Source organism: Bradyrhizobium sp. 25ACV, assembly GCF_054863005.1.
The window spans coordinates 57,672-113,533 of the sequence record NZ_JAVAYO010000009.1; the positions used below are offsets into that span (position 1 = coordinate 57,672).

Here is a 55,862-nt window from a genome sequence, read left to right on the forward strand (position 1 = left end):
CGCGCACCACGTCGCCCGCGGTGACGTAGCCGCGCTCCTTGGCGACCTTCCACAGCACCGGCATCACCGCGAACACGAACGGATAGACGATGATGGTGTAGGGCAGCGCGAAGAAGCCGTAGGCGCCGACCGCGTAGACCAGCGCAGGAACGGCGATCACGGTGTAGGCGGTGTAGAAGTCGCCGCCGACCAGGAACCAGGTGATCCAGGTCCCGAACTTGCGGCCGCCGAGGCCCCACTCGTCGAGATGGGCGAGCGTCTCCGGCTTGCGCCAGCGCGAGGCGACGAAGCCCATGCCGGTGACGAGAATGAACAGTGCGAGGAATACGGCGAACGCCGCGCTATCGACATTAGTCAGCACGGCGCACGCTCCTGTAGACGATGTAGGTGAGCAGCGAGGTCAGCGGCACCCAGGCGAGCTGATACCAATAGAAGAACGGGAAGCCGAACAGATGCGGCTCCCTGATATTGTAGAACGGCACGATCATCAGGCCGATGAACGGCAACAACAGCAACAGGCGTACCACGCGCTCTCTCCTCCCCTGTGAGTGAAGTCGACGCGCCTTGTCGTGGGCACGCCTTGAGCGCGATATAGCTGACAATACCGGCCAGCCCCTCCCCCTACCTTGGCTCGGCTAGACCCCCATACTTTCGTATCGCCCCGTCATTGCGAAGAGCGAAGCGACGAAGCAATCCAGACCGCTTCCGCAGCGGCAGTCTGGATTGCTTCGCTTCCGCCTTCGCTCCTCGAGCTACGGAGGACAAGTCGCTCGCAATGACTGATGGAGAGAGCATGCACAGTCTCTCCTCTCGTGCCCCGGACGCAGTGCAGCGGCTCTTCGGCGGTGCGCTGCAGAGCCGGGGCCATTCTCCACGTGTACCGTGTTGCCGTCTGGGTCCCGGCTCTGCGCAGCAGCGTTACACGCTGCAGCGCGTCCGGGACACGAGACCTGGCGTTGCAATGACGAGGAGAGACTCGTCGCTCCCTACCGCCTCGGCGCCGGCGCCTGCCTCGGCGGCTCGGGGGGCGGGGGCGGTGGGGCGCTGCTGTTGCTGGCGCCGAACAGCACGCGGGTGGGGTTGCGGTCGAAATTGTTCACGGCGCGGCTGATGTCGCCGAGGGTGCGGCGGCCGTCGCTCATCAACGCGCCGGAACGCTTGTCGAAATCGTCGGCGAGCTCGCGAATCGATTTCACCGCCTGGAACAGCTCGCCGCCGTCCTTGCCGCCGGCAAGCGTGTTGAGGCCGAGCATGAGGTTGTCGGCCTTGAGCATGACGCCGTCGACCTTGGCCATCACGCCGTCGATCTTCTCGGAATTGCGCGCGAGCGAGTTGGTGAAGGTCTCCAAATTCTTCAGCGAGTTCTTCACCGATTCCTGATTGTCGGCGACGATCTTGTTGATGTTCTGCAGCGTGCCGCGGATCGCCTCGGTGACGTCCTGGAGCTTGTTGGGGTCGGCCGTCAGCGTCGGGATGCCGTCCTGATCGAGCGGCGGCGGGGCTGCGGCTTCGTCTCCACCCTTCAGCGAGATGGCGGCGACGCCGGTGAGGCCCTGGAATTCGAGGCCGACCAGGGTGTCCTTGCGGATCGGAGCGTTGTTCTCGATCATGGCGAGTGCGACAACCCGCCGCGGGTTGTCGAGCTTCACCGAGACCACCTCGCCCACCCGGATACCGTTGAAATTGACACTGCCGCCGTTGCGCAGGCCCGCCGCCGGGCCCTCGAACACGACGCGCAAGGGGCTGCGCTGCTTGGTGGTGTGCAGCGACTGGAACCAGAGCACGAAGCCGATCGCCGCGGCGATCACCGCCAGCGTGAACGACCCGATCAAGACGTAGTTTGCCCGCGTTTCCATCAGGTGCTCCGGCTACTCATCACAGCTATTCAACCCAGCCACTCAACCCATGACCGCGCGGGCGCGCTTGCCATGGAAATATTGCCTCAGCCAGGGATGCTGCGAGGCCTGCATGTCGGCGATCGACCCTGCTGCTATGATCTTACCGTTCCCTAAAACGGCGATGCGGTCACACGCTGTGTAAAGGCTGTCGAGGTCGTGGGTTACCATGAAAACGGTCAGCCCTAAAGTGCGCTGCAGCGTCCTGACCAGCTCGTCGAAATCGCCGGCACCGATCGGATCGAGGCCCGAGGTCGGCTCGTCCAGGAAGACGAGGTCCGGATCGAGCGACAGCGCGCGCGCCAGCGCGACGCGCTTGATCATGCCGCCGGAGAGTTCGGACGGGAAGCGCTCGGCGACCTCCGGCTTGAGGCCGACCATGGTGAGCTTGGCCATGGTGATCTCGTCCATCAGCCGCTGCGAGACCCGCAAATATTCGCGCATCGGAAACTGGATGTTCTGCCGCACGGTCAGCGAGGAGAACAGCGCGCCCTGCTGAAACAAGACGCCCCAGCGCCGCTCCACGTTGCGGCGCTGCGACGTGTTGGAGGAATCCAGGTCGACGCCGAACACCTCGATCGAGCCCGCAACCTTCGGCACCAGGCCGATGATGGTGCGCGTCAGCACCGACTTGCCCGCACCGGAAGGACCGACAAAGCCCAAGATCTCGCCGCGCTTGACGTCGAGGTTGAGGCCGTCGAGCACGCGCGTGCTACCGAACTGCACGGTGATGTCGCGGACGCGGATGATCGGATTTAGGATCTCGCTTTGAGCTTCTTTTGCCATCGTCACATCCCGATCGAGGCGAAGAAGATGGCGAACACGCCGTCCATCACGATGACGAAGAAGATGCCCTTAACCACGGAAGCCGTGGTGTGCTGGCCCAGCGATTCCGCGCTGCCCTGCACGGCGAGGCCCTCGACGCAGGCGACGATGCCGATCACGGCCGCCATGACCGGGGCCTTGACGATGCCGACGATGAAATGATCGATCGAGATGGCGTCGCGCAAGCGGAGCAGGAAGGCCTCGGGCTCGACCCCGCCATAGAGCCAGGCGACGAGGCCGCCGCCATAGAGCGCGGCCATCGCGCCGAGGAAAGCCAGGATCGGCAGCGCCAGCACGAGCGCCATCATGCGCGGCAGCACCAGCACCTCGATCGGATCGAAGCCCATGGTGCGCAACGCGTCGATCTCCTCGCGCATCTTCATCGAGCCGAGCTCGGCGGTGTAGGCGCTGCCCGAGCGGCCCGCGACCATGATCGCGACCAGCAGCACGCCGATCTCGCGCAGCACCAGCACACCCAGCATGTCGACCACGAAGATGTCGGCGCCGAAGCGGCGGAAATGGAAGATGCCTTGTTGGGCGATGATGCAGCCGATCAGGAACGTGATCAGCACGATGATCGGCACCGCGCGCCAGCAGACCTGCTCCATGTGATGCACGGTCGAGGTCAGGCGGAACGAGCGCGGATGGATCAGGACGCGAAATCCCGCCGCGAGCACGGCGCCGAGCATGTCGACGAGGCCTGCGACGGTGCCGCCGATGCCGGCCACGGTCCGGCCGATCTGCTCCAGCATGCCGGTGATGGTCACCGTGCCGCCGTCGACCACGGCCGTCGCCCTGACCCGCCGTACCTCGTCCACGAGGCTGGAATAATTGGCGGAGAGACCCGCGATCTGCGCCTCGACGGGCCCGTTCGTCAGGCTCCGGCGCAGCCGCTCGATCAGCCAGGCGCCGAACGTGTCGAGCTTGGCGACCTCGGAGACGTCGATGAAGACGCTTTGCTGGCCGCCGGCGAGCTTCTCGGCGTCGGCCACGATCCGCTCCAGGACCGGCGCGAAGCTCGCGGTCCATGTCCCGGTGGCGCAGAGTGCCAGCGCGTTGCCCTTGGCAATCCGCTCCAGCTTCGGATCGCTGCTCAAGATGTCCGCTCCCGTGCCGGGGCGGAGAAAATCAGATAGTTGCGCACGCGCCCTTACCCAGAGAAGGTATCCCCAAGTGGTTAATGTTAGTTGCTAGAGGTAACTAGCAGGTTCAGATTTCGCCAGAGTTCAAAATGACTTCCATGAAATTTGCTGCCCTGGCGGCGCGAATCGAGCGCTTCCCGATCGCGGGCAGCTTTACCATCAGCCGGGGGGCCAAAACCGAGGCCGTGACGGTCGTGGCCGAAGTCAGCCGGGACGGGCTGACCGGCCGCGGCGAGTGCGTGCCCTATCCCCGCTATGGCGAGACGCCCAAGGCGACGCTGGCGGCCATCCAGGCCATGCAGCAGGCCGTCGCGGACGGGCTGACGCGGCAAGCCCTCCAGGCCGCCATGGCGCCCGGCGCGGCCCGCAATGCCCTGGACTGCGCCCTGATCGACCTGGAGGCCAAGGCGGCGGGCCAGCGGGCCTGGAACCTGCTCGACCGCCCGGTGCCGGGCGAGCGCACCACGGCGTACACGATCTCGTTAGGGACCCCCGAGGCCATGGCGGCCGCCACCGCCAAGGCGGCGCACCGGCCGCTGCTCAAGATCAAGCTCGGCGGCGACGGCGATCCCGAGCGGATCGCGGCGGTACGCAAGGCCGCTCCCGAATCCGAGCTGATCGTCGATGCCAACGAGGCCTGGACCGAGGCCAATCTGGCGCACAATCTCGCCGCCTGCGACGCCGCCGGCGTCACCCTGGTGGAGCAACCGTTGCCATCAGGCAAGGACGAGGCGCTGGCGCGGATCAAGCGGCCGCTCGCGGTCTGCGCCGACGAGAGCGTGCATGACCGCTCCTCGCTTGCCCCCTTGCGCGACCGCTACGACGCCGTGAACATCAAGCTGGACAAGACCGGCGGGCTCACCGAGGCCCTCGCGATGGCGGACGCCGCGCAGGCGCTCGGCTTCGAGATCATGATCGGCTGCATGGTCGCAACCTCGCTGTCGATGGCCCCCGCGATGCTGGTGACGCCGCAGGCGCGCTTCGTCGATCTCGACGGCCCCTTGCTGCTGGCGCGCGACCGCGATCATGGCCTGCGTTACGATGACAGCCTGGTCTATCCGCCGGACGCCTCGCTCTGGGGCTGAGGCTTGAGCCGGTGCCGCGCCGACCAGATCAGAAGCGCGCCGGCCGCCGCCATCGCAGCCATCACGTAATACAATCCATCGCCGATGCGGGCGTAGATCGCACCTGACGCGATCGAGGTCGCAGCGCCCAGAAGTCCGTTGCACGCGGCGTAATAGCCCTGCCCCCGCGCGATCTGATGCGAAGGCACGCGCTGCACCAGGAGATTCATCGTGCCGACGATGGTCATGCCGAAGCTGAGGCCGTGGCCGAGCTGGACGATCGCCAGCAGCGCGAGCGGCGGCTCATTGGCAGTGACGATCCAGCGCAGCATGGCGCTGAGCCCTCCGATCGCAATCACGGCGGACGGATGCAGCGAGAAGCGCGGCGACAGCGCGAACACCACGATCTCCGCGATCACGCCCAGCGTCCACAGACCCGCGATCGTCAGCCCACTGATCCCATGGAGCTGCCAGTTGATGGCTGAGAAGGTGTAGTAGGCGACGTGGCTGCCCTGAATCAGCGCGGCCGAGACGATGACGGCCCAGAAGCCGGCATCGCGCAGCAGCGCCTTGCCGGCATGTCTCTCCGTCGTCTTGCGCCTGACATCGTCCAGCGGCTGAAGCAGCAGGCCGGCTGCGACCGCAACGACGGCCCATGCGACGATGACCCAGATCAGATCGCGCGCGGCGATGTGGTCTACGAGATAGCCGCAGGCGAGCGAGCCGGCGGCGAAGGCCGCCGAGCCCCACAGCCGCAAGGGTCCGTAATCGAGCCCGTAACGGGCGACACCGCGCAACGCGTAGGCATCGGTCAGCGGCATCGTCGGCGTCCACATCATGCAGGTCAGCGCGTAGATCAGGAACAGCGCCAGCGGCTGCTGCTGCAGGCCGACCGCCGTAAAGCCGATCGCGGTCGCCAGCACCGACACCATCATGCCGGCGCGAATGGCATGTCGCTTTTCGGCGAAGGCGGTCACTTGCGGCAGCGTGGTGAAGCGCGTGATCGCCGGCAGCGCGTTGATGAGGCCGATCCAGGCCGCGTCGATGCCGATTGCCTTCAGCCACACCGGGAAGAACGGCAGATGCGTGCCCGAGACCGCGAAGACGGCCGAATAGAACAGGGCGAGGCTGACGGCGAATCGCCGTTTCGCCGATGCTGGCGTGGGGATTTGTGATTCGGGTGCCATCAAACCAATTGCGATTCGGCCGATATCGTGGTGATCGTTACTGTAACGCGCGGTGATTTGCGCGACGAGATCGCAATGGCCAACGAAGCATTCGCCCTTTCGCCCATGTCTGCCCGCGCGGCCGAGCCGAACGAGCAGGATTACGACGCGATCCGCGAAGCCTTCATGGAGACGGCGCGCGGCCGCTGGTTCCTCGGCGAATACGCCAAGCGCAACCGCAATGCCGACACGCGCATGGTGCTCGACGCGGTCGCGAAAATCGAAGAAACCCTTGCAGCGCAGCGACAACCCGTCGTCGAAGATCGCCTGCCCGAAGCGCTGGTCGAGATCCGCCGCGCGATCCGCGAGGCCGAGACGATCGCCATCGCCGCCGTCGACCCCGCCGCGATCGAGGCGAGCCTCGCGGCGATCCCGCGCGGCGTGCGCATCATCAAGGAGATCTCCTGGCGCTGGCGCGAGATCGGCGCCGACGGACGAATCTGCGACCTCATTGATTCGCAGCTCGCCTCGATCGAGGCCGCCTGCGGACAGATTTCGACCATCGACCCCCGCGTCGAGCTCAAAGCCGCATTCGATCTACTGAGGGATCGGGTGGAGCAGACCGACGGCGGCGCAACGCCGCAGGCGGCGTCTCCCGCGTCCGCTCCGGTGCAGGAGGCGCCGTCATCCGCCGCCGCTCCGCCTGTCGAGGCCGCGCCCGCGGCGATGGCGAGCGAAGCACCCGTGACTTTTACGGAGCCGCCGCAGGATCTCGCAGCGGCTGCCGAGCCCGAAGCGGCCGTCGCCAGCGAAGCGTTCGCCGAGGCGGAACAGGCAATGGACGCCGCCGTCGCGCCGGAGATCGCGGCCGAGAGCCAGATGGCTGTCGAGAGCACAGCGCTCGACCAAGTCGCGCCAGAAGACCTCGCGCACGAAGACGTCTCGTTCGAAGACCCAGCCACGGACCCCGCCGCCTCCGCGGAAGCCGCTGACGCTTTCGCGCTCGACGCGGCCGCGCAAGCCGAGGACGACGCAGTGCTCGAGGCCATCGCGCTCGAGATGGCCGCGCCCGATCCTGATTTCGACGAGATCATCGCGCCGGTCGAGATGGAAGCGGCCGTTCCGGAGCCGATGGTGGCGGAGGCCGCAGCGCCCATTGCCGCGGAGCTTCCGGAACCGGTCGTAGCAGAGCCTGTCGTCGCAGCGGTTGCGGAGGAGCCCGCCGCCCACGCGCCGATCGCAATGGACTCGCTCGCGCGCCTCACCGAGGCCATCGCAGAGGCCGCCGCCGAAGTGATGGAGCAGCCGGCTCAGGCCATGGCCGCGACGGCAAATTTCGCCGCAACGCCGCTGCCCACGCCCTCGCCCTTGTCTGCTTCCTTGCCCGAGACCTCGCTCGGCGCCACCATCCTGGCCAGCGGCATCCTGCAAAAGCCCCGCGCGCCGGCAAACGATCCCCTTGCCCCGATCCGCCGCATGACCCAAGCCGAGAAGATCGCGTTCTTCTCGTAAGGGGCGCGCTCTCTCCGCGTCATTGCGAGCAACGAAGCCACAGCGAGTCCGCCGACTCCGTCATCCTGAGGTGCGAGACGCACGATGCTCAGCATCGTGCGGGGAGCCTCGAAGGATGCACGGCCCCGATGCAGCCGGGCCGTCGCCCTTCGAGGCTTGCTCAGCGGCGCGATGCGCCGCAGAGCGCGCACCTCCAGCGACAATGGCTTTGCCATTGCGCGGGGGTGACGGTGGTAGAGCGGAGAAACACGTCAGTGTATGTAGAGCACTAGAACCCGGTCATCACACCATGTCCCCCGAAGAAACCCTCACCCTCTGGCGCCCCGTAGGCCCGAAAGAGCTCGCACTGATCGAGCAATCCGGCATGCGCGCGTTTCCGCCGCGCCTGCCGGACCAGCCGATCTTCTATCCGGTGCTGACGGAAGACTACGCCATCAAGATCGCACGCGATTGGAATGTCCCGGCGAGCGGTTCGGGCTTCGTGACACGCTTTGCGGTCAAGCGCGACTTCATCGCGAAGTATGACGTGCAGGAGGCCGGCGGACGGTCGCATCTGGAGTACTGGATTCCGGCCGAAGACCTCGATGCCTTCAATGCAGCGATCGTTGGGCCGATCGAGGTCGTCCGCAACTTTCCCTAGCCGCGCGCCCGTCACCCGCAATTCCACACCGCGCCGATCGGCGTGCGCGTCCAGCACGGGCCAAAACTGCCGCCATTGTAGCGGCCGCCGTTGAAGCCGGGGCGGCCGAAATAGTGCCACTCGCCGTCCCAGCGATAATATTGCGGAACCGGATCGATGTACCAGTGGCGGCGGTCGTTGCGCGCGAGGCGACGCATCGCGTCCTTCTGCTTGTAGAGCGGAATGCTGTTGCTCAGCGGCTGACGATAGCCCGGCAGGAAGCCGTAGCCTTTCCAGACGGGCTTGGGACGCTTTTGAGCTGGCTCAGCGGACGCGACAGCCGGCAGCAGCGAGAGGATGATGGCAACGAATAGACACACAAGGCGAGACATGGATCGACCATAGACAGTCGATCGAGGGATGACCATTCAATTTCGAGTGCAAATTTCATCGAAACCGGGTCGCGACGTAACAAAAGCCATCGCACAAGCGAACAGGAGATCGAACGGCAGAAACTCGATTAGCGACGAGGGGAAACATGATCGGCGAAGTGATTGTCATTGGTGACCTGAAGCTGCGGGACGGCGCCTCCGTCGACGAGCACGACCGCTTGGGCGGGCGCATGTACGACATCGTCAGCAGCATGCCGGGCTTTCTGTCGCTGAAGTCCTTCAAGGCCGAGGACGGCGAGGAACTCACCGTATTCCGGTTTGCTTCGGAAGAAGCGCTCGAGGCCTGGCGCACCCACCCCGACCATGTCGAGACGATGAAGCGGGGACATGCCGAGTTCTACGCCAGCGGGTTCCTGCAGATCTGCAAGGTGATCCGCGAAGTCGGACCATTCGCGCACGACTGACGCCTCACGTATCGTCCGCTAGCTGATCACGCCCTTCCTGATCAGGAAGCAGCCGTAACCTCGGCTGTCGCCGACCTGTACCACGCCGAAACCCGCCGCCGCCGCGCGATAAAAATCCGCCCGCGCGAGCTTGCCGGGAGCAACGGCGCGTCCGACCGCGCACTCGATCTCGGCCAGCACGGCGCGCTGCACGTCGGGCACGCGGTCGGGATCGTCGACCGGCGCCATCACGCGCACCGGATCGGGATCGAAATCGTCGAGCGGATAGAGCGTCATGATGGCGCGGACGGCCGTCTCCATCGTCATGCCCGGCAGCTGGATCAGGCGCTGCGACGATGTGCTGCGGGCGATGTGCGTGGCCGGGTGGTTGGCGTCGACGACCACGAGATCGTCGCCGTGGCCCATGGAGGCCAGCAGCCAGAGCAGGTCGGGCGTGAGGATCGGATCGATCGATTTCAGCATGTGACGGCAGTTCCCGTTATCGATCGCTAACCATAGCAGGTTCCGAGCGTGATTCAGATCACGCAAGGCCTCCATGGTGAGGGGGATCACGGACCTCAAGCTCGAACGCGGCGAGGCTCCCCGGCAACCAATCTCGCATCGAGTTCAGTGCCAAAGGAGCACGCCATGTTCCGCCTAAAGCCTTTCCTGATGACAGCCAGCCTTGTGGGAAGCTTGTTCGGCTTCGCCTGCGGCCCTGTTTCCGCGCAAGTTGCTCCGGTCGAGTCGGCCCCCACCGCGCTGCAGGGCCCGGAGCAGCGGGTGGCGCTGGTGATCGGCAATTCGAACTACAAGAACGCGCCGCAGCTCGCCAATCCCGACAATGACGCCGAGTCGATGGCGAAGTTCCTGAACTCCGCCGGGTTCGAGGTGGTTGCCGCGACCGACCTGACCCAGAACGACATGCTCCGCGTGGTCCAGGACTTCTCCGCCAAGGTGTCCGCGCGCGGTCCGAACACGGTGGCGATGGTCTATTACGCCGGTCACGGCGTGCAGCTCGCCGGCGAGAACTATCTCGTTCCCGTCGACGCCAAGGTGTCGAGCCAGACCGAGCTCGTCAATAATTCGGTGCGGCTGGTCGACGTGATGTCGACGCTGGAGACGATCCCGAGCCGCATGCGCATCGTCATCCTCGATGCCTGCCGCAACAACCCCTTCCCTGATGTCAATGACGCCGGCCGCGGCCTTGCCATTGTCGATGCGCCGAACGGCTCGATTGTCGGTTACTCGACCGCACCGGGCGCTGAAGCGCTCGACGGCACCGGCGGTCACAGCCCCTACACGCAAGCGTTCCTGAACGTCGCGCGCGAACCCAACGTGCCGATCGAGCAGCTGTTCAAGCGCGTCCGCCTGCAAGTGAACCAGTCCACCAGCGGCGCGCAGATCCCGTGGGAGAGCTCCTCGCTGACCTCGGACTTCACCTTCTTCGGCGACACCGCTGTTGCCGCCAACCGCGCGCCGGTCAGGGCGCCGGTGGTGCAGATGGCCTCCAACCTGCCAAGCCGCTCGACGCGTCAGGCCTATGACTACGTCGTGTCCGAGGGCCGGCCGGAGTACTATCAGGAGTTCATCCAGATGTATCCGCACGACCCGCTGTGCGACCACGTCCGCTGGCTGCTCAACAACCTGCTGCTCTCGCAGGCCTGGCACAAGGCGGTGCTCGTGAATTCGCCGCTCGGCTACAAGACCTTCTATGACAGCTACGGCACCAGCCCCTATGCGCAGATGGCGCTGAAGCTCCAGGTGCAGCCGAAGCAGATCCCCTTGATGCAGGCGACCAAGTTCCTGGCGCCGCAAAACATTGCTCCGACCTTCAAGATCGGCAATCTCGGCCAGCCGAAGTACATGCCGCTGCAGCAGGGTAATGGCAGTGGTCAGATCAATGGCAATTTGCCGGTCGTGCAGAAACCGGTCGACGGCAACGTCATCGGCAAGCTCGGCAATGGCGGCCAGATCGTCAACCTGCCCTCGGGCAACAACAACCAGCCCGGCCAGCAGAATGGTACGCCGTCAAAGAACCCGGGCAAGATCGTCACCCTGCCCGCGCCGACCAACACGACCAACAATGGCGGCACCGGCAAGATCGTCACCCTGCCTGTGACCAACACCAAGCCGGACGCCGGCAACGTTAACGGCAAGCCGGGCAAGATCGTGAGCATGCCGGTAAATGTCGGCAAGGGCGGCACGACCGTCGAGACCAAGCCGGTGAATGTTCAGACGCAGAACAACCCGATCCGTGTCAACAACGGTGTCAAGATCAACAACAACCCGGTGAACAAAGTGCAGGTCCAGAACAACGTCCAGACCAACCGCCCGCAGCTGAACACCACCAACCGCATGGTCAACAGCAACAACAACTTCCGCCAGTCGATGAACCAGGCGCAGGGCAATGGCGGCGGCAGCAATCATCGCGGCTTCATGCGCTGATTGTGGACAGCCACACAACGACAAAGGGGCAGAGCGGAAGCGCTCTGCCCCTTCTTTCATATCAACTCTTGGACCTCGTCATTCCGGATGCGCCGGAGGCGCAGGCCCGGAATCCATACTCCCGATCGTGGTTATGGATTCTCAGATGCGCAATTGCGCATCGTAGTTCACGCTTCGCGTGCCCCGGAATGACGACGATCAGGCCACCAGCTCAGCGAACAGATCCGCATCGACGTTGCCGCCGGAGAGCACGATGACGACGTTCTTGCCCGCAACGTCGAGACGCCCCGCCAGCAGTGCGGCGAGGCCCACGGCGCCACCCGGCTCGACCACGAGCTTCAGCTCGCGATAGGCGAACGCGACGGCGGCGCCGACTTCCTTGTCCGACGCCGTGACGCCGCGCGCGAGGAGCTTGCTGTTGATCGCAAAGGTCATCTCGCCGGGGATCAGGGCCATCAGCGCATCGCAGATGGTGCGGCCCGCCGGCGGATGCGGCTCGCGATGGCCTGCGCTCAGCGAGATGCCGTGATCGTCGAACGCCTCGGGCTCGGCCACCACGATCTGGGCCTGCGGATAGCGCGCCTTCACGGCGGTTGCGACGCCCGCGATCAGGCCACCGCCGGAGGCCGGCGCCACCACGATGTCGGGGCTGAGGCCGAGCGTTGCCAAGTCTTCCGCGATCTCGCGGCCGGCGGTGCCCTGCCCCGCGATCACGAACGGATCGTCATAGGGCCTCACCAGCGTCGCGCCGCGCTTTTCGGCGATGCCGCGCGAGATCGCCTCGCGGTCGTCGCGGTCGCGGTCGTACAGCACGACCTCGGCGCCATAGGATTTGGTGCGCTCGCGCTTCGACAACGGCGCATCCGCGGGCATCACGATGGTTGCCTGCATGTCGAGGATCTTTGCCGCTGCCGCCACGCCCTGGGCGTGGTTGCCGGAGGAGAACGCCACGACGCCGCCGGCGCGCTTGTCCTGCGGGATCGAGAACACCTTGTTGAAGGCGCCGCGGAACTTGAACGAGCCGGTGCGCTGGAGCATCTCCGGTTTCAAGAACACCTTCGCGCCGACGCGCTCGTTGAGCACGGGAAAGGACAACAGCGGGGTGCGGATGGCATAGGGCGCGATCACGCGCGCTGCGGCGTCGATATCGGCGGGGCCGATCGGGAGGAGCTGTTCGGTCATGGCCGAATGTTATCGCGGCCGATGAGGGCCGGGCAAGACACCTCAGCGCGAGGATTTCGTCCTCGTCAGGCCACGAAGCGAGGCTGTTCCGCGCCGTTTCGGCCCGGCAGCACCGCTCCGACTGCTCTTATGCTGTCCACGAAGGCGCGGGCCGAGGCTTCCCAGGTGTAATTGGCGGCGAATTCGACACAGTCCTGCCGGGAGATATCCAGCGCCGCGAAGCAGGCGCTGCGTAGGTCGTGATCGAGGGCGCCGACCGGGGCCTCGCCGAGGACGTCGCGGGGGCCCTTCACCGGGAAAGCGGCCACCGGCAGACCGCTTGCGAGCGCTTCCAGCAGCACCAGACCAAAGGTGTCGGTCTTGCTTGGAAACACGAAGACGTCGGCGGCCGCATAGATATCTGCCAGTTCCTCGCCGTGCTTCTCGCCGAGGAAGATCGCATCGGGATAGGCCTCTTCGAGCGAGGCGCGCGCGGGGCCGTCACCGACGATCACCTTGGTCCCGGGCAGATCGAGATCGAGGAAGGCCTCGAGGTTCTTCTCCACCGCAACGCGGCCGACCGACAGGAACACCGGTGCCGGCAGGCAGAGGTCGATGGCGCGGGGATGGAACAATCCCGTGTCGACGCCGCGCGGCCACAGCACGACGTTATCAAAACCGCGCTCGGTCAGCTCGCGGGCGAGCGCAGGCGTTGCCGCCATCACGGCGCGGCTGGGCGCGTGGAAGCGGCGCAGCGCCCGCCAGATCAGCGAGCCCGGCACCGGCACGCGGGCGCGGACATATTCGGGAAAGCGGGTGTGGAAGCTGGTCGTGAACGGTAGCCTGCGCTGGCGGCAATAGCGACGGACCATCAGGCCGATCGGCCCTTCGGTCGCAATGTGGATGCTGTCGGGGCGCGCCTCCGCGATCAGCTTCGCAATGCGCGCGGGACGCGGCATCGCCAGACGCACATCGCGATAGCTCGGCATCGCAAAGGTGCGAAACGATTGCGGCGTCAGGAACGTGAATTCGACGCCGAGGCTTTTGCCGGCGTCGGCGAGCTTGGTCAGCGTCCGAACCACACCGTTGACTTGCGGGTGCCAGGCGTCGGTCGCGACCAGGATGCGCATCAGGCGGCCTCTGTTATGCAGCTCTGGCTGCAACCTGCGGGACGGCTGCCGGCTTCTGCAAATGATCCGCCCAGGTGATGATCTCGAAATGGCCGTCGTCGTGCTCGACCAGGGCTGTGCAGCTCTCGACCCAGTCGCCGCAATTCATGTAGCGGATGCCGCCCTCGTCGCGGATCACGGCGTAATGGATGTGGCCGCAGATCACGCCGTCGGCGTCGTGGCGCCGCGCCTCGGCGGCGAGCGCCTGCTCGAACGCGCCGATATAATTGACGGCGTTCTTGACCTTCTGCTTGGCCCATTGCGACAGCGACCAATAGGGCACGCCGAACAGGCGGCGGAAGAAGTTGACGAAGCGATTCATCTGGATCGCGAAGTCGTAGGCCTTGTCGCCGAGATGGGCGAGCCAGCGCGCGTTCTGCACCACGAGGTCGAAGATGTCGCCGTGGATGACGAGATAACGCTTGCCGTCCACGCCGGTGTGGACGGTGTTCTCGACCACGTCGATGCCGCCGAAATGCGTGCCGTAATAGTTGCGCAGGAACTCGTCGTGATTGCCGGGAATGTAGACGACCTTGGCGCCCTTGCGCGCCTTGCGCAGCAGCTTCTGCACGAGGTCGTTGTGGGATTGCGGCCAGTTCCAGCTCGATTTCAGCGCCCAGCCGTCGACGATGTCGCCGACGAGATAGATCGTGTCGGCATCATGGTAGCGCAGGAAGTCGAGCAGAAGATCGGCTTGAGAACCGCGGGCTCCGAGATGAACGTCGGAGATGAACAACGTGCGAAAGCGCCGCTCCGGGCTCTCGTCACTCACATCGTAACTTCCCATGCGCCAGCCTGTAACAATGTCCCGTGACAGGGGGATGACCGATTGAACTTTTGAGGCACCTTCAGATACGAATCACGCTTGCCTCGCCCTCCCCGCGAATATCAGTCGCATGCGACAACCAGGCGACATGGCGCCGCAGGGGGCCGCAAGGACCCCGCGCTTCCCTTTGAGAACGGTTCCTGCGGCCATCCTTCGAGACGCCCGCTTTAGGCAGGCTCCTCACAGGATGAGGACCGAATGCGCGGCAGCAGTTTCAATGGTCACGGTGCTGCTTAGCCTCATCCTGAGAGGAGACCGCGCAGCGGTCGTCTCGAAGGACGAGGCCTACGCTCAGATGGTGCCCGCTTCAGTAGAACTTGTGGAAATGATGGATCGGACCGTGGCCATGACCGACGCTGAAGCGGTCGGCGGCTGCGATGGCCGCGCTGATCCAAGCCTTGGCGTTGCGCACGGCAAGCTCCAGACCTTCGCCCTTGGCGAGTCCCGCCGCGACCGCCGACGATAGCGAACAGCCGGTGCCGTGGGTGTTGCGTGTGGCAACGCGCGGCGCCGCAAGCGTGATCGTGCTTTCGGACGTGACGAGATAGTCGGTGCTCTCGGCGCCCTCGCCGTGTCCGCCCTTGATCAGGACTGCACGGCAGCCGAGCGCCAGCAGGCGACGCCCCTGGCTTTCGATCTCGGCCTCGCTTGCCGCGACCGGCTCGTCGAGCAGAGCCGCGGCTTCCGGCAGATTGGGCGTGATCACCGACGCCAGCGATATCAGTTTTGTGCGGAGCGCGTCGACGGCCTCGGATGCCAGCAAGCGGTCGCCGGAGGTCGCCACCATCACGGGATCGAGCACGACGTGCTTCGGCTTCCAGCGCGACAGCGCGGCCGCGATTGCATCGATGCTGGCGACCTGGGCCACCATGCCGATCTTCACCGCGCCAATGTCGAGATCGGAGAACACCGCATCGATCTGCGCGGTGACGAACTCGGCCGGGACCGGGTGAATGCCGGTGACGCCGCGTGTGTTCTGCGCCGTCAGCGCCGTGATGGCGGAGGCACCATAGACGCCGAGCGCGGCGAAGGTCTTCAAGTCGGCCTGGATGCCGGCGCCGCCGCTCGAATCGGAGCCCGCGATGGTGAGTGCGACCGGGGTCGTCATCGCCGGACACCTTTGCTGGATACGGACACAGCCATGGCCTGTCCTAGCGCGGCCGAGGAACACCGGCAAGCGCGCCGAGCCGTGTCCGACAGTGATTCGCGACGCCGTGTATTCCCTGCGAATCGGGCAAACAGCGGGCCGACTCGCCCCGCAATCGTGCGGACTTGAAAATGCAACCGCGCTGGACCCTTGGTATAGTCTCGAACCTCACCTGCTTCGCCGAAGAGCGGGAGGTGAGAGTTGAACTGTCCAGCGACACCCATGTTGCGGGCTCCCGGCCCGCAAGCCGCCTGGAACGGAATCTTGGGGTGGAATGATGTGGGCCTTTTTTGAACGTCTCCTCGACTCGTCCATGCTGTCGCCGCACGGCATCTGCCTGTTGTGGGAGCCTGAGCTGGTCTGGCTTCACGTCGTTTCGGACGCCTGCATCGCGGCCGCCTATTTTTCGATTCCGTTTGCCCTTGCGATTCTGGTCACCAAGCGGCGCGACCTCAAGTTCGGCTGGGTCTACTGGGCCTTCGCGATCTTCATCATGGCGTGTGGCCTGACCCATGTGCTGTCGATCTACACGCTCTGGGTCCCGGTCTATGGCATCGAGGGCATGGTCAAGGCGGCGACCGCGGTGGCGTCCGTGGTCACGGCGGGCGCGCTCTGGCCGCTGCTGCCGAAGATCCTGACGATCCCCTCGCCGTTCGAGCTGCGGCAGGTCCAGGCCGCGCTCGAGGAGGAGGAAATCAAGAGCCGGGACGCGACGCTGCTGCTCCAACAGGTCAGCGACGCCCAGCGCGCGATGCGCGAGAGCGTGGCGCGCCTCACCGCGATCGTCGAGACCGCGGTCGACGGGGTCATCCTGTTAGACGCGCAGGACCGCATCCTGCTGTTCAATCCGGCCTGCGAGCGCTTGTTCGGCTACTCTGCCGACGAGGTCATGGGCCGGAACGTCAGGATGCTGATGCCCGAGGCGGGCACCGCGCCCGACAGCCACGCAAGGCATTTCGCGACCGCCGGCGAGGCCATCGGCCTGCGCAAGGACGGATCGACCTTTCCGATGGACGTGTCGGTCGGCCGGACCCGGCAGGACGGCGAATTGATCTTCGTCGGCATCGTCCACGACCTGACCGCGCGCAAGCTGACCGAGCAGCAGCTCCAGCAGGCGCAGAAGATGGAGACGGTCGGCCAGCTCTCCGGCGGCATCGCCCACGACTTCAACAACCTGCTCACCGTCATCATCGGCAACGCCGAGCACCTGAGCGAGCAGCTCAAGGCGAGGCCCGACCTGCGCCGCTTTTCCGAGGACATCTGCCAGTCGGGCGAACGGGGTGCCGAGCTGACGCAGCGCCTGCTCGCATTCAGTCGCCGCCAGTTGCTGCAGCCCCAGACGATCGATTGCCGCGGCCTGCTCGAGTCCATGTTCAAGCTGCTCAAGCGCACCTTGCGCGAAGACATCGAGATCCGGACGGCCTCCAGGCCCGGCACGATCGTGGCCTTCGCGGATCGGGCCCAGCTCGAATCCGCCGTGCTCAACCTTGCGCTCAATGCGCAGGATGCCATGCCGGCCGGTGGCCACCTGACCCTGAGCACGGAGTTGACGACACTCGACGACGACTATCGCGCCCTTCACCCCGAAGTCGCATCCGGCAGCTACGTGTTGATCTCGATCACCGACGACGGCGAAGGCATGATGCCCGAGGTCACCCGGCGCGCCTTCGAGCCGTTCTTCACCACCAAGGAGGTCGGCAAGGGCTCGGGCCTTGGGCTCAGCATGGTCTATGGCTTCGCCAAGCAATCCAATGGCCACGTCTCGATCTACAGCGAGCCGGGCCTTGGGACGACGGTCCGGATCTATTTGCCGCGCGCGGACATCGGATCATCGCACACCGAGCTTTCCGATGGCGAGGACGCGGCGCCCCGAGGATACGAGACGATCCTGATCGCCGAGGACGATCCGTTCGTTCGCTCCTCAGCCATTCGCAGGGTGGAAGCTCTCGGATATCGCGTCGTTGCCGCGGTCAACGGCAAGGAGGCCTTGCAGCAGCTGCGCACCGAGCCCGGCATCGACATGCTGTTCACCGACATCGTGATGCCCGGCGGCATGAGCGGCTGGGAGCTCGCCGACCAGGCGCGGCGGATTCGCCCCGGTCTGCCGGTCCTGTTCACCTCGGGCTACGCGCTGGAGACCCTGGTCGAGCAGGGCCACGCGCATGCGCAGGCGATCGTGCTGACCAAGCCCTATCGCAAGGTCGAGCTCGCCCAGCGGCTCAGAGACGCATTCGCCGCGGCGGTGGTGACCTCCTAGGCGTGGGGCCGGCATCTGGTGGCCGGCAAGTCCGCTTGCTAAATGGTGCCGGGTTTGGCCTATTAGCCGCCAGATACGCTTTCGGAGTGCCCGCGATGGTTCCTTTTTTCGTCCAGATCAAATGCAAGCTCGGCCAGTCCTATACGGTCGCCAATGCGCTTGCCGAAGCCGAGATCGCTTCCGAGATCTACTCCACGGCCGGCCAATACGACCTCCTGGTGAAGTTCTACGTCGACAAGGACACCGACATCGGCCATTTCGTCAACGAGAAGGTGCAGGTGCTGCCGGGCATCCAGGACACCCTCACCATCATCACCTTCAAGGCGTTCGGCGCCAGCTGAGCTAACCAGCTTCCTTGCGCTTGGGCCGCGGCGGACCGTCGACCGGCGGCAGCGATTTGAGATAGTCCGCCATCGCCGCAATATCCGCCTCGGACAATTGCGAGGTGTTCTTGATCACACGCTTCATCGCGCCGCCGGCGCTGTCGCCGTCGGGCAATTCGCCGGTTTTGAGGAAATAGGCAAGATCCTTCGCGCTCCATTCGCCGAGGCGCTTCTGGGTGATGTTGGGCACCCAGCCCTCGCCTTCCGGATTGGGCCCGCCGGCAAAGCGCTGGCCCCGGCTGATGCCGCCGAGCGCGTTGCGCGGACTATGGCATTCGGCGCAATGGCCAAAACTGTTGACGAGATAGGCGCCGCGACTCCATTGCGGCGACTTGGTGCCGTCGGCGACAAAAGGCTTGTCGTCCAGAAACAGGAATTTCCAGACGCCGATGTTGCGGCGGATGTTGAACGGAAAGCCGACGTCGTGGTCGCGCACTTTGCCTGCAACGGGCGGCAGCGTCTTCAGATAGGCGAAGAGATCGAGCACGTCCTCGCGCCTTGCGTGCTGATAGGACGTATAGGGGAAGGCGGGAAAATAATGCTGCCCGCCTGGCGAAACCCCGTGCATCACCGCGTTGACGAAATCGGCGTCGGTCCATTTGCCGATGCCGTCGTTCGGATCGGGAGAGATATTCGGCGCGTAGAACGTTCCGAATGGCGACTTGATCGCGACGCCGCCGCCGAGCCTGACACGGTCGGGCTGGTTGGGCGTGGCATGGCACGACGCGCAGCCCCCGGCGTTGAACATGGCCTCGCCATTGGCAAGATTCGCCACATGGGCCGGCGCGTTGCCCACGGCCGCCACCACCGGCGCGCTGAGCCACCAATAGACGCCGGCAGCAATGAAGCCGGCGAGCAGCCCTGCGAGAATTGTTCGTTGCAACATGGGTATCCATTCACTCGACACGGCGAACCTAAGACCGATGTCGCCGCGGCTCCAGCCACGAAGAATTTAGCCCGCCCTGGCCGGAAACGGGAATAAACTGAAATGCCGGCTGTTGGAAAGTTTGGCAGCCCGAACGGGTTTCAGCAGGGAGAAAGTCATGAACAAGACCGTCATTGCCGCCGTAGCGCTTGGTGTCGTTGCCTTTGCAGGTCCGGCCAGCGCCGAAAAGCTGAAAGCAACGCTCGACGGCAAGTCCGAGGTGCCGGCAACGACCACCAGCGGCACCGGAACCGCCGATCTGGACTATGATGCCGCCAGCAAGAAGCTGTCGTGGACGGTCACCTACTCCGGGCTCTCCGGCCCTGCTACCGCCGCCCATTTCCACGGCCCCGCGGAGGCCGGCAAGAACGCCGGCGTCGCGCTCGCGATCCCGAATGCGACCGCCAGCCCCGTGAAGGGCGAAGCGACGCTGACCGACGCGCAGGCTGCCGATCTGCTCGGCGGCAAGCTCTACGTCAACATCCACACCGCGGCCAATCCGGGCGGCGAGATCCGCGGTCAGGTGACGAAGTAAGCCGCGACGCTGCTTCGTTGCGTGAAGGCCGGGCGCAGGAGGGGCGTCCGGCCTTTTCGATTCCGGCCGCGCCTAAGCCGCGTTCAGCGCCTGCGTGAGGTCGGCGATCAGGTCGGAGGGGTTCTCGATGCCGATCGAGAGCCGGATCGTGGAATCGAGCACGCCGATTTTCTGGCGGATGTCGGCGGGAACGCCGGAATGGGTCATGGTCGCGGGCAGGCTCGCGAGCGATTCCGTGCCGCCGAGACTCACCGCCAGCTTGAGGATTTGCAGCGCGTTGAGGAATTTGACCGCAGCGTCCTTGCCGCCGACGATGTCGAACGAGAAGGTGGATCCCGCCCCCAGGCATTGCCGCGCGAACACACGCCCGGCCGGCGAGGCCTCCTCGTGATGACCGAGGTAGTGGACCTTGGCCACCTTGGGGTGATCGCGCAAATAATCCGCCACGAGGCGCGCATTCGCATCGGCTTTTTCCATGCGCAGGCTCAGCGTCTCGAGCGAGCGGTTGATCATCCAGCAGGAATGCGGATCGAGCTGGGTGCCGATGGCGCCGCGGAGCGCCTTGATGCCTTTCATCAGCGCCTTCGAGCCGAGCGCGGCGCCCGCGATCAGATCGGAATGACCGCCGACATATTTCGTGAGCGAGTATAGGGAAATGTCGGCGCCGTGCTCGATCGGCCGCTGAAATACCGGCCCGAGCAGCGTGTTGTCGCAGGCGATGATCGGCGTGTGTCCTTGAGCCTTTCCGATGGAATCGGCAACGCGGCGGATCATGGCGACATCGACCAGGCCGTTGGTCGGGTTGGCCGGGGTTTCGATCAGGATCATCGAAACGCGGCCCTTGCCCATGGCCTCCTCCGAGGCCTGCTTGACCGCGGCTTCGTCGATCCCATCGGCGAAGCCGACGGCGCCGATCGACAGGCGGGCCAGCGTGTTCGTCAGCAGCGTTTCCGTCCCGCCATAGAGCGGCTGGGAGTGCAGGATGACGTCGCCGGGTCGGACGAAAGCCAGGATCGTGGTGGCGATCGCCGCCATGCCGGACGAGAACAGCGCGCAGCTCTCGGTGCGCTCGTAGATCGAGAGCCTGTCCTCGACGATCTCGCTGTTGGGATGATTGAAGCGCGAATAGACCAGTCCCGCGCCCATGCCTTCCGGCGGCTCGCGCCGGCCGGCGACGAAATCGAAAAAGTCCTGCCCGTCGTCGGCGGTCTTGAACACGAAGGTGGAGGTGAGGAAGACCGGCGGCTTGATGGCGCCTTCCGACAGCTGCGGATCATAGCCATAGGTCAGCATCAGCGTTTCAGGGTGCAGCATGTGATTGCCGATGTGGGTCTTCGACGGAAACGGTTTTACCATGGCCTGTCTCGCTGTTGATTGGGATCTTCGCCGCGCGTTGGAACTCCTGATGTGATGACGCAGTCGGGAAAGTGATGCGCCGACTCGCATCAACGCCACGGCCGTTGGCGCGAAGATAACCGCTCCCGCAGCGATCCGTCAGGCCTTGCGGACAGAAATTCCTGCCGCGCTTCGCGCCGGCGCAAAAAAGCGGCTGCTTTCGCAACCGCCTTTTTCGATTCCTTATCAGCGCCGTAGCCCGGATGGAGCGAGAACTGCGCCTCGCTATTTCAGCTTGACCCGATACGTCTCGTGGCAATCGCTGCAGCGGTCATTGATTGCGGTATACGCCGCCTTCAGGCTGGCGACATCCTTGATCTTGCCCTTGGCGTCGGCGATCGCCTTCTGCACCGGCGGGATCTTGGAGTCGAAATCGGCCTTGTTCTGCCAGACCTTTTGCGAGGCGCCATAGGTCGCGTCGACGACATCCTGCTTGGGATTGACCTCGAAGGTCTTGGCGATCTTGGCAACATCGGCCTCGATGCTGGCGATGGCCTGATCGGCAGCTTTCTTGTCGAAGGGGATGTCGCCCTTGGTCATCTTCTGGATCACGCCATACTGGTTCTTGGCGATCGCGCGCATCAGATTGTCCTGTTGGACCGCAATCTCCTGTTGCGCCATCACGGCGCCCGCGCCCATCACGAGGGCGCCCGCGACAATCATCGTCCGTTTCATTGGTCCGTTTCTCCGGCTTGCGGGATTCAGGGAATGAGACTTCGCCGGCTTCGGGGGAAGCCGGGCCCATCATGGGTAGAACCCCGCGCGGCGCGTTTATTCCCGTGCGCGCGGAGAGCTGGTTTAGAGATTGTGGCGGCGATGGTGCTCGTTGATGGCGATCCACACCCGCTCAGGCGTTGCCGGCATGTCGATGTGGTCAATCTTGTACTCGCGCCAGAGCGCATCGACGATGGCATTGACGACGGCCGGACAGGAGCCGATCGCGCCGGCCTCGCCCGCCCCCTTCACCCCCAGCGGATTGGTCTTGCAGGGAACGTTGGCAGTCTCGAACACGAAGGCTGGCCCGTCCGCTGCGCGCGGCAGCGCGTAGTCCATGAAGGTCGCGGTAATGAGCTGGCCGTCGCCCGCGCCATAGACCACCTGCTCCATCAGCGCCTGGCCGATGCCCTGCATGGCGCCGCCATGCACCTGGCCGGCCAGAAGCAGCGGATTGAGCGTCTTGCCGAAATCATCGACGATCACGTAGTTGACGATCTTGATGATGCCGGTGGCCGGATCGATCTCGACCTCCGCGAGATGCGTGCCGTTGGGATAGGTGCCGTCGGCACTGGCGAAGGTTGCGCTGCCGTTCAGCTTCGTGGGATCGGCGCCGGGGCGCTTGGCGAGGTCAGCAAAGGAGATCGAGCGGTCGGTGCCGGCGATCCGGATCATGCCGTCGGTGATTTCGAGGTCGCCCGCACTCGCTTCGAGCGCCTGAGCTGCAAACTCCTTCAGCTTCTTGCCGAGATCGCCCGCAGCACGCTCCACGCAAACGCCGCCGGTGGGAATCGAGGCCGAGCCGCCGGTGCCGAGGCCGGTCGCGATCTCCTCGGTGTCGCCCTGGCGGATATGCACGCGCTCCGGTGGCAGGCCGAATTGCTCGGCGACGATCTGCGCATAAGCGGTCTGATGGCCCTGCCCGCTCGATTGCGTGCCGATCAGCACGGTGACGTCGCCACTCGGATCGAGGCGGACATTGGCCGTCTCCTCACCCATCACGCCGCAAATCTCGACATAGCTCGCTAGCCCAATGCCGCGGATCAGGCCCTCCTTTTTGGCCGCCTTGGCGCGCTTTGCAAACTCCTTCCATTCCCCGATCTCCATCGCGCGCTTGAGATGCGCGGCGAAATCGCCGGAATCGTAGACCTTGCCCGTGGCCGTCTTGTACGGCAGCGCCTTCGGCGGGATGAAGTTCTTGCGACGGATGGCGTCCGGCGTCGTATCGAGCTTTCGTGCGCAGGCGTCCACGAGGCGCTCGATGACATAGGCAGCTTCAGGCCGCCCGGCGCCGCGATAGGCATCGACCGGCACGCTGTGCGTGAAGATGGTGCGCACCCGGCAGTGGAAGGCCTGGATGTCGTAGAGGCCCGGCAGCATGCCGGCGCCGCCATGGGGAATGTAGGGGCCGAAGGTCGACAGATACGCGCCCATGTCGCCCATCAGGTCGCAGTCCATCGCGAGGAACTTGCCGTCCTCAGCCAGCGCCATCTTCGCGGTGGTGACGTTGTCGCGGCCCTGCGCATCGCCAAGGAAATGTTCGGAGCGGTCGGCCGCCCACTTCACCGCCTTCTTCAATTTTCGCGCGGCGACCGCCATCAAGGCGTATTCCCGGTACGGAAACAGCTTTGTGCCGAACCCGCCGCCGACGTCGGGGCAGATCACCCGCATCTTGTCAGTCGGGATGTTGAGCACGTTCTGGCACAGGATGTCGCGCAGGCGGTGGCTGCCCTGGCTGCCGACCGTCAGCGTCAGATGGTCGCGCTTGGAATCGTATTCGCAGACCGCCGCACGCGTCTCCAGGAAGCTCGCGACCACACGCGGATTGACGATCGAGATTTCCGCCACCGCATGCGCCTTGGCGAAGGCAGCTTCGGTCGCGGCCTTGTCGCCGATCGAGACGTCGAACAGCACATTGCCGGCCTTGTCGGGCCAGACCTGCGGCGCGCCCTTCTTCACGGCATTGACGACGCCGGTTACCGCCGGCAGCGGCGACCATTTGACGTCGATCGCCTCGATCGCGTCGCGGGCCTGGTCGATGGTCTCGGCGACGACGAAGGCGACCGCATCGCCGACATGGCGCACCTCGTCCTTGGCCAGGATCGGGTATGGCGGGCCGGTGAACGGATCGGTCTCGAGATTGAACAGGCAGGGCAGATTGCCGAGATCCCCAACGTCGTCGGCGGTCAGGATCAGCGCGACCCCGGGCAGGCCACGGGCGCGGCTCACATCAATGGTGTATTTGGCATGCGCATGCGGCGAGCGCAGCATCAGGCAGCGCAGCGCAGCCTGCGGCGCGTAATCGTCGGTATAGCGGCCCTTGCCGCGGATGAGCGCGTCATCCTCCTTGCGCAACACGCTTTGGCCAACGCCGAACTTGATGGGAGCCGCCATTTTATCTTCCCGTTCTCATGGTTGTTTTGCCGGCATATTGCCGTGGAAAAACTGGCAAGGCAAACGGGTTTAGGGCGGGCCGTTCCCCATAGGGGCCGATGATTCGAAGCCACCCCCGACAGTTCTGGCGCGACCATGTCGGACAGCCGTGGGAAACGGCGTTAGCGGCTGAATTTCCTGACCATAAAGTACTTGTCGTAGGTGGCCTCTCCTATGCGGACGGCAGCGGGATCGGTACCGTAGATTTCAAAGCCGTTACGCTTGTAGGTGTTGATTGCAGCGGTCGATTCGAGCAGGACGGCGAGATGCACCTGCTCGACGCGTGCCTCGGCATGGGAAAGAAGCTCCTTGATGAGCCGATCTCCGACCCCTTTACCTCGGCCCTCCTCCCTCACGTAAACCGTGAAGATGTTGCCCCTGTGCTGCGATCGCCGATCTGGCGATACATAGAAGCCCGCGACGCCCATCAAGCTCCCGCATCGAAATGCGCCGAGGATCATTCCATCCAGCCAACGGCGATAAGCCGCCATCATCGGCTCCCCGCCCTCGTCCTCTTCAGGAGAACCAAACGTTTGAGGGTGCATCTGAAGCGCCTCCGCGCGAATGTCGCGAAAAAGATCGAGATCATCGACATTCAATCGTCGGATTTCCTCGTCCGCCTGAGCACCCGCAGCATGCGATATCATGATCGCCTCCTCTCCTTGTCGCAGTGAAGAACGGCAGGAATTGTGGTCCTTCACATCCCGCCACGGCCCCACAGAGTCCTCGTGCTGTCTCTCAATCTCTCGATGGCGCGTTCAGGCGCGATGCAATCGATATCGCCGCGCGTCAGACCGATGTCCATCAGCTCCTTGTCACTGAGGTCCTGCAAGGTGACCCCTGCGCGCGGCCGCCACTCCTGAAACGCACGCCAATATCGCCTGAGCAGGCTCGGGACGATGGAAAGGTCGAGGCCACGCCTTGCGGCATCGACCTCAATTTCGGGTGAGATGTTCGTCTGTTGGGGTGGCATCGCACGCTCCTGCTGTTGAGCCGGCAGGGAGCGTGGCCAAACAAAAGGCCCCGTCCGATGCCGGCGGGGCCTGGTGGAAAAGATGTCGTCATCGAATTCCTAGCGCACGACTCCTTCCACGGCCCAGCCGAAGCGGGTCATGTGGTTGCGGTTGACGGTGCGCGAGCATTTAATCATGAGACGTTGATACCATGGCAACCGCGCGAAATCAAGAGATGTGCGGAGGTCGGCTACAGCCTTGAGGCGAGCACTCTGCGGCGGCACTATGCGAGCCGCCGACGACGAGCAGGACGAGCGTCAACTCGTCGTGGAAATGCATCGAGGCGGGCGATGAAGCGCTGAAGCTTGCAATCAGTCAGAACGCTGCGGCGAGGATGATCCCGGTCAGCAGGAATTTGCCGAGCAACATCAGCCAGGCACGGTCAAGCACGAGAAAGCCGCGCCGCGCGGCAAGGAAGAGCACCGGCAGCAGAATGGTCCAGCTTCCCGGCGTACACTCAGACGCCGTGCCTAGGTGATTGTCATGGCGAGCTAACGGTTCTTCCGAGTGTTTCAGCATGTTGCCACTTTTAGGAGGACTTGTCGCGTGGGTTCAGATCGGCAACACTGCTCGGATTTCCAGTAATTGCTTTAATGGGTGTCCTCATGCCCGAAACATTGGAAATCCTGTTGTGGTGTGCCGCGCTCGCGACGTGGCTGATGCTTTCCTTCAGGATTATAAGCGAGCACCTGAAGCCGCTCTCGAATCTCGTCAGTTATCTGCTCGAGGTTGCTTTCAGGCACAAGGCGAAGTGACGCAGTAACGGCCGCAAAGGCACGGCTTGGCAGCTGCCGAGCTGGCAGAGCTGCGCGTCGCGTTGATGGCGTCAAGACGAACCGACCGAGCGGCACATCGTGCGGCTGCAGCCTCTCGCAACTCTGCTGGGGCCGACGATGCTCACTCTAAGCAAGTTATTGGCTATCAGGCTGAGGAAGCGGCTGAAACGAACAACGCTGCTAGCCTGCCAGCCTCCGATCGAGGGAGAACCGGCCCCCTCCGGTGACCAGGATCAACAGAGCGCCTCCTGATATCGAGATGTTCTTCAGGAAATTATTGTACTGCCCGATCTGTTGCGGACCGGCGGGATATTCCCAGTAACGATGTGCGATTGCAGTAGCCGACAATACAAATAGAAAAATCAAAATTGCGCAGTAGCGCGTACCAATGCCGAGTATCAAACCAACCGATATCAGTATTTCCAGGATGACGGTGGTCATCGTGAACAGCTGCGGCACTGGAAGGTTGAGCGACCGAAAATAACCCACTGAGCCACTGAAGTTGGCAAGTGCTCCATACGCGCTTCCAACAAACACCCATGCAAGCAGGATGCGGCCGATCAGGATCAGCAGGTCGGCATTGCTGGTGGCGAACTGGTCGATCCGAGATGTGGACCAGGGAGAGCGAAATGACATGGTCACTGCCTCATCGCGTTGCTACCTGAGGACGGCACCTGAATATCGAGATCGTATCACGATTGGCGAACCGCATGAAGGCGCCCGGCGGGGCATGACGCGCTGTAGACCCCTGGTACCTCGCAGGCCCAACAAACGGTCCATCCGCTCACGGCGTTGGCCGCGTTCAAAGCGATTCTTCGGCGCGGTGACGGCGGGGTAGGAGTGTTGGCTTTCGGCACACGCCTAGCCGCGCACCAGCGAAACCAGCCAGCTGCGGCCGAACAGGATGAGGATCGTGAGCACATAGGCGATTGTGCCGCCGACGGCGAGCAGCACCAGCGTCAATTCGTCATGGAAGCGCATCGAGGCGAGAGCTGAAGCGCTGAAGTGCGCGATCAACCAGAATGCGGCGGCGAGGATCAAGCCGGTCAGCAGGAATTTGGCCAGCGACATCAGCCAGGCGCGGTCCAGCACGAGAAAGCCGCGCCGCACGGCGAAGAACAGCACCAGCAACAGATTGGTCCAGACGCCGACGGCAGTTGCGAGCGCAAGTCCGATCTGGGCCAGCGATCCCATCAAGGCGACCTTCAGCGCGACGTTGACGGCGATGCCAGTCAGCGATGCCCGCACCGGCGTCGCTGTATCCTTGCGGGCATAGAAGGTCGCAACCGCGCTGCGGATCAGCACGAACGGGATCAGGCCGATGGCGTAGGCCGCGAGCGTGCCGCCCGCGGCGACAGCGTCGGCCTTGGAGAAGGCGCCGCGTGCGAACAGCGCGCGCATGATCTCGTCGGGCACGGTGAGGAAGGCCGCAACGAACGGGATCGAGAACAGCAGCGTGAAATCGAAAGCGCGGCGCTGCGCCTTCATCGCACCGTCATGGTCATTGGCGGTGATCCGGCGCGACATCTCCGGCAGCAGCACGGTGCCGATGGCGATGCCGATCACGCCGATCGGGAGCTGGTTGAGCCGGTCGGCATAATAGAGCGCCGACAGCGCGCCGGCAGGCAGGAAGGTCGCGATGATGGTGTCGGCGAACAGCGCGACCTGCGTGCCCATCGAGCCCAGCGTCGCGGGGCCGAGTGCCTTGAAGAAACCGCGGACGTCTTCGTCGAGCTTGAGCGGCGCAAAGCGCGGCAGGCCGCCGTGACGGGCGAGATCGCCGGCCAGCAGGAAATATTGCAGGAAACCGGAGATCAGGACGCCCCAGGCAGCCGCATGGCCCGCGCTCGGAAACCAGACGGCGACCGCCAGCGTCATCATCATCGAAACGTTGAGGAAGATCGAGGCGGCCGCGGCGCTGGCAAAGCGCTGCATCACGTTGAGCATGCCGCCATAGAGCGTCACCAGCGTGATCAAGAGCAGATAGGGAAAGGTGATCCGGGTCAGCTCGATCGCGAGCTTGCGCTGCTCGGCGTCGTCACTGAAGCCCGGTGCGAGGATGCGCATGGCCTGCGGCATGAACAGCCAGGCGACGATGAGCAGCACCACCTGCGAGGCCAGCAGCAGCGTGAAGATGCGGTCGGCGAACAGCTTTGCCGCCCCCTCCCCCTTCTCGCCATGGACGTGGGCATAGGCCGGCACCCAGGCGGCGTTGAAGGCGCCCTCGGCGAAGATCGCGCGGAAATGATTGGGCAGCCGCAGCGCCACGAAAAAGGCGTCGGCCACAGGGCCGGCGCCGAGGATCGCCGCGAGCATGATGTCGCGGGCAAACCCCGTCAGCCGCGAGAGCAGCGTATAACCACCGACCGTGAAGATGCGTCCGAGCATGTGTCCCTTCTAGAGACTTATCGGACAGAGGTCGATTGCATCTTGCGATGCGCATTGCTGCGCCCTCTCCCCTTGTGGGAGAGGGCAGCGCCGCAGGCAGATACAAACTCAATCGGGTGAGGGGTCTCTCTCCAGATCGAAAGCGCGGAGAGAGACCTCTCACCCGTCTCGCCGCTGGACGCGGCGAGCCACCCTCTCCCACAGGGGGAGAGGGAAGAAGCGAAATCAGCCCGCAAGCGCTCCGCGGACGGCGGCGATGATTCGCTCCTGGTCGGCTTCGGTCAGATAGGCGTGCATCGGCAGGCTGATGACGTCCTGCGACAGGCTCTCGCAACCGGGCAGGCCGCCCTCGGCGACCGGATATTGCTTGTAGGCGGTCTGCTGATGCATCGACTTGCCATAATAGATCGCGGTCGGCACGCCCTGGGCCTTCAGCGCGGCAGCGAAGCCGTCGCGGTCGGTGCCCTCAGGGAGGCGGATGGTGTACTGCGCCCAGACCGAGGTATTGCCGGGGCTGAGGCGCGGCACGGTGACCACGTTGGACAGCCCGCGCGCATAGCGTTCGGCGACCTTGTTGCGGGCGGCGATCTCGTCGTCGAAGATCTTCAGCTTCTCGATCAGGATCGCGGCCTGCATGGTGTCGAGCCGGCCGGTGAGGCCGAGGCGGACGTTGTCGTATTTGTCGACGCCCTGCCCGTGCACGCGGATGCTGCGCAAGGTGGCTGCGAGCTCGTCGTCATCGGTGAAGATCGCGCCGCCGTCGCCGAAGCAGCCGAGCGGCTTTGCCGGGAAGAAGCTGGTCGTGGTGGCGAGCCCGAAGGTGCCGAGCTTGCGGCCCTTGTAGCTTGCGCCAAAACCTTGCGCGGCGTCGTCGATCACGAACAGGCCTTCGGCCCTGGCGATCTCGGCGATGGCATCGTGGTCGGCGGGCTGGCCGAACAGATCGACCGGAATGACCGCAACCGGCTTCAGGCCGGCCTTGCGGGCAGTCGCGATGCCGCGCTTCAGGGACTCCGGGCTCATATTGAAGGTGGTCTCGTCGACATCGACGTAGACAGGGGTCGCGCCCATCCGTGCCGCCGGCGACGCGGTCGCGATGAAGGTGAACGACGGACACAGCACGGCATCGCCGGGACCGACGTTCTTTGCCATCAGCACCATGAGAAGCGCGTCGGTGCCGCTGGCGCAGCCGATGACGTGCTTGGCACCGCTATAGGCCGCAAGCTGCTTCTCGAGCTCGGCGACTTCAGGGCCATTGACGAACTGGCAGTGGTCGAGAACGCGCTTGACCGCGGCATCGAGCGAAGCACCGAGCCGGCGGCGCTGCGAGGCGACGTCGATGAAGGGAATGGGTTCGGAACGCAGATGCTGGTTCATAGTCTGGTTCTTGGCGCCTTCTTGAATGGTCGACATGGATGAAGGGTTCAGCCGGCGACGCGGCGCGGGCCCTTGAGGGCGGGCGATTTGGCCGCGGGCCGTGACGGCGTCTCCAGGCATTGCGTGGCGATCTCGAGGCTGGCGACGCCTTCGTCGCCGGTGACCGCCGGCGTCTCGCCGTTGCGCACCGCCTTGAGGAACGCGATCAGCTCGGCACGGAGCGGCTCGTCGTGTCCGACCGGCAGATGTCGCATCGAATAGCTGCCGTCGGGCTTGAAGCCGAAGCACTCGGTGACCTGGCGCGTGAGCAGATCGCCCATCACATATTTGCCGCGGGTGGCGACCGTGACGCTGCGCGCCTTGAACGGCGTCAGCCAGTTGGTGTTGATGTGGGCGAGCACGCCGCTCTCAGTGCGGAACTGCAGCAGCGCGATGTCCTCGCGCTCGGCGACCGCGCTCGACAATTGCGGCTGCACCTCGACGATGTCGGATTCGGTGAACCAGCGGATCAGGTCGATGTCGTGCACGGCGAGGTCGATGACGACGCCGACATTGGACATGCGCGGCGGGAACGGGCCGACGCGGGTGATCGCGATGGAAAGAATGTCTTCGCCAGCGATCGCCTGCTTGACGGCGGCAACCGCCGGATTGAAGCGCTCGACATGGCCGACCATCAGCGTGACGCCGGCCTTTTGCGCGGCGGCGACGATCTCGCGGCCCTCCTCCACCGTGGATGCGATCGGCTTCTCGACCAGAACATGAATGTTCTTGGCGATGCAGGCGAGCGCGACCTCGTGATGTAGATGGGTGGGAGCTGCGATGGTGACGGCGTCGATGCCTTCAGCGAAGAGCTGGTCGAGGGTCTCGAAGCTTGCGCAATTGGCAAGTTCCGTCGCGCGAGTGCGATGTGCCGGCGAAGGATCGACGACGCCGACGAGGCTGACGCCGGGAAGACCCGCAAGCACGCGCGCGTGGTTGCTCCCCATCACGCCAGCGCCAATGACGCCGACGCGCAAGCCGGCCTTTGCCGGTGCAGACCCTTTGGAACTCATCTGAGTAAACCCCGATTCAACGCAAATCCCCGGCGCGCTTCTAGCACGGACGCCACATTTGTGGCGAATGCCGCCTTGGCGGCCCGGACACGATTTGATTCAAAAAGTTACACGTTCCCCGGGCCTTAAGCCGAAAAGTATGGCTTCTTTGGCCCGGGTCGCGTGATTCGGAGTTTGCTGGTTACGACCTTTGATAGTCGTCTTCAATCCGGATGATGTCGTCTTCCCCGAGATAGCTTCCAGTCTGGACCTCGATCAGTTCCAGCATGATTTTACCGGGGTTCTCCATCCGATGGACGGCGCCCATCGGGATGTAGATCGACTCGTTCTCGTGCACCGTCTTCACGGCCTCGTTGACGGTGACGCGGGCGGCGCCGCGGACCACGATCCAGTGCTCTGCGCGATGATGGTGCTTCTGCAGCGACAGCCGCCCGCCCGGCTTCACCACGATGCGCTTGACCTGGTGGCGCTCGCCATTGTCGACGGACTGATAGCTGCCCCAGGGCCGGTGCACCTTGAGATGCTCCTCGGTGACCTTCGGCGCGACCGCCTTCAGCTTCGTGACGAGACGCTTCAGGCCGTTGGCATCCTTCTGGCGCGAGACCAGCACCGCATCGGCGGTCGCGACCACGACGAGATCATCGACGCCTTCGAGCGCGACCAGCGCGGAATCGGTGGTGACGTTGCAGTTGCGGGAATCCTCGAACACCGCACTGCCGTGCGACGCATTGCCTTGCGCGTCCTTGTCGGAGAGCTCCCACACCGCGTGCCAGGAGCCGACATCGGACCAGCCGCAGGACACCGGCACCACGGCTGCGCGCGAGGTCTTCTCCATCACGGCATAGTCGATCGAGATCGCCTTGGCCGCGCCGAACGCCTCGGGCTCCAGCGTGACGAAGCCGAGATCGCGGCCGGCATTGTTGACCGCGTTGGTGACGGCCTCGACGCTTCCCGCATCGACCCTGCAATACTCGTCGAGCAGGACGCTCGCCGGGAACATGAAATTGCCGCTGTTCCAGAGATAGCCCGAATTGACGTAGTCGGAGGCCTTCACCGCGTCCGGCTTCTCGACGAAGCGCGCGACCGCATGCACCTCGCCGGAGATCACCTCGCCCGGATTGATGTAGCCGTATTCGGTCGCCGGCCGCTCCGGCTTGACGCCGAAGGTGACGATGCGCCCGGTGCTCGCGGCGTTACGGCCCTCGCGGCAGGCGGCGACGAAAGCGGCATTGTCCTGCACGACGTGGTCGGCGGCGAGCGCGAGCACGATGGCTTCACTGGCGCGGTTCTGCGCGAACACGGCGCCGGCCGCGATCGCGGGACCAGAATCGCGACGCATCGGCTCGAGGATCACGTCGGCCTCGATGCCGATCTCGGCGAGCTGCTCCAGCACCATGAAGCGATAGGACGCGTTGGTGATGACGATCGGCCGGTCGAACAGGGAGGGATCGGAAACGCGCTGCAGCGTGTCCTGGAAGGTCGAGCGCGTGCCGAACAGCGGCAGGAACTGTTTTGGCCGCACCTCGCGCGAAGCCGGCCACAGCCGCGTGCCGGCGCCGCCGCACATGATCAGGGGGATAATGCGTTTGTCCATCGTCATCTCAAACCTTGAAGTAGTCCCGATACCAGGTGACAAAATTATGGACCCCATGCTCGATCGGCGTTGACGGTGCAAAGCCGGTGTCGCGCATCAGGTCCTCGACATCCGCGAACGTTTCCAGCACATCTCCCGGCTGCATCGGCAGCAATTCTTTGATCGCCGTCCGGCCCAGCTCCCGCTCCAGAAGCCCGACGACGTGCATCAGTTCCTCCGGATGGTGATTGCCGACATTGTAGAGCTTAAACGGCGCATTTGCGGCAGCCGGATCGTCCGCAGGCACAAGATCGATCAGCTTGGATACTACACGTGTGACATCATCAACATAGGTGAAGTCGCGACGCATTCGGCCATGGTTAAACAGCCGGATCGGCTTGCCCGCCATGATGGCGTTTACGAACAGAAACATGGCCATGTCAGGCCGTCCCCATGGCCCGTAAATGGTAAAGAAGCGCAGGCCCGTGACCGGCAGGCGATAGAGATGGCTGTAGGACTGCGCCATCACCTCGTTCGCCTTCTTGGTCGCGGCGTAGAAGCTCACGGGATGGTCGGTCCGGTCCGCAACCGCAAATGGCAATTTTGTGTTGGCGCCATAAACGGAGGATGACGAGGCGTAAACGAGATGACGACAGCCGCTGTTGCGGCAGCCTTCGAGCACGTTGAGAAAGCCCACCAGATTGGAATCGGCGTAGGCATGCGGCTGCTCGATCGAGTAGCGCACGCCGGCCTGCGCCGCGAGATGCACGACCTCCGTAAAACGATGTTGCGCAAACAGCGCCGCCATCGTCTCGCGGTCGGCAAGATCGGCCTCGACGAAGGAGAAGCGAGTGTCGTTCTGCAACAGCGCGAGGCGCGCCCGCTTCAGTGCCGGATCGTAATAGCTGTTGAGATTGTCGAGCCCGACGACGGTGCGGCCTTCACCCAGGAGCTGCCGGGCGACGTGAAAGCCGATGAAGCCGGCGGCCCCGGTGACCAAAATCGCCTGATCCGTCATCCTGTTCCCTGGGGATCCCTAGCCCGATCCTGTTTAGCCGTCACCTCAAGGTGATCGCAATAGGCCCGCCGCGGCTCATCCGCTCCATAATGCCCCTCCACGAGAGCCCACGAGAGCCTCACGAGGGCTATTGCAAGATCGGCGCCAAAACCATACCAAAGCGGCCGAATTCGGCGCTCGCGTCGGGTTGCCTCAAATCTTCGCAAACCCTGTTCATGCGGGCGAGATGCGCCGAATCCTGCTGTCGACGGCCAAAATCCTGATTTCCGCGGCGCTGCTCTATCTGGCGCTGCGCAAGGTCGATCTGTCCGAATTGTTTTCGCGCTTCACCGTGACCAGCTTGTTCTGGATCGGCGCCGCGATCGCGGTCACCTTCCTGCAGATCTTCGTCGGCGTGCTGCGCTGGCGCGAGATCAGCGCGGTCTGCGGCGCGCCGCTCGAGCTCGGCCGCGCCATGCGCTACAACGTGATCGGCTCGTTCTTCAACCAGACCCTGCCGTCGGCGATCGGCGGCGACGCGGTCCGGCTCTGGCTGGTCGCGCGCGCCGGCGCCGGCTGGCGTGCGGCGACCTACTCGATCTTCGTCGACCGCGCGATCGGCTTGATCGCGCTCGCGATTCTCATCGTCGCGAGCCTGCCCTGGAGCTACACCCTCATCACCGATCCGCACGGGCGCTCGGCGCTGCTGCTCATCGATTTCCTGGCGCTCGCCGGCGGCCTCGGCTTCCTGGTTTTCGGCGCGCTGAAATGGCGCTGGCTGAAGACCTGGTGGGCCACGCATCACATTCACGCCTGTGCCGTGATCGCGAACCGCGTGATCTTCAGCCGCAGCCGCGGACCGATCATCGCAATCCTGTCGGTGCTCGTTCACGTGCTCGCCGTCGTCATCGCCTGGTGCGTCGTGCAGTCGATTGCGGCCCCGGTTCGCTTCAGCGACGTCTTCCTGCTGGTGCCGCCCGTGATGCTGATCACGATGATGCCGATCTCGATTGCCGGTTGGGGCGTGCGTGAAGCCACGATGAGCCTGGCGTTCGGCTTCGCCGGCCTGGCCGCCAACGAGGGCGTCAACGTCTCGCTGCTGTTCGGCGCCGTGTCCTTCATCGTCGGCGCGTTCGGCGGCCTGGTCTGGATCCTCAGCGCGGAGAAAGCCGCGCAGGGGTCGGCGCCGATCGGAGTGCCGGAGTGACGACCCTCGTCGCGGGTCCGGACCTTGCGGCCGGGCTGGTGCTGTTCGCGCTTGCGCCGGCCGTGCTGGCTGCGCTGATCTCCGCCTGCATCACCTGGTGCAGCATGCCGCTGCTGCAGCGTTATGCACTGGCGCGTCCGAACGCTCGCTCGTCGCACAAGATACCGACCCCGCAAGGTGCGGGCATCGCTGTTGTCGCGGCCACGCTGCTGGTGGCTGCGTCCTGGGCGGCCTGGACGTACGGCGCGATTCCCTTGCCTCTGGTCGGCTCCGCCGTCGTGATCGCGATGGTCGGACTTGTCGATGACATCAGGCCCCTGCCCGTGCTGCTCCGCCTCGCGCTGCAGGCGGGAGCCGTGGCCGCCGTCGTTTTCACGACACCGGAGACCGCACGCATCGTGCCGGCGCTGCCGCTGGCGCTGGAGCGCGGCCTCATCCTGCTCGCCGGCATCTGGTTCGTGAACCTCGTCAATTTCATGGACGGGCTCGACCTGATGACCGTGGCGGAGGTGGTGCCTGTCACGGCCGCGCTCGGATTGCTCGGATGGTATGGCGACCTCTCGCCATCCGGGGCGCTGCTCGCCACGGCGCTGTGCGGGGCCCTGCTTGGCTTTGCGCCGTTCAACCGCCCAGCCGCAAAGGTCTTCCTGGGCGATGTCGGCAGCCTGCCGATCGGCCTCTTGCTCGGCTGGTGCCTGCTCGAGCTCGCCTGGCACGGACAGCCCGCTGCGGCACTGCTGCTGCCCGCCTATTATCTTGCGGATTCCACCATCACGCTGTTTCGCCGCATCATCAGGCGCGAACCATTCTGGTCGGCCCACCGCACGCACTTCTATCAGCGCGCCACCGACAACGGCTTTAAGGTCAAGCAGGTGATCGGCGAGGTGTTCGCGCTCAATCTCGTGCTGGCATTGCTTGCCATCGTCAGCGTTCGCGCCGGCTCGATGCCGGTCGCGATCGTCACCCTGTTCGCGGGCGCGGGCGCGGTCGCCTTCGTGCTGCGGCGCTTCTCCCGCCCTCAGGCATCCTGAGCCGACAGCGCCAGCCGCAACCCCTCGTCGAGGGAGACCTGCGGCTGCCAACCGGTCGCGAGCGCCTTGGAGATGTTGAGCTCGAGCGAGCCGATCAGGCTGTCATGCGTATCCTGCCGGCCCATGACATTGAGCAGCGTGCTGAGCAGGCCCGGCGGCACGCCGAACAGCCGCAGGTTCTTGCCGGACGCTTGGGCCAGACGGGTGATGAATTCGGGCGTCGAGACCTGCTCCCTGTCGGCGACGAGGAATATCTCGAAATTGCTGGCGGGATCGGGATGGCCGAGCCGGCGCAGGATGAACGACGACAGGTTCTGCACGGCAAGGAAGGCGCGCTGGTTGCGGATCGCGGCAACGGGCAGCGGCAACCCGAGCTGGACCGCGCGCGTCAGCAGCGCAAAATTGCCCTTGGCACCCGCGCCATAGACCAGCGGCGGCCGGATCACCGAGATCTTCATGTCGTTGTCGCGCGCCAGCGTCCTCAAGCCCGCTTCGGCCGCAGCCTTGGACATGCCGTAGAGGCCGCGCGGCGTCAGGATGTCGCTCTCGCTGAAAGGGGCGCGGCCCTCGTTGCTACGGCCGTGCACGAGCACGGTGCTGATGAAGACGAACTGGCGCACGCCGGCCGTCGCCGCACAGCGCGCCAGATGCAGCGTGCCGGCGATGTTGACGTTGCGGTAGAGCTGGACCGCGTGCTCCTCGTGCTTGTGGTGCACGCGCGCGGCGAGATGAACGACGGCGTCGACGCCTTCCAACGCGGCTTGCCAATCGGTCTCGGGACCGATCGTCTCGATCACCACCTCGTCGTCGGCACCTTCCGCGTGACGGACCGCGCGGCGGACCGACCATCCCTCGCGCTGGAGCGCCGGCACGACATGACGGCCGACGAAGCCGCTCGCTCCCGTCACCAGCACGACCGGTTTCTTCTCGCTCATCGTTGCTCCGAAAGGTTCGGGGTGTGCAACAATTCGTCGATCACACCGGCATAGGCGTTCATCGCCGTCGTCCGGTCGAATCGCAATGCCGTCCTCACCGCGCGCTCCGTCATCGCATCGTCGTTGGAACGGGACGCCGCGCGGATCGCCGCGGCGAGCTGGTCCGGGCGGCCCGGCGTCACGACCCAGCCGAGCCCGTTCTCCACCACCGTCAAGGCAGCCTCGGCCTCCGGCTCGGACACCAGCACCACGGGACGGCCGACCGCCAGCAGATTGTAGAACCGGCTCGGCACCGACACCCCCGCAACGTCCTTCCTGTATGGAATGATCCAGAGATCGGCGGACGCCAGCAACGCCTCGAGCTCGGCATCCTCGACCCGTCCGACAAAGGAGACATTGGGCAGGTTCGCCGCCGCCTGCAACTGCTTCAGCCGTTCGAAGCCGATGCCCCAGCCGGACAGCAGGAAGTGAATGTCGGCCTCGCCCTTCAGAAGCCGCGCCGCCTCGAACGCGATCTCCGGATCGTGGGTGAAACCGAGATTGCCCGACAGGCCGACGATGAAGCGCGCGGAAAGCGCCTTGCGGAACGGATTGTCCGAATTGACCGGCCGCGGCGCGGGCACGAGCGTCGCCCAGTTCGGGATGAAGCGGATCTTGTTCCGCCTCATTCCGGCATAGCTCAGCAGCGGCCGCTCAGCGTCGCGGCCGATGGTGATGACGGCATTGAGCGCGCGGAACATCAGGCTGTTGGCGGCGCGCATCGTCCGCGTCACAAACGAGCCCGGCTTCAGCAGGCCCGCCATCACCAGCACGTCGGGAAAGAGGTCGTGCATGATCAGCGCCGAGCGTGCGCCCTTGAACCTGGCTGCTGCCGCCACCGCGTAAGGCAGCATGAACGGTGCGGTGACCGTGAGCACAACGTCGCCTGCCTTGAGCTCGCGCAGCAAGGCGAAGAACGTTCGCGCCGCGAACAGCAGCTCCGAGACCCCGCGCCGCACCAGCGCCGCCTTGCCCGCCATGCGGTTCTTGATTGCGATGACGCGCGGCTTGCCCGGGCCGGTCTGCAAGTCCGGCAACGCGCCGGGCCAGCCCGAGAGCACGACCACCTCGTGCTCGGCGGCGAGACGGCATGCGATCTCGGCCATGATCGCCGCCGTCGTGCTGGTGTCCGGCGGATAATGCTGGCTCGCGACGACGATCTTGCCCCGAGGCTGCATGGTCAGGCCGCGGTCGACCCGAATTCGGGCACCGCATCCTTCAGGATGGTCCTGATGGTGGCGCGATCGTCGCGTGCGATCGCCTGCTCCAGCGCCGCGATCCATTTGCGCAACGTCTGCATCGGCGGCTCGTTCGGCTGCGCGGCCATGATGCCGGCAACGCCGATCTCGCGGGTCGGCTCCTCGGTGGCGAACAGGATCTCGTGCAGGCGCTCGCCCGGCCGCATGCCCGTGAACACGATCTCGATGTCGTAGCCGGGCTGCAGTCCGGATAGGCGGATCATGCGCTCGGCGAGATCGACGATCTTCACCGGCTGGCCCATGTTGAGCACGTAGACCGAGACGTCGGGACGGTGTGTTCCGAGCGCATGCGTGGCCGCGGTGATGACGAGATCGCAGGCCTCGCGGATGGTCATGAAGTAACGGACCATATCGGGATGCGTCACCGTCACCGGGCCGCCGGCCTCGATCTGGGCCTTGAATTTCGGAACCACCGAGCCGTTCGAAGCCAACACGTTGCCGAACCGGACCGAGATCAGCCGCATCGGCGGCTTGGCGCCGTGCGCCCCGGCTGCGAGGTCGTGATCCAGCGCCTGGCAGTACATCTCCGCAAAGCGCTTGGTCAGGCCGAGCATCGACACCGGCTCGATCGCCTTGTCGGTCGAAATCATCACCATGGCTTCGGCGCCGGCGGCAACGGCGGCATCCGCAACGTTGATCGAGCCGAAGATGTTGGTCTTGACGCCCTCGCTCCAGTCGCGTTCGAGGATCGGCACGTGCTTGAGCGCGGCGGCGTGGAACACGATGTCCGGCTTGAACCCCGCCATCAGGCGCATGATGCGCTCGCGGTCGCGGATGTCGGCGATGCGCCCTTCGATCTCGGCGGCCGCGCCTCGCGCGGCGAGCGCTTCCGTGATGGCATAGAGCGCGGGCTCGGAGTTTTCCACGATCAGGAGCCGCGCGGCGCCGAAGGCCACGACCCGCTCGCAGATCTCCGACCCGATCGAGCCGCCGCCGCCGGTGACGATCACCGCCTTGCCGTTGATCAGCGCTTCCAGGCGCGCATAGTCGATCGTCTCGCTCGGCCGCAGCAGGAGGTCCTCGACCGCGACGGCCGTGAGCCGCGGTGTATCGCCGCTCTCGAGCGAGGGCATCCGGTTGACGATCACACCCAGCTTGCGCGCCCGCATCAGGATCGATTCCGGACGCGCTTCCGGCTCGAATGCCGAGGGCGTCATGACGAGGCGCGCGATCGGCTTGTTGCGCTTGGCGAAATCGGCGACGACGTCCTCGACGTCGTCGATGCCGCCCAGCACCGGCACGTTGCGGATAAACTGGCCCCGATCCGAGCTCGACGGCGACAGCACGCCGACCGGCCAGATGCGCTTGATCGCCCCGCTCTCGATGCCGCGCAGGAGCACCTCGGCATCCGCGGCGCGGCCGATCAGCAGCGTCGGCGCGGCCTCCTCGCCCCTGGCGTGACGCCGCACCCGCGTATAGCGGAAGTAGCGGTAGGTCATGCGCAGCGCGCTGAGGAAGGAGATCTCGAGGAACCAGTAGAGGACGATCGTGACCTTGCCGAGAAAGAAGGCGCCGCGGACATTGGGGGCGACGAAGATGTAGTCGAGCACGAGCAGGGCGACCGTCAGCACGGTCGCGACGCGGATGATGTTCAGCGCGTCAGGCAGCGAGATGAAGCGCCATTTCGTCGTAGTCAGGTTGAAGATGAAGAACACGACCACGCTGAAGGCGAGGAAGTAGGGCAGGATCTGGAACAGCAGCGGCAGGCGATCGAAGAAGCCGTCGCCACCTTCGAATCGCAGATAGAAGGCGGCAAAAAGCGCCGCCGCGGTCGCCAGCAGGTCGTGGAGCGCGATCAGGAAATTGCGCAAGGTGAGATGCGAAAGACGCGTCATCCGCCGACCGATGAAAATCCAGTTAGATGCAACCTGACCGCGCTGATAGCCCATCTGGACCAGACTTGCCAGCCGCGCGGCCTTTCAGGAACCGGCTTCCCCCGTCTTCGCCTCGGCCTGTTGCGCCCGGATCACCATGCCGCCGGCAACGCCGACGCCGATGACGTACATCCAGCCCTCGTGGAAGTCGAACAGATGGGAGTTGAACAGCGAGGTGAAGACGTTCTGCACCACCACCAGGAGCCCGATCCAGTTGGCAAGGCCGTCGCCGCGAAACAAGCGCAGGTGCAGGATCCAGATCGCGTAGAGAACGGCGATGCCGATCACGCCCCATTGCACGGCAACGTTCAGCGTCTGGTTATGCGGGTTGCCGATCACCTCGGCGGACGCCTGGTATTGACCGGCGGGCGTCGCCACGCGTTCGAACAATCCGCGCGTCGAGCCGGTGCCGTGCCCCTTGATCGGCGCCTCGGCGAAGAAGCCGAGCGACTTCCGCCAGAATTCGAGGCGCAGGCCGAGCGAGGTCGGCTCGCCCTTTTCCACATAGCGCGTGTAGTCATCGGAAAACCTCTCGGCGGTATGGCGCAAATATGGCGAGGCCTGCCAGGCGAGAATAGCGGCGACGAGCAATGTGGCGGAGATGAGCGCGATGCTGCGCCATTTGAGGTGAAGCAGCGCGAACACGCCGAACATGACCGGAACGGTGACGAGCGCGGTGCGTGACACCACCACGAAGGTCATGTTGACGAAGAAGCTCAGTGCCAGGGCCGTCAGCAGCCCGGCGAACCAGTATCGCTTCTCACGCAGCAGCATCACGATCGGATAGGCGAGCGCGACCGCGCAAAGCGCGAATTCCTGACTCTGGTCGATGTAATTCTTGACGAAGATGCCGCGCTCGGCCGGATCGGTCTTGAGCGCGAGGTTCGGGTAGAAGGCAACCAGCCAGGACATCACCGACAGCAGGGCGCAGGACACCAGGAAGGCGATGAAGATCCAGCGCCCGCGCGGCGAGCGCTCGAAATGATAGAGCAGGACCGGTAGCACCAGCAGCTTGATGGTCGGATTGACCGCATAGAAGCGGGCGCCCCAGCTCGCGTCCGACCACAGCGTCCCCACCAGCGCGAGCAGGACCAGCGCGATCGGGGCCGCGCAGATCGGACGCTTCAAGGATTGCAGGAACGCGCGGACGTCGAGAAACGGCACCATGCAGAGCAGCATCAGCGCGTTGAAGATGCCCGCCAGCGAGGTCGACCACGGCAGCGAGGCCGCGGTCAGGACCGCGAATATATCGACGGTCTCGCGCCAGGCCGCCGGGCTGCGCAGGCGGCGAAGCAACATCCCGCCGGTCGTCTCGCGTGCCAGTGCCGTCACTTGGCCCCCCCCCGGGCGCGATGGACCAGCGCCGTCGTGCTGAAGCCCTGCAGGATGTCGACCAGCACGACGGTGCCGCCCGCGGCCTCGACGACCTCGTGGCCGACCACCTGCTCGCGGGTGTAGTCGCCGCCCTTCACCAGCACACCGGGCTTGATCCGAGTGATCAGGTCGATCGGCGTGTCCTCCTCGAAGATGACGACGAGATCGACGGCCTCGAGCGCGGCGAGCACCTCGGCACGCGCGCGCTCGTCCTGGACCGGCCGCTCGGCGCCCTTGAGCCGCCGCACCGAGGCGTCGCTGTTGAGCCCCACGATCAGGCGGTCGCAGGCGGCGCGCGCCGCGGTCAGCACCTTGACGTGGCCGGGATGCAGGATGTCGAAGCAGCCATTGGTGAAGCCGACGCGCTGGCCTTGCGTTTTCCATTCGGCGAGCAACGCATCGAGTGCGGCCGGCTCGAGCACGATCTTCTCCTCGGCCGCCAGAGTGGCATGCGGCAGGATCTTTCGGCGCAACTCGGCCGCGCTCACACTGGCGGTGCCTTGCTTGCCGACGGCGACGGCGGCAGCGGCATTGGCCATGCGCAGCGCCGTGTCCCAGTCCGCGCCTGTAGCAAGCGACACCGCGAGCGCGGCGGCGACGGTGTCACCGGCGCCGGAGACGTCGCGCACCTTCACCGGAAAAGCCGGAACGTGAACCGCCGCGCCATTGCGCGGCACCAGCGTCATGCCGTGCTCGCCCTGGGTGACCAGGATCGCCTCGCAGTCGGCGAGCCGCATCACGTCCTCGCTGGCCTCGACGATGCTCTGCACCGTCTCGGCGCGGCTTCGGGTCGCTTCAGAGAACTCCTTGCGATTGGGCGTCAGCAGCGTGGCGCCGCGATAGATCGCCCAGTTCAGGCTCTTGGGATCGACGATCACGGGTTTGCCGAGCTTTCGCGCGGCATCGATGGTGTGGCGGATGACGCGCGCCGTCAGCACGCCCTTGGCGTAGTCCGAGAGCAGCACGATGTCGGCGCGCGCGATCTGCGGCAGGATCGCCTCGATCAGCTTCGTCTCGATGTCATCGGAAGCAGGCGCCGCCTGCTCCCAGTCCGCGCGCAGCATGTGCGTGGAAAAATGCTCGGAGACGAAGCGGACTTTTCGCGTGGTCGGACGCGAGGGATCGCACACCAGCACGCTTTCGATGCCGGCGTGCTCGTCCAGCGCCGCCTTGAGCCGTGCACCGGCATCGTCCTCGCCGACGAGGCCGACGAAGATGCAGCGCGCGCCCAGCGAGGCGACATTGCGCGCGACATTGCCGGCGCCGCCGATATGGATCTCGCTGCGCTGGGCCGCGATGACGGGCGCCGGCGCTTCCGGCGAGATCCGCGACACCTCGCCATAGACGAACTCGTCCAGCATGATGTCGCCGATGCACAGTACCGTGCGGCCTGAGATGGCCTTCGCGAGGGCGTCGAAATCGAGAATGGGCGTCGGCATGTTCAAATGGCCTCAGCGGAAGCGGTCGGGCCGGTCGAGGTAATCCCCGACATAGGCATTCACCGCATCCTCGAGCGTCGTGAAGCCGCCGTTATAGCCGGCGCGGTGCAGGCGATCGACCTCGCTCTGGGTGAAATACTGGTAAGCCCCGCGGATCTGCTCGGGCATGTCGATATATTCGATGTTGGGCCTGGTGCCGAGCGCCGCATAGGCCGCCAACATCAGATCCCTGAAGCTGCGCGCCTTGCCGGTTCCGACGTTGAAGATGCCGGACACCGACGGCGTCGCCAGCAGCCACATCACGACGCGCACGACGTCGTCGACATAGATGAAATCGCGGCGCTGATCGCCGTCGGCGATGCCCTCGCGATGCGACTTGAACAGCTGCACCACGCGGCCTTCCTTGACGTCGTCGAAGCGGCGCGCCAGCACGCTCATCATCGAGCCCTTGTGGTACTCGTTGGGGCCGAACACGTTGAAGAATTTCAGGCCCGCCCATTGCGGCGGGAGCGGATCGCCGTTCGCGACGCGCCCGGCGACCGCGAGATCGAACATGTGCTTGCTCCAGCCGTAGAGATTCATCGGCCGCAGTTTCTTCAGTGCCGGCAGCGTGGCGTCGTCGTCAAATCCCGTCTCACCATCGCCATAGGTCGCCGCCGAGGAGGCGTAGATGAACGGCACCGCGCGCGCCGTGCACCAGTCGAGCAGGCGCATCGACAGGCGGAAATTGGTTTCGAACACGAGGTCGCCGTCGGTCGCGGTGGTCGCGGAAATCGCCCCGAGATGGATCATGGCGTCGAGCTTGCGGCCCTTCAGCCAGTCCATCAGCTCGGCCGGCGGGACAATATCCACAAGCTGGCGCTTGGCGAGGTTCCGCCACTTGCCCTCGTTGCCCAGGAAATCGCAGACCACGACGTCGCTGCGGCCCGCGTCATTGAGCGCGGCCACGACATTCGACCCGATAAAACCGGCCCCGCCGGTCACCAGCAACATTCCGAAATCCCTGCCCGATCTTTGCGGCCCGGTCCTGCCGTAGCGCATGAGCCGCCAAAGTGTAAGCGGTTTTGGGATTGAGTGGTCTGCCGCCTTTACCTGCCGGCCCGGAGCGGCTACCGAACCGCCACAATCAGATCGCCTCGGCCCCATTAACGAATGAACCAAGATTCGACACTTAGCGGAGATGCAGACCGGAGCGACACCCGCCCGATTCTGATCATTCCCTACATGTGGATCGGTGATTTCGTGCGGAATCACACCGTGGTCCGGGTCCTGAAGGAGCGCTGGCCCAACCGGCCGGTCGATCTCCTGACCACCTCCCTGTGCGCCCCGCTGGTCGATTACATGCCCGGCGTGCGCGAGGGGATCGTCTGGGACCTGCCGCGCGGCCGCCTCGCCGTCGCCCGCCAGTTCGCCCTGGGGAAGCTCCTGCGCGAGCGGAACTACGGCACGGCCCTGGTGCTGCCCCGGACCTGGAAGGCGGCCATCGCGCCCGCCCTCGCCGGTATCCCTGAACGGGTCGGCTTCGTCGGCGAATTCCGATTCGGCCTGCTCAACCGCTGGCGCTGGGGCGAGAAGAAGCTGCCCCGCTTCATCGACAAGAACGCCGCCCTGGCCCAGCCCGACGGCGCCCCGCTGCCGGCGGAATGGCCGGTGCCGCAATTGCGGGTCCCGGCCGAGGATATCGTCCGCTGGCGCCAGGCCAACGGCCTCGGCGCCAGCGCCGCGGTGGCGCTGGCCCCCGGCTCGGTCGGCGCCTCAAAACGATGGACCTATTATCCGGAGGCTGCCCGGCTGCTGGTCGAGCGCGGGCTGGAGGTCTGGGTGGTCGGCGGCCCCGGGGAAAAGGGGCTGGCCCAGGAGATCGTCGCGGCGGGCGGCCCGGGCGTGCGCGACCTCACCGGCAACGATCTGCGCAACGGCGTGCTGGCCATGGCCGCGGCCGGCGTCGCCATCTCCAACGATTCCGGCCTGATGCACATCGCAGCCGCGCTGGGCACGCCCACCATGGGCATCTTCGGCCCGACCAGCCCCTATCTCTGGGCCCCCCTCAACGGCCTTGCGGCGACCGTGGTGCAGGACAAGGAAGATCTGTCCTGCCAGCCCTGCCAGAGCACGGTCTGCAAAATGAACGACCACCGTTGCATGCGCGATATCGCAGCGCGCGAGGTGGTGGCGATCGCGCAGCGGGTGCTGGGTGAGGCTGGGGCAAGGACGGAGACGTGAGCGTCGGCAACGCCTGCGCCGCTGACGATCATGCAGATGTTTTGCCCGACGCGTCAAACGCGCTTCGTGAAATCCGCAGCGTATCGCGTCAGCCGCCAAGCCGTTGATTTTGCTGGCCGCGGCTACTGTGCATGGGGTTGTTTTCGCGGTTTTTGTTTGCCGGCGCGACACCGGCCGCTCAAAGCAGCGGCCGATAGACTTCGCCGATCCGCGCCGCTTCCGCATCGAGGCTGAATTTTTCGAGCACCCGCGCTCGGCCCCTCTCGCCCATCGCCGTCGCGGCATCCACATCGCGCATCAGCGGCTCCAGCGCCGCAGCCAACGCATTGGCATCGCCGGTCGGGACCAGCACGCCGCTCACGCCATCCTCGACCACCAGCTCGGCCGCACCGGCGCGTGCGGCGACGAGCGCGCTGCCGGCCGCCATCGCCTCGATCAGCGTCAGCCCAAAACCCTCGTTGCGCGAGGTGAAGGCGTAGATCGTCAGCCGCTGGTACCAGCGCTGCACCGCTTCGATCGGCAGTTCGCCGGTGATGACGATGCGCGATTGCAGGCCGGCCGCTTCGATCTGCTTTTTCAGCTCGTTCGCAAAGGGCGCCTGCTCGGCCGTGACCTGCCCGACAATCACGGCGGTGAAATCGGGATAGCGCGGCAATAGGCGGCACATCGCGTCGACGAACACGTCGGTGCCCTTCTGCGCGCGCACGCGTCCGAAGCAGCCGATGGCGTAACGGCCGGGCAGCGCGGCCTCCGTGAACGCAGCAGCGCGGTCGGTCGGCGGCGCATAGATCTCGGTATCGACGCCGTGCGGGATCACCGTCCCCTGCACTTTCAGGAACGAGGCCGAGAGATCTGACGTCGCGATGATCGCGTCCATGCGCCGGATCAGCCAACGCGTGATCCAACTATGGTGCCGCTGCGCCGCCGAGGTGAACACGAGTTTCAACGGCCAGCCGAGCGCGCGCAGCACGACGCCCGCGATCATCTCGTTGTTGCGCCGCGCGTGCCAGATCAGCGGCGCCTTGCGGCGCCATAGCTTGAGAAAATCGGCAACGCTCAGCCGCGCGATCCCTTCCGGCGCATCAGAACCGAACCACGCCGCGCGATACAGTTTGGCCAGCCGCGGCGCCACCATCCGGTTGGTCGCGGTGACCCCGGAATAGCGCCTGTGCAGATTTGGCACGATCACTTCGAGATCGCCGGGGGAATTGGCCACGTCATGCTCCGTTTCGCAGAGTCCCTATACGCAACATTAAGCATAGTGACCAGTTCAGCCGCGCCGATACCCCCTCTTCACCACGCAAGCGCTAGTTTTGCGCGTTGATCGAAGACGGGTGAGATCATGACTGTGCTAGTCACCGGCGGCGCCGGCTATATCGGAAGTCACACGGTTCTCGCGCTGGCGGAAGCCGGCGAGGACGTCGTCGTGATCGACGATCTCTCGACCGGTTTCTCCGCCTATCTGCCTGAGGGCGTGCCGCTGTTCATCGGCGATGCCGGCGACGAGAACCTGCTCGAAGGCGTGATCGCGCAGCACAACATCGAGAGCATCATCCATTTCGCGGGCTCCGTCGTCGTGCCGGATTCGATGCGCGATCCGCTCGGCTACTACCGCAACAATTTCACGACCGCGCGCAATCTGCTCAATGTCGCCGTCAAGCGCGGTATCGGCCGTTTCATCTTTTCCTCGACCGCCGCCGTCTACGGCAATCCGGACCAGGTGCCGGTGCCCGAGCACGCGCCGACGCGGCCGCTGTCGCCTTATGGCTCGTCGAAGCTGATGACCGAGATCATGCTGCACGACGTCGCCGCCGCGTACGGCATGCAATACGTCACCCTGCGCTATTTCAACGTCGCCGGCGCCGATCCGCAGGCGCGCATCGGCCTTGCCACCGTCGGCGCCACGCATCTGCTCAAGATCGCGGTCGAGGCCGCGACCGGCCAGCGCGCCAAGATCGACGTGTTCGGCACCGACTATCCGACCCCCGACGGCAGCTGCATCCGCGACTTCATCCATGTCACGGACCTCTCGCAGGCGCATCGGTCGGCGCTGGCCTATTTGCGCAACGGCGGCGCCTCGACGACGCTGAATTGCGGCTATGGCCGCGGCTATTCGGTGCTGGAGACCATCGACGCGGTGCGCCGGGTGTCGGGCCGCAGCTTTGCCGTGCAATACGCCCCGCGCCGGCCCGGCGACATCATGACCATGGTCGCCGACACCAGCCGCATCCGCGGCCTGCTGGACTGGAAGCCGCAATACGACGACCTCGAGACCATCGCGGCCCACGCTTTGGCGTGGGAGGACAAGCTGTTCCACGAGCGCCATGGCGAGCTCCGCCACGCCGCCTCGGCCTAGATTCCATCCGAGCGCAAGCCCTTAATTGGGCTTGAAAAACCTCGCTTGAGCGGGCACAGAGGCCCTTCGATCCCTGACGTGCGGGCAGGCTTTGTCCTGCGCCGTCAATGGACACCGGATGGCTCAGTTTCCAAAGAAAATCACCGACGATCCCTATGCGGCAGCGGTCCTGATTCGCCGCCTGGTCACGGAACAAGGGGTCGTCTATTGGCGGCGCTACCTCGTCGCCTTCGCGCTGATGGCGGTCGCCGCGGGCGCAACGGCAGGCGCGACCTATGTGCTCGGGCAGGTCATCAACCAGGCCTATGTCGACAAGAACATCCCGGGCATCGCGATGTTTTCCGGGATCACGGTGATCCTGCTGTTCATCAAGGGCGTGGCGACCTACGGCCACATGGTGATCCTGACCAAGATCAGCAACGCCATCCTCGCCACCAACCAGCGCCAGCTGTTCGCAAAACTGATGCGCGAAAGCGTCGGCTTCTTCTCCGAGCGGCATTCGTCCGAATTCCTGACGCGGCTGACGGCCGGCGCAAAATCGATCACCGACGTGCTCAACATGCTGGTCAACGCCGTCGGGCGCGACCTCATGATGCTGCTCGCCATGATCGGCGTGATGGTATGGCAGGACCCGGTGATGTCGTTCATCGGCCTCGTCGTGGTGCCGCCGGCGATGCTGGTGCTGCGCAAGCTGGTCAAGCGCATCAAGGGCCTCGCCTACAACCAGTTCACCGGCACCGCCGACATCATGGAGACCATGCAGGAATCGCTGCAAGGCATCCGCACGGTGAAGGCGTTCACGCTCGAAGACACGATGCAGAGCCGCATCGACGAGAACATCGCCATCGTCGAGCGCAACGCCAACAAGATGGCCCGCGTCGCCAACCGCTCCAACCCCCTGATGGAAATGCTCGGCGGCTTCGCGGTCGCCGGCTGCCTGCTCTATGGCGGCTACAGCGTGGTCGCGCTCAACGCCACGCCGGGCGCGTTCTTCTCCTTCATGACTGCGTTCCTGATGGCGACCGAGCCGGCCAAGCGGCTGGCGCGGCTCAACATCGATTTGAACAGCCAGCTCGTCGGCGCGCGCATGCTACTCGAAGTGGTCGACAGCCCGGCGAGCGAGCACTCCGACGACGACAAGCCGGCGCTGAAGCTGTCCGACGCCCGGATCGAGCTGCGCGATGTCAGCTTCTCCTATCGCGCCAATGAGACTGTGCTCAACCGGATGAGCTTTACCGCCGAGCCCGGCAAGGTCACCGCGCTGGTCGGCCCCTCCGGCGGCGGCAAGTCGACCGTGCTAGCGCTGCTGCTGCGCTTCTATGAGGTGACGCAAGGCGACATCGTGATCGACGGCCAGTCGATCGGCGCAATCTCTCGCAAATCGCTGCGGGCGCAGACCGCCTATGTCGGGCAGGACGTCTATCTGTTCCGCGACACCATCCGCAACAACATCGCTTTCGGCCGGCCCGGCGCGAGCGAAGACGAGATCACCGAGGCGGCGAAAGCGGCTTGCGCGCATGATTTCATCATGGGCTTCCCGCTCGGCTACGACACACCGGTCGGCGAGCACGGCACGCAGCTTTCAGGCGGCCAGCGTCAGCGCATCGCCGTGGCGCGCGCGCTGATCAAGAACGCACCGATCATCCTGCTGGACGAAGCCACCGCCGCGCTCGATTCCGAATCCGAGCGGCAGGTGCAGGAGGCGATCGAGCATCTCTGCCGGAACCGCACCACCATCGTGATCGCGCATCGCCTGCACACCATCATGCATGCCGACGCGATCCTGGTGATCGAGGGCGGCGAGATCGTCGAGCAGGGCCGGCATGACGAGCTGCTCCGCCGCGGCGGCCGCTATGCCTCGTTCTTCCGCCTGCAACACTACGATGCCGGCGCTCTGGCGCCGATCAGCGCAACCGCATAGAGTTCCACTTCACCTCAAGAGCAGCGAGACCCGCATGAACGCCGCCTCCTACGTCATCCCGCTTCCGCCCCAAGCTTCGCTTCCCGTCGTCGGCGAAAGCGGCCGTTATCCGGTGCGCCGCATCTGGTGCGTCGGCCGCAACTATCTCGAGCACATCCGCGAGATGGGCAATGACGAGCGCGCCCCGCCGTTCTTCTTCGCCAAGCACGCCGACATGCTCGTGCCCGACGGCGCCACCATTCCTTATCCGCCGCTGACCAAGGATTTGCATCACGAGGTCGAGCTGATCGTCGCGATGAAGAGCGGCGGCCTGAACATTCCCGCCGACAAGGCGCTGGATCACGTCTATGGCTACGCCGTCGGCATCGATCTCACCCGCCGCGACCTCCAGATCGCCTCACGCAAGAAGGAGCGCCCCTGGGAGATCGGCAAGTCGTTCGACAGCTCCGCGCCGTGCTCCGCTGTGCAGCCGGCCTCCAAGATCGGCCATCCCGCCAAGGGCAAGATCTGGCTCACGGTCAACGGCAAGGAGGCTCAGAAGGGCGACCTGACCGAGCTGATCTGGAACGTGCCCGAGATCATCTGGCAGCTCTCGCAGCAGGTGAAGCTCGCCGCCGGCGACATCATCATGACGGGCACCCCCGCCGGCGTCTCCCAGCTCCAACCCGGCGACAAGCTCGAATGCGGCGTCGACGGCGTCGGCACGCTGAAGGTCGCCATCGGCCAGCCGGAATAAGTTCGAAGCGTAGGGCGGATTAGCGAAAGCGTAATCCGCCACCTTCGCGCGGCCAACACCACTGTCGATTGCTGTTATTGCCGAACGGCGGATTACGCTTCGCTAATCCGCCCTACGCATCAAAATCAAGGCCCCGGTCGCATCCGGGGCCTTTCACTTTTCTACCAGGCCTTCACCGGCCGATTGGCGTGGCTCACCTGCGGCACACCGCGATTGAGCGACATGTGCGAATGCACGCACAGCCAGCCATCGGCATTCTTCGCAAAGATCATGGTCGCACGGCCAGGGCGCGGAAAGGCGCCGCCGTCGGAATGATAGCCCGTGCTCGTCCACGGCACGATCACCGTCGCCATCGTGCCGTCGCGGGATGCCAGGACCGAGGTCTGCTCGAGCACGAAACGGAAGTCCGTCGTCTTCGGCCAGACGTTGTCCCATTGCGTCGAGACCCACTGATCGAGACCGGGGATAACATCGTTATGCGTGCCGAAGGCAAGCACATCCGGATGGAAGAGCGGCCGCGCCGAGGCGTAGTCGACCTCGCGGACGTAGCCCGCGAAGGTTTCCAGCCACGTCAGGAAGAATTGCTTCGTCTCGCTATCGGCGGTCGGCAAGAGGGCCATCACCTGCTCCATCTTCGGCTACTCGATCACGGCAAGCTTTGTTGCCATGGGACAGACCTTCCAGCAAGATATGGACTGCGAGAGCACCCGGTCGAGATCCATCCGGCCAGCCGGCCTGATTCATGGAGCCAGACTCATGAGACGCGTTCTCCTGCTTGCGGCCACGCTTGTCGTCACCGGCAACGCAGCCAGCGCTCAGTCCAGCAAGCCCTATGCCGGCCTCGAACAGCGTCCCATCAAGGCGCTGTCGCACGAGCAGGTCGAGGATCTCCAGAGCGGACGCGGTATGGGCCTGGCGCTTGCCGCTGAACTCAATGGATATCCCGGTCCCAGTCACGTTCTCGAGCTCGGCGATCGCCTCGAGCTGACCGCGGATCAACGCGCCGAGGTTCAGCACCTCTTCGATTCGATGAAGCAAGAGACGGTCCCGCTGGGCAACAAGCTCGTGGAGCAAGAGAGGGAGTTGGACAACCTGTTCTCTGCTCGTGCCGTGACGCCGGAGTCGCTCAAGGCGACCATCGTTGCCATTTCGGAAACCCAGGGCCGGCTCCGCGAGAGCCACCTCAAATATCACCTGTCGACCGCGGCCCTGCTCAATCAGCGCCAAATGCAAAGATACGCAGAGCTGCGAGGCTATCAGCATCCTGACAGCTCCGCAGGGCACAGACACCATCACTAGACACGCGCGGGATCACCGCAGAAATCGTAGGCCGGATTGGCGTAGCGTAATCCTCCAACGCATCGTGCCACGCTTAACGTAGTACCGAAAACACGATGAGGCCGAGGATCAGCGCCGCTACGCCGGTTACGCCCGCGACAACGCCTGCAGACCCTTGAAAGTCAGGCGTTTGGGGTCGGTCACCCCGGCGAGATAGAGCTGGCGGATAAAGGCAACGACAGCGCTGCGGTCGCAATCGGTCAGCGCGACGACGGCGTCGACCGCGATCTTCTGGGCTTCCATTAGCTCACCTCGGCCTTGCGAGTAACCCCGGCCGAGACAGGCTAGGAGTCCGCGGTTAATCCGGCGTTAACCGTTTGGACAGAGTGGCCGATTCACCCCGACGACCGAATACGCAAAACAACGCATTGGCGGCAGCGATGCTCAGCGTGCAGCGACCCTCTTCTTGAGCTGCGCAAAATGCTTCTTCAGCCGCGGCACGGCAAAGTCGGTGAAGGCTCGCACCTTCGGCACCGAGAGCCGGCCCTGCGGGCAGATCAGGTGCGCAGGCATCTCCGGATCCTTCTCGGCGGCCAGCACGATCTCGAGCTCGCCGCGCGCAACCTGCTCGGCCACCTGGTACGAATACATCCGCGCGACGCCGCGGCCGGCAACGGCGGAGGCTACGGCCGCGTAGGTGCTGTTGACGATGAGACGCGGCGTGAACTGGACCGTACGCGGCACCGAGCCACCGGCCTGCGGCGCGAAGGTCCAGGAATTGGGCAGATGGGCCATCGCCACGATCTGATGCTTGGCGAGATCGCCGGGCTCGGTGATGCGGGGATGCTGCTTCAGATAGCGCGGGGCTGCCACGACCACGCGGCTGATCTCGCCGACCCGCATTGCCACCATCGCCGAATCCGCGAGGGGGCCAATGCGAAGCGCGATGTCGATACCCTCCTCGATCAGATTGACCGCGCGATCGAACAGCAACAGCCTGGCCGACACCGTCGGACAGGCATCGAGAAACGTATCCAGGATCGGCCGCAGCACCATCTCGCCCGACACCACGGGAGCGGTGATCGTGAGCAGGCCGCGCGGCGCCGAGCGCGGTCCGGCCGCGATGTCGTCGGCCTCCTCCAGCTCGGTGAGCACGCGGCGGCAGATCGCGACATAGCGCTCGCCCTCCTCGCTGAGCTTGATCGAGCGCGTCGTCCGGTGCAGCAGCTCGGCGCCGACCCGCTCCTCGAGAAAAGCGATGGCGCGGCTCACCGCCGCCGGCGAGCGGCCGAGCTTGCGGCCGGCGGCAGCCAGGCTGCCCTCGTCCACCGCAAGGACGAACACTTTCATCGCATCCAGACGATCCATGCCTTCCCCGCCGCCCCTCAGATTCCGGCCGCAGGCTAGGCGTTCCCCTCCGCGGCGACAACCGTCGGCAGGCGCCGACCCGGCATTCGTTCGCGCCGCGAAAGAGTGTCTGCCGGACGGCGTGTATTCGCAGCCGGGCTGCCCCGGCGTACCTCACCACCCAAGCCAGCCGAGTGCTGGCGCAGGTTCTCAAGGCCAACAACAGGAGCCCGTTATGGGTATCGAGCAGAAAGTCGCCATCATCACCGGTGCTTCGCAGGGCATCGGCGCCGCCCTGGTCCAGGGTTTTCGCGATCGGAACTACCGCGTCGTCGCAACCGCACGCTCCATCAAGCCGTCGGGTGACGACGACGTCCTCGCCGTGGCGGGCGACATCACCGAGCGGAGCACCGCCGAGCGTGTGGTTTCGCAGGCCGTCGCCCGCTTCGGGCGCGTCGACACGCTGGTCAACAATGCCGGCATCTTCGTCGCAAAGCCGTTCACTCAGTACACGGCCGAGGATTACGCGGCGGTGATGGGCACCAACGTCGCGGGCTTCTTCCACATCACACAGCTCGCCATCGCCGAGATGGAGAAGCAGGGTTCGGGCCACGTCGTCCAGATCACGACCACGCTGACCGATCAGGCCAATTCCAACGTCCCCTCGGTGCTGGCCTCGCTGAGCAAGGGCGGCCTCAACGCCGCGACCAAGTCGCTTGCGATCGAATATGCCAGGCGCGGCATTCGCGTGAACGCGGTCTCGCCGGGGATCATCAAGTCGACGATGCACCCGGCCGCGACCCATGCCCAGCTCGGCGCGCTGCATCCGGTCGGTCACATGGGCGAAATGTCCGACATCGTCGGTGCCGTCCTCTATCTCGAGGGCGCCTCCTTCGTCACCGGCGAGATCCTGCATGTCGACGGCGGCCAGAGCGCCGGCCACTGAGCGTGGGAGGAGAGCCACAATGCCCATCGTCACCATTCAAGTGACCCGCGAAGGAACGACGCCGGGAGCGGCGTCGCTCACCGCCGCGGAGAAAGCCGCGCTGATCAAGGGATCGAGCCAGCTGCTGCTCGACGTGCTCGGCAAGCCGCTCGATTCGACCTTCGTCGTGATCGAGGAAGTCGACACCGACAATTGGGGCTGGGGCGGCCTGCCCGTGCCGGAGTTCCGGCGCCGCCGCGCCGCCCGGACAGAATGATCCGCGCGCGATCGCGCGCGCACGAGGATGACATGACCAACGCAGATCTGAAACCACACGCCGGGGCTCGGCCGCATCCGAAGGCGGCATCGGCCTCACGAGAGACCTCGTCAAAGCAACATTCCTCGCAGCGGACCTGGCAATATGCGGTGGCGGGATTGTCCGCTTCGCTGGTCGGACTTGGCCTCGCCCGCTTTTCCTACACGCCGCTGATCCCGGCCCTGATCGCGGCAAAATGGTTCAGCGCATCGGACGTCGTCTATCTCGGTGCCGCGAACCTCGCCGGTTATCTCGCCGGCGCGCTCGCCGCAAGGAGGGTCGCCAGCCGCATCGGCGCGGTTTGCACGTTGCGGGCGATGATGCTGCTTGCCACCCTCTCCTTCTTCGCCAGCTCATCGCCGGTGTCGTTCACGTGGTTCTTCGCCTGGCGCTTCCTCTCCGGCCTCAGCGGCGGAATCATCATGGTGCTGGCGGCCTCCGTCATTCTGCCGCACACCTCAGCCGCAAGGCGTGGCATCGTCGGCGGCGTGATCTTCGCCGGCGTCGGCCTCGGCGTCGCCGCATCGGGCACGCTGGTGCCACTGCTGCTGCAACAGGGATTGCAGCAGAGCTGGCATGGTCTCGGCGTGCTCTCCGCCCTGCTCACGCTCGCGAGCTGGTGGAACTGGCCCGCCGAAGCGAACAGCACTCCGCTTTCTCAAACCAGGCCCCGTCAAACCTCGGCTATCGCCCGCGCGCTGCTGATCCAGTACGGTCTCAACGCGGTGGCATTGGTGCCGCACATGGTCTTCATCGTCGATTTCGTGGCGCGCGGCCTCGGCCAGGGCATTGCCGCGGGATCGCGCTATTGGGTGCTGTACGGTCTCGGCGCCATCGTCGGTCCGCTCATCACCGGCCATCTCGGTGACCGCGCCGGGTTCGGTCCGACGTTGCGCGCGGCCTTTCTGATCGAGGCGGCCGCCGTGCTGCTGCCGACTGTCAGTACCGCACCTCTTTCGCTGATCGTATCGAGCCTCGTGGTCGGCGGCTTCACGCCCGGCATCGTGCCACTGGTGCTCGGACGTATCCATGAACTCGTTCCGCACTCTGCCGAGCAGCAGCGCGCGACCTGGAGCCATGCCACCACCAGCTTTGCACTGTTCCAGGCCGCGGCCGCTTACGGCTTCTCCTGGATCTACGCGCAGACCGGCGGCGATTATCTGGTGCTGTTCGGACTCGGCGGCGGCGCGGTTTTACTGGCGCTCGCGATCGACCTTGCACTGGCACTTGCCACACGCAAGGCATAACCACAGGCGGCGGCGCGTTCAGGAATATCGCATCACGCCGTCGTCGATCCGGCCGAAGCGCAGGGAGACGATGTCGAGCGCGTAGTTCTGGTACAGCCGCCACGGCTGCTTCGAGCCCTGCTTCGGCATCTTGGCCACCGAGCGCTGCACATAGCCCGAGGTGAAGTCCAGCGACGGCTGCGCGGTGATCTCGGGGTCGTCATTATGCGGCATGCACTGCCGGAAATTGTGCCGGTCCATATAGTTGATGAGCCGGCAGACAAATTCGCAGGTGAGGTCGCATTTCAGCGTCCAGGACGCATTGGTGTAGCCGAAGGCGGAGGCCATGTTGGGCACGTCCGCATACATCATGCCCTTGTAGGTCAGCGTATTGGCGAAATCGACGGCACGGCCGTCGACACTGACGTCGAGACCGCCGACGACCTGGAGCACCAGCCCGGTCGCCGTCACGATGATGTCGGCCGCAAGTTCGCTGCCGTCCTTCAGGCGGATACCGTCGCGCGTGAACGTGTCGATCTCGCTGGTAACGACGGAGGCGCGCTGCTCGCGGATCGCCTTGAACAGATCGCCATCAGGCACGAGGCAGAGCCGCTGGTCCCAGGGATTGTAGCGCGGCGTGAAATGGGTGGCGACGTCGTAGTCGGGGCCAAGCGCCATCTGCACGCCCTTGAGGACGAGCTCCTTGACCTTCGCAGGCCGCCGCCGGCTGAGCTGGAAGAAGAACTCCC

General features: G+C 65.0%; 54 protein-coding genes and 1 pseudogene (2 of these 55 cut by a window edge). 19 read left to right on the plus strand and 36 right to left on the minus strand.

Features of this window, described 5'->3' with window-relative positions; genetic code table 11:
• The 5 genes from mctP to RAD04_RS21485 form a co-directional block, all read right to left on the minus strand.
• On the minus strand, nt 1–361 hold the beginning of the coding sequence (gene mctP, locus RAD04_RS21465; protein ID WP_461625340.1) for a monocarboxylate uptake permease MctP. Its footprint begins 1,130 nt before the window's first position; 361 of the gene's 1,491 nt are visible here — the first part of the coding sequence; the start codon lies at nt 359–361; its stop codon lies off the left edge, out of view.
• The gene (locus RAD04_RS21470; RefSeq protein ID WP_018317353.1) at nt 351–527 is read right to left on the minus strand and encodes a DUF3311 domain-containing protein; all 177 of its coding nucleotides are present in this window, start codon (nt 525–527) and stop codon (nt 351–353) included. Before RAD04_RS21470 ends, mctP begins: the two co-directional genes overlap by 11 nt.
• Nucleotides 528–986: 459 nt before the next feature.
• The gene (locus tag RAD04_RS21475) at nt 987–1,856 is read right to left on the minus strand and encodes an MlaD family protein (protein ID WP_461625341.1); all 870 of its coding nucleotides are present in this window, start codon (nt 1,854–1,856) and stop codon (nt 987–989) included.
• Between the two features lie 42 nt (nt 1,857–1,898).
• The gene (locus RAD04_RS21480) at nt 1,899–2,681 is read right to left on the minus strand and encodes an ABC transporter ATP-binding protein (protein WP_461625342.1); all 783 of its coding nucleotides are present in this window, start codon (nt 2,679–2,681) and stop codon (nt 1,899–1,901) included.
• 2 nt (nt 2,682–2,683) lie between these two features.
• On the minus strand, nt 2,684–3,817 hold the full coding sequence (locus RAD04_RS21485) for an MlaE family ABC transporter permease (protein WP_461625343.1): 1,134 nt from the start codon (nt 3,815–3,817) through the stop codon (nt 2,684–2,686).
• A gap of 134 nt (nt 3,818–3,951) precedes the next feature.
• On the opposite strand from RAD04_RS21485, the gene dgcA reads away from it, so the two are divergent.
• Entirely contained in the window at nt 3,952–4,947 is a 996-nt protein-coding gene (gene dgcA / locus RAD04_RS21490; RefSeq protein ID WP_461625344.1) for an N-acetyl-D-Glu racemase DgcA, read from the plus strand.
• Here the strand turns inward: dgcA and RAD04_RS21495 are convergent.
• Nucleotides 4,917–6,113, minus strand: coding sequence for an MFS transporter (locus tag RAD04_RS21495; RefSeq protein WP_461625345.1), 1,197 nt, complete (start codon nt 6,111–6,113; stop codon nt 4,917–4,919). The two genes, dgcA and RAD04_RS21495, sit on opposite strands and share 31 nt — an antisense overlap.
• A 75-nt stretch (nt 6,114–6,188) precedes the next feature.
• Here RAD04_RS21495 and RAD04_RS21500 point away from each other — a divergent pair, with 75 nt between their 5' ends.
• Both RAD04_RS21500 and RAD04_RS21505 read left to right on the plus strand, forming a co-directional pair.
• A complete protein-coding gene (locus RAD04_RS21500; RefSeq protein ID WP_461625346.1) occupies nt 6,189–7,604 on the plus strand; it encodes a hypothetical protein in 1,416 nt (471 codons plus the stop codon).
• A 289-nt stretch (nt 7,605–7,893) separates the two neighbouring features.
• The gene (locus RAD04_RS21505) at nt 7,894–8,244 is read left to right on the plus strand and encodes an ADP-ribosylation/crystallin J1 (protein ID WP_461625347.1); all 351 of its coding nucleotides are present in this window, start codon (nt 7,894–7,896) and stop codon (nt 8,242–8,244) included.
• A gap of 11 nt (nt 8,245–8,255) precedes the next feature.
• Here the strand turns inward: RAD04_RS21505 and RAD04_RS21510 are convergent, their stop codons facing one another.
• Nucleotides 8,256–8,615 carry a hypothetical protein gene (locus RAD04_RS21510; RefSeq protein WP_461625348.1) on the minus strand — a complete coding sequence of 120 codons (360 nt, stop codon included), beginning with the start codon at nt 8,613–8,615 and terminating at the stop codon, nt 8,256–8,258.
• 146 nt (nt 8,616–8,761) lie between these two features.
• Between RAD04_RS21510 and RAD04_RS21515 the strand changes: the two genes are divergently transcribed.
• Nucleotides 8,762–9,079 (plus strand): antibiotic biosynthesis monooxygenase family protein, encoded by a 318-nt coding sequence (locus tag RAD04_RS21515; protein WP_461625349.1) that lies wholly within the window; start codon nt 8,762–8,764, stop codon nt 9,077–9,079.
• Nucleotides 9,080–9,097: 18 nt separating this feature from the next.
• On the opposite strand, the gene RAD04_RS21520 is transcribed toward RAD04_RS21515, so the two are convergent.
• Nucleotides 9,098–9,541, minus strand: coding sequence for an RbsD/FucU family protein (locus RAD04_RS21520; protein WP_461625350.1), 444 nt, complete (start codon nt 9,539–9,541; stop codon nt 9,098–9,100).
• 165 nt (nt 9,542–9,706) lie between these two features.
• Here RAD04_RS21520 and RAD04_RS21525 point away from each other — a divergent pair, with 165 nt between their 5' ends.
• Nucleotides 9,707–11,506, plus strand: coding sequence for a caspase family protein (locus RAD04_RS21525; RefSeq protein WP_461625351.1), 1,800 nt, complete (start codon nt 9,707–9,709; stop codon nt 11,504–11,506).
• A gap of 198 nt (nt 11,507–11,704) precedes the next feature.
• Here RAD04_RS21525 and RAD04_RS21530 read toward each other — a convergent pair whose 3' ends face one another.
• From RAD04_RS21530 to thiD, 4 genes are all read right to left on the minus strand, one after another.
• Nucleotides 11,705–12,688 carry a threonine/serine dehydratase gene (locus RAD04_RS21530; RefSeq protein ID WP_461625352.1) on the minus strand — a complete coding sequence of 328 codons (984 nt, stop codon included), beginning with the start codon at nt 12,686–12,688 and terminating at the stop codon, nt 11,705–11,707.
• A gap of 65 nt (nt 12,689–12,753) precedes the next feature.
• Nucleotides 12,754–13,797: a glycosyltransferase family 4 protein gene (locus RAD04_RS21535; protein WP_461625353.1), complete on the minus strand. Its 1,044-nt coding sequence runs from the start codon at nt 13,795–13,797 to the stop codon at nt 12,754–12,756.
• Between the two features lie 13 nt (nt 13,798–13,810).
• Entirely contained in the window at nt 13,811–14,623 is an 813-nt protein-coding gene (locus tag RAD04_RS21540) for a UDP-2,3-diacylglucosamine diphosphatase (protein WP_104465794.1), read from the minus strand.
• 346 nt (nt 14,624–14,969) lie between these two features.
• Nucleotides 14,970–15,770 (minus strand): bifunctional hydroxymethylpyrimidine kinase/phosphomethylpyrimidine kinase, encoded by an 801-nt coding sequence (gene thiD / locus RAD04_RS21545; protein WP_461625354.1) that lies wholly within the window; start codon nt 15,768–15,770, stop codon nt 14,970–14,972.
• A 313-nt stretch (nt 15,771–16,083) separates the two neighbouring features.
• Here thiD and RAD04_RS21550 point away from each other — a divergent pair, with 313 nt between their 5' ends.
• Entirely contained in the window at nt 16,084–18,066 is a 1,983-nt protein-coding gene (locus RAD04_RS21550; protein ID WP_461625355.1) for a PAS domain S-box protein, read from the plus strand.
• Nucleotides 18,067–18,161: 95 nt separating this feature from the next.
• Nucleotides 18,162–18,407, plus strand: coding sequence for an Lrp/AsnC ligand binding domain-containing protein (locus RAD04_RS21555; RefSeq protein ID WP_018317369.1), 246 nt, complete (start codon nt 18,162–18,164; stop codon nt 18,405–18,407).
• Nucleotide 18,408: 1 nt separating this feature from the next.
• Here the strand turns inward: RAD04_RS21555 and RAD04_RS21560 are convergent, their stop codons facing one another.
• On the minus strand, nt 18,409–19,335 hold the full coding sequence (locus RAD04_RS21560) for a c-type cytochrome (protein WP_461625356.1): 927 nt from the start codon (nt 19,333–19,335) through the stop codon (nt 18,409–18,411).
• 157 nt (nt 19,336–19,492) lie between these two features.
• On the opposite strand from RAD04_RS21560, the gene RAD04_RS21565 reads away from it, so the two are divergent.
• The gene (locus RAD04_RS21565; protein ID WP_091959004.1) at nt 19,493–19,909 is read left to right on the plus strand and encodes a CHRD domain-containing protein; all 417 of its coding nucleotides are present in this window, start codon (nt 19,493–19,495) and stop codon (nt 19,907–19,909) included.
• A gap of 72 nt (nt 19,910–19,981) precedes the next feature.
• Here the strand turns inward: RAD04_RS21565 and RAD04_RS21570 are convergent, their stop codons facing one another.
• From RAD04_RS21570 to RAD04_RS21595, 6 genes are all read right to left on the minus strand, one after another.
• Entirely contained in the window at nt 19,982–21,265 is a 1,284-nt protein-coding gene (locus RAD04_RS21570) for a cystathionine gamma-synthase family protein (protein ID WP_461625357.1), read from the minus strand.
• A 264-nt stretch (nt 21,266–21,529) separates the two neighbouring features.
• A complete protein-coding gene (locus tag RAD04_RS21575) occupies nt 21,530–21,979 on the minus strand; it encodes a cytochrome c (RefSeq protein ID WP_091959010.1) in 450 nt (149 codons plus the stop codon).
• A 123-nt stretch (nt 21,980–22,102) separates the two neighbouring features.
• Nucleotides 22,103–24,412 (minus strand): xanthine dehydrogenase family protein molybdopterin-binding subunit, encoded by a 2,310-nt coding sequence (locus RAD04_RS21580; RefSeq protein WP_461625358.1) that lies wholly within the window; start codon nt 24,410–24,412, stop codon nt 22,103–22,105.
• 161 nt (nt 24,413–24,573) lie between these two features.
• Nucleotides 24,574–25,098, minus strand: coding sequence for a GNAT family N-acetyltransferase (locus tag RAD04_RS21585; protein ID WP_461625359.1), 525 nt, complete (start codon nt 25,096–25,098; stop codon nt 24,574–24,576).
• Nucleotides 25,099–25,148: 50 nt separating this feature from the next.
• The gene (locus RAD04_RS21590) at nt 25,149–25,424 is read right to left on the minus strand and encodes a DUF1127 domain-containing protein (RefSeq protein ID WP_461625360.1); all 276 of its coding nucleotides are present in this window, start codon (nt 25,422–25,424) and stop codon (nt 25,149–25,151) included.
• 355 nt (nt 25,425–25,779) lie between these two features.
• Nucleotides 25,780–25,983: a hypothetical protein gene (locus tag RAD04_RS21595; protein ID WP_461625361.1), complete on the minus strand. Its 204-nt coding sequence runs from the start codon at nt 25,981–25,983 to the stop codon at nt 25,780–25,782.
• Between the two features lie 86 nt (nt 25,984–26,069).
• Here RAD04_RS21595 and RAD04_RS21600 point away from each other — a divergent pair, with 86 nt between their 5' ends.
• The gene (locus tag RAD04_RS21600; RefSeq protein ID WP_461625362.1) at nt 26,070–26,219 is read left to right on the plus strand and encodes a hypothetical protein; all 150 of its coding nucleotides are present in this window, start codon (nt 26,070–26,072) and stop codon (nt 26,217–26,219) included.
• A gap of 201 nt (nt 26,220–26,420) precedes the next feature.
• On the opposite strand, the gene RAD04_RS21605 is transcribed toward RAD04_RS21600, so the two are convergent.
• The 6 genes from RAD04_RS21605 to RAD04_RS21630 all read right to left on the minus strand — a co-directional run bounded on the left by RAD04_RS21605 (nt 26,421) and on the right by RAD04_RS21630 (nt 33,648).
• Nucleotides 26,421–26,876 (minus strand): DoxX family protein, encoded by a 456-nt coding sequence (locus tag RAD04_RS21605; protein ID WP_461625570.1) that lies wholly within the window; start codon nt 26,874–26,876, stop codon nt 26,421–26,423.
• A 225-nt stretch (nt 26,877–27,101) separates the two neighbouring features.
• Nucleotides 27,102–28,628 (minus strand): murein biosynthesis integral membrane protein MurJ, encoded by a 1,527-nt coding sequence (gene murJ, locus RAD04_RS21610; RefSeq protein WP_461625363.1) that lies wholly within the window; start codon nt 28,626–28,628, stop codon nt 27,102–27,104.
• A gap of 225 nt (nt 28,629–28,853) precedes the next feature.
• Complete coding sequence (locus tag RAD04_RS21615; protein WP_461625364.1) at nt 28,854–30,041, minus strand: DegT/DnrJ/EryC1/StrS family aminotransferase; 1,188 nt, start codon at nt 30,039–30,041, stop codon at nt 28,854–28,856.
• 11 nt (nt 30,042–30,052) lie between these two features.
• Nucleotides 30,053–31,057 (minus strand): Gfo/Idh/MocA family protein, encoded by a 1,005-nt coding sequence (locus tag RAD04_RS21620; protein WP_038949052.1) that lies wholly within the window; start codon nt 31,055–31,057, stop codon nt 30,053–30,055.
• 181 nt (nt 31,058–31,238) lie between these two features.
• Nucleotides 31,239–32,651 carry a mannose-1-phosphate guanylyltransferase/mannose-6-phosphate isomerase gene (locus RAD04_RS21625; RefSeq protein WP_461625365.1) on the minus strand — a complete coding sequence of 471 codons (1,413 nt, stop codon included), beginning with the start codon at nt 32,649–32,651 and terminating at the stop codon, nt 31,239–31,241.
• A 7-nt stretch (nt 32,652–32,658) separates the two neighbouring features.
• Entirely contained in the window at nt 32,659–33,648 is a 990-nt protein-coding gene (locus tag RAD04_RS21630; protein ID WP_461625366.1) for an NAD-dependent epimerase, read from the minus strand.
• 226 nt (nt 33,649–33,874) lie between these two features.
• Between RAD04_RS21630 and RAD04_RS21635 the strand changes: the two genes are divergently transcribed.
• Complete coding sequence (locus tag RAD04_RS21635) at nt 33,875–34,834, plus strand: lysylphosphatidylglycerol synthase transmembrane domain-containing protein (RefSeq protein WP_104465244.1); 960 nt, start codon at nt 33,875–33,877, stop codon at nt 34,832–34,834.
• Nucleotides 34,831–35,865 (plus strand): MraY family glycosyltransferase, encoded by a 1,035-nt coding sequence (locus RAD04_RS21640; RefSeq protein ID WP_461625367.1) that lies wholly within the window; start codon nt 34,831–34,833, stop codon nt 35,863–35,865. The genes RAD04_RS21635 and RAD04_RS21640 overlap by 4 nt, the downstream gene beginning before the upstream one ends.
• Here the strand turns inward: RAD04_RS21640 and RAD04_RS21645 are convergent.
• The 6 genes from RAD04_RS21645 to rfaD form a co-directional block, all read right to left on the minus strand.
• Entirely contained in the window at nt 35,853–36,800 is a 948-nt protein-coding gene (locus RAD04_RS21645) for an NAD-dependent epimerase/dehydratase family protein (RefSeq protein WP_461625368.1), read from the minus strand. The two genes, RAD04_RS21640 and RAD04_RS21645, sit on opposite strands and share 13 nt — an antisense overlap.
• Nucleotides 36,797–38,017 carry a glycosyltransferase family 4 protein gene (locus RAD04_RS21650; protein WP_461625369.1) on the minus strand — a complete coding sequence of 407 codons (1,221 nt, stop codon included), beginning with the start codon at nt 38,015–38,017 and terminating at the stop codon, nt 36,797–36,799. Before RAD04_RS21650 ends, RAD04_RS21645 begins: the two co-directional genes overlap by 4 nt.
• Before the next feature lie 2 nt (nt 38,018–38,019).
• The gene (locus RAD04_RS21655) at nt 38,020–39,933 is read right to left on the minus strand and encodes an SDR family NAD(P)-dependent oxidoreductase (protein WP_461625370.1); all 1,914 of its coding nucleotides are present in this window, start codon (nt 39,931–39,933) and stop codon (nt 38,020–38,022) included.
• Between the two features lie 84 nt (nt 39,934–40,017).
• Nucleotides 40,018–41,304: an O-antigen ligase family protein gene (locus tag RAD04_RS21660; RefSeq protein ID WP_461625371.1), complete on the minus strand. Its 1,287-nt coding sequence runs from the start codon at nt 41,302–41,304 to the stop codon at nt 40,018–40,020.
• Complete coding sequence (rfaE1, locus tag RAD04_RS21665; protein WP_461625372.1) at nt 41,301–42,785, minus strand: D-glycero-beta-D-manno-heptose-7-phosphate kinase; 1,485 nt, start codon at nt 42,783–42,785, stop codon at nt 41,301–41,303. Before rfaE1 ends, RAD04_RS21660 begins: the two co-directional genes overlap by 4 nt.
• A 12-nt stretch (nt 42,786–42,797) precedes the next feature.
• Nucleotides 42,798–43,778, minus strand: coding sequence for an ADP-glyceromanno-heptose 6-epimerase (rfaD, locus tag RAD04_RS21670; RefSeq protein ID WP_461625373.1), 981 nt, complete (start codon nt 43,776–43,778; stop codon nt 42,798–42,800).
• Between the two features lie 159 nt (nt 43,779–43,937).
• Between rfaD and waaF the strand changes: the two genes are divergently transcribed.
• Nucleotides 43,938–45,008, plus strand: a complete 1,071-nt coding sequence (waaF, locus tag RAD04_RS21675) for a lipopolysaccharide heptosyltransferase II (RefSeq protein WP_461625374.1) — start codon at nt 43,938–43,940, stop codon at nt 45,006–45,008.
• A 178-nt stretch (nt 45,009–45,186) separates the two neighbouring features.
• Here the strand turns inward: waaF and RAD04_RS21680 are convergent, their stop codons facing one another.
• A complete protein-coding gene (locus RAD04_RS21680; protein ID WP_461625375.1) occupies nt 45,187–46,224 on the minus strand; it encodes a glycosyltransferase family 4 protein in 1,038 nt (345 codons plus the stop codon).
• A gap of 126 nt (nt 46,225–46,350) precedes the next feature.
• Between RAD04_RS21680 and galE the strand changes: the two genes are divergently transcribed.
• The 3 genes from galE (at nt 46,351) to RAD04_RS21695 (ending at nt 50,021) form a co-directional block, all read left to right on the plus strand.
• Nucleotides 46,351–47,364, plus strand: coding sequence for a UDP-glucose 4-epimerase GalE (gene galE, locus RAD04_RS21685; RefSeq protein ID WP_028143333.1), 1,014 nt, complete (start codon nt 46,351–46,353; stop codon nt 47,362–47,364).
• Between the two features lie 118 nt (nt 47,365–47,482).
• Nucleotides 47,483–49,285: an ABC transporter ATP-binding protein gene (locus RAD04_RS21690; protein WP_461625376.1), complete on the plus strand. Its 1,803-nt coding sequence runs from the start codon at nt 47,483–47,485 to the stop codon at nt 49,283–49,285.
• Between the two features lie 34 nt (nt 49,286–49,319).
• Nucleotides 49,320–50,021 carry a fumarylacetoacetate hydrolase family protein gene (locus tag RAD04_RS21695; protein WP_461625377.1) on the plus strand — a complete coding sequence of 234 codons (702 nt, stop codon included), beginning with the start codon at nt 49,320–49,322 and terminating at the stop codon, nt 50,019–50,021.
• A 161-nt stretch (nt 50,022–50,182) separates the two neighbouring features.
• Here the strand turns inward: RAD04_RS21695 and RAD04_RS21700 are convergent, their stop codons facing one another.
• Nucleotides 50,183–50,641, minus strand: a complete 459-nt coding sequence (locus RAD04_RS21700; protein ID WP_461625378.1) for a YybH family protein — start codon at nt 50,639–50,641, stop codon at nt 50,183–50,185.
• 46 nt (nt 50,642–50,687) lie between these two features.
• On the opposite strand from RAD04_RS21700, the gene RAD04_RS21705 reads away from it, so the two are divergent.
• Nucleotides 50,688–51,320, plus strand: a complete 633-nt coding sequence (locus tag RAD04_RS21705; protein ID WP_461625379.1) for a Spy/CpxP family protein refolding chaperone — start codon at nt 50,688–50,690, stop codon at nt 51,318–51,320.
• A 126-nt stretch (nt 51,321–51,446) separates the two neighbouring features.
• On the opposite strand, the gene RAD04_RS21710 is transcribed toward RAD04_RS21705, so the two are convergent.
• On the minus strand, nt 51,447–51,602 hold the full coding sequence (locus RAD04_RS21710; protein WP_018317399.1) for a hypothetical protein: 156 nt from the start codon (nt 51,600–51,602) through the stop codon (nt 51,447–51,449).
• A 141-nt stretch (nt 51,603–51,743) separates the two neighbouring features.
• Nucleotides 51,744–52,667, minus strand: coding sequence for a LysR family transcriptional regulator (locus RAD04_RS21715; protein ID WP_461625380.1), 924 nt, complete (start codon nt 52,665–52,667; stop codon nt 51,744–51,746).
• A 214-nt stretch (nt 52,668–52,881) separates the two neighbouring features.
• On the opposite strand from RAD04_RS21715, the gene RAD04_RS21720 reads away from it, so the two are divergent.
• Genes RAD04_RS21720 through RAD04_RS21730 form a run of 3 tightly spaced genes read left to right on the plus strand, consistent with a single transcriptional unit; the run spans nt 52,882 to nt 55,134 of the window.
• Nucleotides 52,882–53,592 carry an SDR family NAD(P)-dependent oxidoreductase gene (locus RAD04_RS21720; RefSeq protein WP_461625381.1) on the plus strand — a complete coding sequence of 237 codons (711 nt, stop codon included), beginning with the start codon at nt 52,882–52,884 and terminating at the stop codon, nt 53,590–53,592.
• Nucleotides 53,593–53,611: 19 nt separating this feature from the next.
• Nucleotides 53,612–53,848, plus strand: a complete 237-nt coding sequence (locus RAD04_RS21725) for a tautomerase family protein (RefSeq protein WP_461625382.1) — start codon at nt 53,612–53,614, stop codon at nt 53,846–53,848.
• A 32-nt stretch (nt 53,849–53,880) separates the two neighbouring features.
• Nucleotides 53,881–55,134 carry a YbfB/YjiJ family MFS transporter gene (locus RAD04_RS21730; protein WP_461625383.1) on the plus strand — a complete coding sequence of 418 codons (1,254 nt, stop codon included), beginning with the start codon at nt 53,881–53,883 and terminating at the stop codon, nt 55,132–55,134.
• A gap of 18 nt (nt 55,135–55,152) precedes the next feature.
• On the opposite strand, the pseudogene RAD04_RS21735 reads toward RAD04_RS21730, so the two are convergent.
• Nucleotides 55,153–55,862, minus strand: a pseudogene (locus RAD04_RS21735) (flavin-containing monooxygenase) (it continues 756 nt past the right edge of the window).

Bases quoted from the DNA above. Each gene is read 5' to 3' on its own strand.
- RAD04_RS21475 (WP_461625341.1), bottom strand. From the start codon at position 1,856: ATGGAAACGCGGGCAAACTACGTCTTGATCGGGTCGTTCACGCTGGCG.
- RAD04_RS21480 (WP_461625342.1), bottom strand. From the start codon at position 2,681: ATGGCAAAAGAAGCTCAAAGCGAGATCCTAAATCCGATCATCCGCGTC.
- dgcA (WP_461625344.1), top strand. From the start codon at position 3,952: ATGACTTCCATGAAATTTGCTGCCCTGGCGGCGCGAATCGAGCGCTTC.
- RAD04_RS21495 (WP_461625345.1), bottom strand. From the start codon at position 6,113: ATGGCACCCGAATCACAAATCCCCACGCCAGCATCGGCGAAACGGCGA.
- RAD04_RS21500 (WP_461625346.1), top strand. From the start codon at position 6,189: ATGGCCAACGAAGCATTCGCCCTTTCGCCCATGTCTGCCCGCGCGGCC.
- RAD04_RS21505 (WP_461625347.1), top strand. From the start codon at position 7,894: ATGTCCCCCGAAGAAACCCTCACCCTCTGGCGCCCCGTAGGCCCGAAA.
- RAD04_RS21510 (WP_461625348.1), bottom strand. From the start codon at position 8,615: ATGTCTCGCCTTGTGTGTCTATTCGTTGCCATCATCCTCTCGCTGCTG.
- RAD04_RS21515 (WP_461625349.1), top strand. From the start codon at position 8,762: ATGATCGGCGAAGTGATTGTCATTGGTGACCTGAAGCTGCGGGACGGC.
- RAD04_RS21520 (WP_461625350.1), bottom strand. From the start codon at position 9,541: ATGCTGAAATCGATCGATCCGATCCTCACGCCCGACCTGCTCTGGCTG.
- RAD04_RS21525 (WP_461625351.1), top strand. From the start codon at position 9,707: ATGTTCCGCCTAAAGCCTTTCCTGATGACAGCCAGCCTTGTGGGAAGC.
- RAD04_RS21530 (WP_461625352.1), bottom strand. From the start codon at position 12,688: ATGACCGAACAGCTCCTCCCGATCGGCCCCGCCGATATCGACGCCGCA.
- RAD04_RS21535 (WP_461625353.1), bottom strand. From the start codon at position 13,797: ATGCGCATCCTGGTCGCGACCGACGCCTGGCACCCGCAAGTCAACGGT.
- RAD04_RS21540 (WP_104465794.1), bottom strand. From the start codon at position 14,623: ATGGGAAGTTACGATGTGAGTGACGAGAGCCCGGAGCGGCGCTTTCGC.
- thiD (WP_461625354.1), bottom strand. From the start codon at position 15,770: ATGACGACCCCGGTCGCACTCACCATCGCGGGCTCCGATTCGAGCGGC.
- RAD04_RS21550 (WP_461625355.1), top strand. From the start codon at position 16,084: ATGATGTGGGCCTTTTTTGAACGTCTCCTCGACTCGTCCATGCTGTCG.
- RAD04_RS21555 (WP_018317369.1), top strand. From the start codon at position 18,162: ATGGTTCCTTTTTTCGTCCAGATCAAATGCAAGCTCGGCCAGTCCTAT.
- RAD04_RS21560 (WP_461625356.1), bottom strand. From the start codon at position 19,335: ATGTTGCAACGAACAATTCTCGCAGGGCTGCTCGCCGGCTTCATTGCT.
- RAD04_RS21565 (WP_091959004.1), top strand. From the start codon at position 19,493: ATGAACAAGACCGTCATTGCCGCCGTAGCGCTTGGTGTCGTTGCCTTT.
- RAD04_RS21570 (WP_461625357.1), bottom strand. From the start codon at position 21,265: ATGGTAAAACCGTTTCCGTCGAAGACCCACATCGGCAATCACATGCTG.
- RAD04_RS21575 (WP_091959010.1), bottom strand. From the start codon at position 21,979: ATGAAACGGACGATGATTGTCGCGGGCGCCCTCGTGATGGGCGCGGGC.
- RAD04_RS21580 (WP_461625358.1), bottom strand. From the start codon at position 24,412: ATGGCGGCTCCCATCAAGTTCGGCGTTGGCCAAAGCGTGTTGCGCAAG.
- RAD04_RS21585 (WP_461625359.1), bottom strand. From the start codon at position 25,098: ATGATATCGCATGCTGCGGGTGCTCAGGCGGACGAGGAAATCCGACGA.
- RAD04_RS21590 (WP_461625360.1), bottom strand. From the start codon at position 25,424: ATGCCACCCCAACAGACGAACATCTCACCCGAAATTGAGGTCGATGCC.
- RAD04_RS21595 (WP_461625361.1), bottom strand. From the start codon at position 25,983: ATGCTGAAACACTCGGAAGAACCGTTAGCTCGCCATGACAATCACCTA.
- RAD04_RS21600 (WP_461625362.1), top strand. From the start codon at position 26,070: ATGCCCGAAACATTGGAAATCCTGTTGTGGTGTGCCGCGCTCGCGACG.
- RAD04_RS21605 (WP_461625570.1), bottom strand. From the start codon at position 26,876: ATGTCATTTCGCTCTCCCTGGTCCACATCTCGGATCGACCAGTTCGCC.
- murJ (WP_461625363.1), bottom strand. From the start codon at position 28,628: ATGCTCGGACGCATCTTCACGGTCGGTGGTTATACGCTGCTCTCGCGG.
- RAD04_RS21615 (WP_461625364.1), bottom strand. From the start codon at position 30,041: ATGTCGACCATTCAAGAAGGCGCCAAGAACCAGACTATGAACCAGCAT.
- RAD04_RS21620 (WP_038949052.1), bottom strand. From the start codon at position 31,057: ATGAGTTCCAAAGGGTCTGCACCGGCAAAGGCCGGCTTGCGCGTCGGC.
- RAD04_RS21625 (WP_461625365.1), bottom strand. From the start codon at position 32,651: ATGGACAAACGCATTATCCCCCTGATCATGTGCGGCGGCGCCGGCACG.
- RAD04_RS21630 (WP_461625366.1), bottom strand. From the start codon at position 33,648: ATGACGGATCAGGCGATTTTGGTCACCGGGGCCGCCGGCTTCATCGGC.
- RAD04_RS21635 (WP_104465244.1), top strand. From the start codon at position 33,875: ATGCGCCGAATCCTGCTGTCGACGGCCAAAATCCTGATTTCCGCGGCG.
- RAD04_RS21645 (WP_461625368.1), bottom strand. From the start codon at position 36,800: ATGAGCGAGAAGAAACCGGTCGTGCTGGTGACGGGAGCGAGCGGCTTC.
- RAD04_RS21650 (WP_461625369.1), bottom strand. From the start codon at position 38,017: ATGCAGCCTCGGGGCAAGATCGTCGTCGCGAGCCAGCATTATCCGCCG.
- RAD04_RS21655 (WP_461625370.1), bottom strand. From the start codon at position 39,933: ATGACGCGTCTTTCGCATCTCACCTTGCGCAATTTCCTGATCGCGCTC.
- rfaE1 (WP_461625372.1), bottom strand. From the start codon at position 42,785: ATGCCGACGCCCATTCTCGATTTCGACGCCCTCGCGAAGGCCATCTCA.
- rfaD (WP_461625373.1), bottom strand. From the start codon at position 43,778: ATGTTGCTGGTGACCGGCGGGGCCGGTTTTATCGGGTCGAATGTCGTG.
- waaF (WP_461625374.1), top strand. From the start codon at position 43,938: ATGAACCAAGATTCGACACTTAGCGGAGATGCAGACCGGAGCGACACC.
- galE (WP_028143333.1), top strand. From the start codon at position 46,351: ATGACTGTGCTAGTCACCGGCGGCGCCGGCTATATCGGAAGTCACACG.
- RAD04_RS21690 (WP_461625376.1), top strand. From the start codon at position 47,483: ATGGCTCAGTTTCCAAAGAAAATCACCGACGATCCCTATGCGGCAGCG.
- RAD04_RS21695 (WP_461625377.1), top strand. From the start codon at position 49,320: ATGAACGCCGCCTCCTACGTCATCCCGCTTCCGCCCCAAGCTTCGCTT.
- RAD04_RS21700 (WP_461625378.1), bottom strand. From the start codon at position 50,641: ATGGCCCTCTTGCCGACCGCCGATAGCGAGACGAAGCAATTCTTCCTG.
- RAD04_RS21705 (WP_461625379.1), top strand. From the start codon at position 50,688: ATGGGACAGACCTTCCAGCAAGATATGGACTGCGAGAGCACCCGGTCG.
- RAD04_RS21710 (WP_018317399.1), bottom strand. From the start codon at position 51,602: ATGGAAGCCCAGAAGATCGCGGTCGACGCCGTCGTCGCGCTGACCGAT.
- RAD04_RS21715 (WP_461625380.1), bottom strand. From the start codon at position 52,667: ATGGATCGTCTGGATGCGATGAAAGTGTTCGTCCTTGCGGTGGACGAG.
- RAD04_RS21720 (WP_461625381.1), top strand. From the start codon at position 52,882: ATGGGTATCGAGCAGAAAGTCGCCATCATCACCGGTGCTTCGCAGGGC.
- RAD04_RS21725 (WP_461625382.1), top strand. From the start codon at position 53,612: ATGCCCATCGTCACCATTCAAGTGACCCGCGAAGGAACGACGCCGGGA.
- RAD04_RS21730 (WP_461625383.1), top strand. From the start codon at position 53,881: ATGACCAACGCAGATCTGAAACCACACGCCGGGGCTCGGCCGCATCCG.